Origin of the sequence: Streptomyces sp. NPDC059256 (genome assembly GCF_042753785.1) — a bacterium.
In the GTDB taxonomy this organism is placed as follows: Bacteria; Actinomycetota; Actinomycetes; order Streptomycetales; family Streptomycetaceae; genus Streptomyces.
This window is the reverse complement of sequence record NZ_JBHYZO010000006.1, coordinates 1-56,514: the sequence shown is the minus strand read 5'-3', so window position 1 is coordinate 56,514 and position 56,514 is coordinate 1. Positions and strand designations below refer to the sequence as shown.

51 protein-coding genes (1 of these 51 only partly in view) are annotated in these 56,514 nt (G+C 69.9%); 23 read left to right on the top strand and 28 right to left on the bottom strand.

From position 1 onward, the window contains the following. Positions 1-1,320 carry the 3' portion of a sensor histidine kinase gene (locus tag ACFXJL_RS16120; RefSeq protein WP_384692797.1) on the top strand. It extends 21 nt beyond the left edge of the window, so the window shows 1,320 of its 1,341 coding nt (coding positions 22-1,341); the start codon falls outside the window, past its left edge; it ends in the stop codon at positions 1,318-1,320. Further along, on the top strand, positions 1,317-1,979 hold the full coding sequence (locus ACFXJL_RS16115) for a response regulator (RefSeq protein WP_384692794.1): 663 nt from the start codon (positions 1,317-1,319) through the stop codon (positions 1,977-1,979). Before ACFXJL_RS16120 ends, ACFXJL_RS16115 begins: the two co-directional genes overlap by 4 nt. A gap of 136 nt (positions 1,980-2,115) precedes the next feature. Here ACFXJL_RS16115 and ACFXJL_RS16110 read toward each other — a convergent pair whose 3' ends face one another. The 4 genes from ACFXJL_RS16110 to ACFXJL_RS16095 all read right to left on the bottom strand — a co-directional run bounded on the left by ACFXJL_RS16110 (position 2,116) and on the right by ACFXJL_RS16095 (position 7,763). Continuing rightward, positions 2,116-3,102, bottom strand: a complete 987-nt coding sequence (locus ACFXJL_RS16110) for an aldo/keto reductase (protein ID WP_384692791.1) — start codon at positions 3,100-3,102, stop codon at positions 2,116-2,118. 46 nt (positions 3,103-3,148) lie between these two features. After that, on the bottom strand, positions 3,149-4,894 hold the full coding sequence (treZ, locus tag ACFXJL_RS16105; RefSeq protein WP_384692788.1) for a malto-oligosyltrehalose trehalohydrolase: 1,746 nt from the start codon (positions 4,892-4,894) through the stop codon (positions 3,149-3,151). A gap of 189 nt (positions 4,895-5,083) precedes the next feature. Further along, positions 5,084-6,670 carry an SDR family oxidoreductase gene (locus tag ACFXJL_RS16100; protein ID WP_384692785.1) on the bottom strand — a complete coding sequence of 529 codons (1,587 nt, stop codon included), beginning with the start codon at positions 6,668-6,670 and terminating at the stop codon, positions 5,084-5,086. Positions 6,671-6,863: 193 nt separating this feature from the next. Beyond that, entirely contained in the window at positions 6,864-7,763 is a 900-nt protein-coding gene (locus tag ACFXJL_RS16095; RefSeq protein WP_384692782.1) for a GNAT family N-acetyltransferase, read from the bottom strand. Positions 7,764-8,059: 296 nt separating this feature from the next. On the opposite strand from ACFXJL_RS16095, the gene ACFXJL_RS16090 reads away from it, so the two are divergent. Then, positions 8,060-8,614 (top strand): FHA domain-containing protein, encoded by a 555-nt coding sequence (locus tag ACFXJL_RS16090; protein WP_384632788.1) that lies wholly within the window; start codon positions 8,060-8,062, stop codon positions 8,612-8,614. Positions 8,615-8,753: 139 nt separating this feature from the next. Here the strand turns inward: ACFXJL_RS16090 and treY are convergent, their stop codons facing one another. Next, a complete protein-coding gene (gene treY, locus ACFXJL_RS16085) occupies positions 8,754-11,087 on the bottom strand; it encodes a malto-oligosyltrehalose synthase (RefSeq protein ID WP_384692778.1) in 2,334 nt (777 codons plus the stop codon). A 170-nt stretch (positions 11,088-11,257) separates the two neighbouring features. Then, on the bottom strand, positions 11,258-13,438 hold the full coding sequence (gene glgX, locus ACFXJL_RS16080; RefSeq protein ID WP_358878385.1) for a glycogen debranching protein GlgX: 2,181 nt from the start codon (positions 13,436-13,438) through the stop codon (positions 11,258-11,260). A 343-nt stretch (positions 13,439-13,781) separates the two neighbouring features. Between glgX and ACFXJL_RS16075 the strand changes: the two genes are divergently transcribed. The 3 genes from ACFXJL_RS16075 to ACFXJL_RS16065 all read left to right on the top strand — a co-directional run bounded on the left by ACFXJL_RS16075 (position 13,782) and on the right by ACFXJL_RS16065 (position 16,649). After that, positions 13,782-15,017: an SAV2148 family HEPN domain-containing protein gene (locus tag ACFXJL_RS16075; protein ID WP_358878386.1), complete on the top strand. Its 1,236-nt coding sequence runs from the start codon at positions 13,782-13,784 to the stop codon at positions 15,015-15,017. 332 nt (positions 15,018-15,349) lie between these two features. Further along, the gene (locus ACFXJL_RS16070) at positions 15,350-16,072 is read left to right on the top strand and encodes a 3'-5' exonuclease (protein WP_358878387.1); all 723 of its coding nucleotides are present in this window, start codon (positions 15,350-15,352) and stop codon (positions 16,070-16,072) included. 205 nt (positions 16,073-16,277) lie between these two features. Beyond that, entirely contained in the window at positions 16,278-16,649 is a 372-nt protein-coding gene (locus ACFXJL_RS16065; RefSeq protein WP_384692773.1) for a limonene-1,2-epoxide hydrolase family protein, read from the top strand. 37 nt (positions 16,650-16,686) lie between these two features. Here the strand turns inward: ACFXJL_RS16065 and ACFXJL_RS16060 are convergent, their stop codons facing one another. Further along, complete coding sequence (locus ACFXJL_RS16060) at positions 16,687-17,538, bottom strand: aminoglycoside phosphotransferase family protein (protein WP_358878389.1); 852 nt, start codon at positions 17,536-17,538, stop codon at positions 16,687-16,689. Positions 17,539-17,740: 202 nt separating this feature from the next. Between ACFXJL_RS16060 and ACFXJL_RS16055 the strand changes: the two genes are divergently transcribed. The 4 genes from ACFXJL_RS16055 to mgt are packed head-to-tail and all read left to right on the top strand — an operon-like array spanning position 17,741 to position 22,054. Then, on the top strand, positions 17,741-18,646 hold the full coding sequence (locus ACFXJL_RS16055) for a carbohydrate ABC transporter permease (RefSeq protein WP_384632769.1): 906 nt from the start codon (positions 17,741-17,743) through the stop codon (positions 18,644-18,646). Continuing rightward, positions 18,643-19,479 (top strand): carbohydrate ABC transporter permease, encoded by an 837-nt coding sequence (locus ACFXJL_RS16050; RefSeq protein ID WP_384692768.1) that lies wholly within the window; start codon positions 18,643-18,645, stop codon positions 19,477-19,479. The genes ACFXJL_RS16055 and ACFXJL_RS16050 overlap by 4 nt, the downstream gene beginning before the upstream one ends. Further along, complete coding sequence (locus ACFXJL_RS16045) at positions 19,479-20,795, top strand: ABC transporter substrate-binding protein (RefSeq protein ID WP_384692765.1); 1,317 nt, start codon at positions 19,479-19,481, stop codon at positions 20,793-20,795. The genes ACFXJL_RS16050 and ACFXJL_RS16045 overlap by 1 nt, the downstream gene beginning before the upstream one ends. Before the next feature lie 53 nt (positions 20,796-20,848). Beyond that, entirely contained in the window at positions 20,849-22,054 is a 1,206-nt protein-coding gene (mgt, locus tag ACFXJL_RS16040) for a macrolide-inactivating glycosyltransferase (RefSeq protein ID WP_384692762.1), read from the top strand. A gap of 118 nt (positions 22,055-22,172) precedes the next feature. Here the strand turns inward: mgt and ACFXJL_RS16035 are convergent, their stop codons facing one another. After that, positions 22,173-24,455 carry an MMPL family transporter gene (locus tag ACFXJL_RS16035; protein WP_384632760.1) on the bottom strand — a complete coding sequence of 761 codons (2,283 nt, stop codon included), beginning with the start codon at positions 24,453-24,455 and terminating at the stop codon, positions 22,173-22,175. Positions 24,456-24,833: 378 nt separating this feature from the next. On the opposite strand from ACFXJL_RS16035, the gene ACFXJL_RS16030 reads away from it, so the two are divergent. Next, on the top strand, positions 24,834-26,030 hold the full coding sequence (locus ACFXJL_RS16030; protein ID WP_358878395.1) for a S8 family peptidase: 1,197 nt from the start codon (positions 24,834-24,836) through the stop codon (positions 26,028-26,030). 81 nt (positions 26,031-26,111) lie between these two features. Then, a complete protein-coding gene (locus ACFXJL_RS16025) occupies positions 26,112-26,663 on the top strand; it encodes a DUF1697 domain-containing protein (RefSeq protein WP_384692759.1) in 552 nt (183 codons plus the stop codon). Here ACFXJL_RS16025 and ACFXJL_RS16020 read toward each other — a convergent pair. The 15 genes from ACFXJL_RS16020 to ACFXJL_RS15950 form a co-directional block, all read right to left on the bottom strand. After that, positions 26,657-26,854 (bottom strand): DUF4236 domain-containing protein, encoded by a 198-nt coding sequence (locus tag ACFXJL_RS16020; RefSeq protein ID WP_358878397.1) that lies wholly within the window; start codon positions 26,852-26,854, stop codon positions 26,657-26,659. The two genes, ACFXJL_RS16025 and ACFXJL_RS16020, sit on opposite strands and share 7 nt — an antisense overlap. Before the next feature lie 168 nt (positions 26,855-27,022). After that, entirely contained in the window at positions 27,023-27,778 is a 756-nt protein-coding gene (locus ACFXJL_RS16015) for a sirohydrochlorin chelatase (protein WP_384692756.1), read from the bottom strand. 8 nt (positions 27,779-27,786) lie between these two features. Next, positions 27,787-28,689, bottom strand: a complete 903-nt coding sequence (locus ACFXJL_RS16010; RefSeq protein ID WP_358878399.1) for an ABC transporter permease — start codon at positions 28,687-28,689, stop codon at positions 27,787-27,789. Further along, positions 28,676-29,473 carry an ABC transporter ATP-binding protein gene (locus ACFXJL_RS16005; RefSeq protein WP_329024481.1) on the bottom strand — a complete coding sequence of 266 codons (798 nt, stop codon included), beginning with the start codon at positions 29,471-29,473 and terminating at the stop codon, positions 28,676-28,678. Before ACFXJL_RS16005 ends, ACFXJL_RS16010 begins: the two co-directional genes overlap by 14 nt. 34 nt (positions 29,474-29,507) lie before the next feature. Then, the gene (locus ACFXJL_RS16000) at positions 29,508-30,617 is read right to left on the bottom strand and encodes an ABC transporter substrate-binding protein (RefSeq protein ID WP_358878400.1); all 1,110 of its coding nucleotides are present in this window, start codon (positions 30,615-30,617) and stop codon (positions 29,508-29,510) included. 207 nt (positions 30,618-30,824) lie between these two features. Continuing rightward, positions 30,825-32,168: a GTP-binding protein gene (locus tag ACFXJL_RS15995; protein WP_358878462.1), complete on the bottom strand. Its 1,344-nt coding sequence runs from the start codon at positions 32,166-32,168 to the stop codon at positions 30,825-30,827. Between the two features lie 9 nt (positions 32,169-32,177). Next, a complete protein-coding gene (gene cysD, locus ACFXJL_RS15990; RefSeq protein WP_358878401.1) occupies positions 32,178-33,110 on the bottom strand; it encodes a sulfate adenylyltransferase subunit CysD in 933 nt (310 codons plus the stop codon). Continuing rightward, entirely contained in the window at positions 33,107-33,682 is a 576-nt protein-coding gene (gene cysC, locus ACFXJL_RS15985; RefSeq protein WP_384632745.1) for an adenylyl-sulfate kinase, read from the bottom strand. The genes cysD and cysC overlap by 4 nt, the downstream gene beginning before the upstream one ends. Then, a complete protein-coding gene (locus tag ACFXJL_RS15980; protein WP_358878403.1) occupies positions 33,664-34,362 on the bottom strand; it encodes a phosphoadenylyl-sulfate reductase in 699 nt (232 codons plus the stop codon). Before ACFXJL_RS15980 ends, cysC begins: the two co-directional genes overlap by 19 nt. Next, complete coding sequence (locus tag ACFXJL_RS15975; protein ID WP_329024490.1) at positions 34,359-34,538, bottom strand: hypothetical protein; 180 nt, start codon at positions 34,536-34,538, stop codon at positions 34,359-34,361. Before ACFXJL_RS15975 ends, ACFXJL_RS15980 begins: the two co-directional genes overlap by 4 nt. Then, positions 34,535-36,232 (bottom strand): nitrite/sulfite reductase, encoded by a 1,698-nt coding sequence (locus ACFXJL_RS15970; RefSeq protein ID WP_358878404.1) that lies wholly within the window; start codon positions 36,230-36,232, stop codon positions 34,535-34,537. The genes ACFXJL_RS15975 and ACFXJL_RS15970 overlap by 4 nt, the downstream gene beginning before the upstream one ends. Positions 36,233-36,417: 185 nt before the next feature. Continuing rightward, positions 36,418-36,501 (bottom strand): putative leader peptide, encoded by an 84-nt coding sequence (locus ACFXJL_RS15965; RefSeq protein ID WP_329027864.1) that lies wholly within the window; start codon positions 36,499-36,501, stop codon positions 36,418-36,420. 566 nt (positions 36,502-37,067) lie between these two features. After that, on the bottom strand, positions 37,068-37,631 hold the full coding sequence (locus ACFXJL_RS15960; protein ID WP_358878405.1) for a GNAT family N-acetyltransferase: 564 nt from the start codon (positions 37,629-37,631) through the stop codon (positions 37,068-37,070). Positions 37,632-37,718: 87 nt separating this feature from the next. Continuing rightward, on the bottom strand, positions 37,719-39,092 hold the full coding sequence (locus ACFXJL_RS15955) for a GAF domain-containing protein (protein WP_384692747.1): 1,374 nt from the start codon (positions 39,090-39,092) through the stop codon (positions 37,719-37,721). A 196-nt stretch (positions 39,093-39,288) separates the two neighbouring features. Further along, on the bottom strand, positions 39,289-40,923 hold the full coding sequence (locus tag ACFXJL_RS15950; protein ID WP_384692744.1) for an acyl-CoA dehydrogenase family protein: 1,635 nt from the start codon (positions 40,921-40,923) through the stop codon (positions 39,289-39,291). Positions 40,924-40,940: 17 nt separating this feature from the next. Here ACFXJL_RS15950 and ACFXJL_RS15945 point away from each other — a divergent pair, with 17 nt between their 5' ends. Beyond that, on the top strand, positions 40,941-42,116 hold the full coding sequence (locus tag ACFXJL_RS15945; protein WP_384692741.1) for a YihY/virulence factor BrkB family protein: 1,176 nt from the start codon (positions 40,941-40,943) through the stop codon (positions 42,114-42,116). A gap of 49 nt (positions 42,117-42,165) precedes the next feature. Continuing rightward, positions 42,166-42,900, top strand: coding sequence for a helix-turn-helix domain-containing protein (locus ACFXJL_RS15940; protein WP_384692738.1), 735 nt, complete (start codon positions 42,166-42,168; stop codon positions 42,898-42,900). On the opposite strand, the gene ACFXJL_RS15935 is transcribed toward ACFXJL_RS15940, so the two are convergent. The 3 genes from ACFXJL_RS15935 to ACFXJL_RS15925 all read right to left on the bottom strand — a co-directional run bounded on the left by ACFXJL_RS15935 (position 42,840) and on the right by ACFXJL_RS15925 (position 44,369). Beyond that, positions 42,840-43,235 carry a VOC family protein gene (locus tag ACFXJL_RS15935; protein ID WP_329024504.1) on the bottom strand — a complete coding sequence of 132 codons (396 nt, stop codon included), beginning with the start codon at positions 43,233-43,235 and terminating at the stop codon, positions 42,840-42,842. The two genes, ACFXJL_RS15940 and ACFXJL_RS15935, sit on opposite strands and share 61 nt — an antisense overlap. A gap of 134 nt (positions 43,236-43,369) precedes the next feature. Further along, positions 43,370-44,107: a CbtA family protein gene (locus tag ACFXJL_RS15930; protein ID WP_384632727.1), complete on the bottom strand. Its 738-nt coding sequence runs from the start codon at positions 44,105-44,107 to the stop codon at positions 43,370-43,372. A gap of 43 nt (positions 44,108-44,150) precedes the next feature. After that, positions 44,151-44,369, bottom strand: a complete 219-nt coding sequence (locus tag ACFXJL_RS15925; protein ID WP_329024508.1) for a CbtB domain-containing protein — start codon at positions 44,367-44,369, stop codon at positions 44,151-44,153. A 244-nt stretch (positions 44,370-44,613) separates the two neighbouring features. Between ACFXJL_RS15925 and ACFXJL_RS15920 the strand changes: the two genes are divergently transcribed. Both ACFXJL_RS15920 and ACFXJL_RS15915 read left to right on the top strand, forming a co-directional pair. Then, the gene (locus tag ACFXJL_RS15920; RefSeq protein ID WP_358878413.1) at positions 44,614-45,207 is read left to right on the top strand and encodes a histidine phosphatase family protein; all 594 of its coding nucleotides are present in this window, start codon (positions 44,614-44,616) and stop codon (positions 45,205-45,207) included. Between the two features lie 313 nt (positions 45,208-45,520). Next, a complete protein-coding gene (locus tag ACFXJL_RS15915) occupies positions 45,521-46,243 on the top strand; it encodes a DUF1775 domain-containing protein (RefSeq protein WP_384692733.1) in 723 nt (240 codons plus the stop codon). Positions 46,244-46,328: 85 nt separating this feature from the next. On the opposite strand, the gene ACFXJL_RS15910 is transcribed toward ACFXJL_RS15915, so the two are convergent. Together ACFXJL_RS15910 and ACFXJL_RS15905 are read right to left on the bottom strand one after the other, a co-directional pair. Further along, positions 46,329-49,007 carry a SpoIIE family protein phosphatase gene (locus tag ACFXJL_RS15910; RefSeq protein WP_384632722.1) on the bottom strand — a complete coding sequence of 893 codons (2,679 nt, stop codon included), beginning with the start codon at positions 49,005-49,007 and terminating at the stop codon, positions 46,329-46,331. 181 nt (positions 49,008-49,188) lie between these two features. Beyond that, the gene (locus ACFXJL_RS15905; protein WP_384692730.1) at positions 49,189-50,877 is read right to left on the bottom strand and encodes an FAD-dependent oxidoreductase; all 1,689 of its coding nucleotides are present in this window, start codon (positions 50,875-50,877) and stop codon (positions 49,189-49,191) included. 250 nt (positions 50,878-51,127) lie between these two features. On the opposite strand from ACFXJL_RS15905, the gene ACFXJL_RS15900 reads away from it, so the two are divergent. From ACFXJL_RS15900 to ACFXJL_RS15870, 7 genes are read left to right on the top strand one after another with little or no spacing between them, the layout of a single operon-like run. Then, a complete protein-coding gene (locus ACFXJL_RS15900) occupies positions 51,128-52,249 on the top strand; it encodes a SchA/CurD-like domain-containing protein (RefSeq protein ID WP_358878418.1) in 1,122 nt (373 codons plus the stop codon). Between the two features lie 56 nt (positions 52,250-52,305). After that, positions 52,306-52,749, top strand: coding sequence for a cupin domain-containing protein (locus tag ACFXJL_RS15895; RefSeq protein WP_358878419.1), 444 nt, complete (start codon positions 52,306-52,308; stop codon positions 52,747-52,749). Then, positions 52,746-54,014 (top strand): beta-ketoacyl-[acyl-carrier-protein] synthase family protein, encoded by a 1,269-nt coding sequence (locus ACFXJL_RS15890; protein ID WP_358878420.1) that lies wholly within the window; start codon positions 52,746-52,748, stop codon positions 54,012-54,014. The genes ACFXJL_RS15895 and ACFXJL_RS15890 overlap by 4 nt, the downstream gene beginning before the upstream one ends. Next, on the top strand, positions 54,011-55,273 hold the full coding sequence (locus tag ACFXJL_RS15885) for a beta-ketoacyl synthase N-terminal-like domain-containing protein (protein WP_384632715.1): 1,263 nt from the start codon (positions 54,011-54,013) through the stop codon (positions 55,271-55,273). Before ACFXJL_RS15890 ends, ACFXJL_RS15885 begins: the two co-directional genes overlap by 4 nt. A 51-nt stretch (positions 55,274-55,324) precedes the next feature. Then, positions 55,325-55,585 carry an acyl carrier protein gene (locus ACFXJL_RS15880; RefSeq protein WP_329024525.1) on the top strand — a complete coding sequence of 87 codons (261 nt, stop codon included), beginning with the start codon at positions 55,325-55,327 and terminating at the stop codon, positions 55,583-55,585. Position 55,586: 1 nt separating this feature from the next. After that, on the top strand, positions 55,587-56,066 hold the full coding sequence (locus ACFXJL_RS15875) for an SRPBCC family protein (protein ID WP_329024526.1): 480 nt from the start codon (positions 55,587-55,589) through the stop codon (positions 56,064-56,066). A 22-nt stretch (positions 56,067-56,088) separates the two neighbouring features. Next, on the top strand, positions 56,089-56,421 hold the full coding sequence (locus tag ACFXJL_RS15870) for a TcmI family type II polyketide cyclase (RefSeq protein WP_329024529.1): 333 nt from the start codon (positions 56,089-56,091) through the stop codon (positions 56,419-56,421). Positions 56,422-56,514: the final 93 nt, after the last annotated feature.

Here is a 56,514-nt window from a genome sequence, read left to right as displayed (position 1 = left end):
CTGGCGTTCGACGAGAGATTCGCCGCGCTGCGCGTCGTGGTGACCGGTGCCGCGTTGATCGGCAATGTGCTGTTGGTGGAGTCGGTGTCCGGCTGGCGGGAGTGGTGGCCTGCCGCGGTCGGCCTGCTCCTGAGCCTGATCGGCGTCCGATGGGCGCTTGCGGCGCTGGTCGCGCAGTCGTGCCTCCTCATGGCTGCACATGCGCTGGGCTCGGAGGTGGTTCCCGCACTGAAGGTGCTCGCCGCCGTCACCCTCTTCGAGTTGGCCCTGCGCCACAGGGGTGCCCGGCTGTTCGCCGGCACGATGGCCCTGGCCGCCGCGGTGGCCGCCAACCGGTGGGCGGACCTGCCCCAGGAACTCCCCACGGTCCTCTACAAGATGGGGATCGTCGCCGGGGTGCCGCTCCTCATGGGCTCCTACGTACGGGTCGCCCGCGATGCCGCCGAGCAGGCCCGTGCCCGGACGCGCCAGGAGGAGCGGCGCCAGGAGGAACGGCTGCTGGCCGTTCGCACCGCCGAACGCACCGCGATCGCAAGGGAGTTGCACGATCTGGTGGCCCACCATGTGTCGTCCATGGTGTTGCGCGTCGGGGTGGCCCGGCATGTCATCCTCGACGCACGGACACCGCACACCACGGAGGACATCCCTGGGTCCTCGGGTGCGAACTCCACCGTAAGGACGGGCGAGAGCCGCGCCGGAGCAGGCGCAGAACCCGCCACAGCCACTGGTGCAGTCACCGGCGCCGGCACGGCGATGGGGAGCTCCCCCGTGGACCCGAGGATCGTGGAGGTCTTCGACGACCTCCATACCAGCGGCAGCGCGGCCCTCGCCGACCTCAGACGTCTGGTCGCCGTGCTGCGCGATCCTGACGGCGTGGAACGGGGAGACGCCACCGTCGTCACGCCCGGATCGCTGACCGCCGCCCTGGAAGCGGTCGTGGCCCGCAGCGGACCCACCGGATTGGCCGTCGACGCCACGCTGGAACCGGCCGTCGCCCGGCTGGACGTGGTCCGCGGGCTCGCCGTGCTCCGACTCGTCCAGGAGGGCCTGGCCAACGCAGCCCGGCACGCCGGGCCGGGAGCACGCGCGGAGTTGACCGTACGGCTGGCTGACGACGGGGCCGCGCTCATCACCGTCCAGGACGACGGCCCCACCGATGGGAGACCGCCTGCGGCAGACACGGACGGGCACGGGCTGATCGGCATGCGAGAGCGCGTGGAACTCCTGGGCGGACGCCTGGACGCCGGCCCCTCGGGCGCCGGATGGCGCCTCGCAGCCGAACTGCCGCCGCCCGCACCGGAGCGGGAGCCGCGCCGATGACCGGTCTGCTCGTGGTCGACGACCAGCAACTCGTCCGCATGGGCCTGCGCATGCTCTTCGAACAGGCGGTCGACATCGAGATCCTGGGTGAGGCGGGCAGCGGCGCCGAAGGCGTGCGGTTGGCCGCGCACCTGAGGCCCGATGTCGTCCTCATGGACCTGCGGATGCCCGGCATGGACGGCATCACGGCCACCCAGCGCATCCTGGCGGCCCGGCCCGCCACCCGGGTCGTCGCCCTGACCACCTTCGACGACGACGACCACCTCTATCCGGCCCTGGCCGCAGGAGCCTGCGGATTCCTCGTCAAGGACACCCCGCCGGCCGAACTGCTCGACGGAGTGCGCAGGGCCGCCGTGGGGGAGGCACCCTTCAGCCGCGCGGTGCTGGGCAGGTTGATCAGCCGGGCAATCCACACCACGCACACCGACCGCGAAGACGGCCCCGACCCACTGATCCGGCAGCTCACCCCGCGGGAACGCGAGGTGCTCGCCCTGGTCGGAGCCGGGCTGGCGAACAAGGACATCGCCGACCGGCTGCATCTGGGGGTGACGACCGTGAAGACGCACATCGCCAACCTGATGGCGAAGACGGGTCGGGACAACCGCATCCGCCTGGCCGTGCTCGCCGTCCGTGCGGGCATCGTGGCGGAGACGGAGTGAGAGCCGACCGACGGGCACCCGGGAAACCCCCGAGGACCACCGGCCGGCATCCCGGACCGTGCTGGTTCTGGGAACAGACGGTCAACCCCGGTGTGGACCCGTCCCTGCGGATCCACCGGGCGCGGGCGTCAGCTCTTCACAACTGCGCCAACAGGTCGTAGGGGTAGGGCAGCGGTCGGTCGCTCGCCTCGGTCAACCGAGCCGACTGGTCGGCCGTCAACTCCCAACCCACCGCACCCAGATTGTCCACCGCCTGCTCCAGCGTCCGCGGCCCGATGATCGGCGCCGTCACTCCGGGCCGCTCCACCAGCCAACGCAACGCCACCTGCGACATGCTCCGCCCCGTCTCGGCCGCCACCTCGCGCACGGCGTCCAGGACCTGCCAGGTCTCCTCCGTGTCGTGGCGCCGCCAGCCCTGGTCACCGGACCGCTGTTCGAAGTACGCCTCGCGCGTGCCGGCCGGGGCCGACTCCATGCCGCGTTGGTACTTCCCCGTCAGCCAGCCCCCTTCGAGGGGCCGGTAGGGGATCACTCCGACGCCCAGTTCCGCACTCAACGGCAAGAGCTCCCACTCCGTCTCCCGCCGCAACAGGTTGTAGAGCGGCTGGAGGCTCGCGTACGGCTCCCAGCCCTGCTGTCGTGCCAGGTCCACCGAGCGTTGGAGCTGCGCCGCCGTCACATTGCTGGTGCCCGGATAGCGGACCTTGCCCGAGCGCACCAGGACGTCCAGGGCGGACAGCGCCTCCTCGATGGGGGTGCCGGAGTCCCAGACATGGGTCTGGTACAGATCGATGTGGTCGGTGCCGAGCCGCCGCAGGCTCGCTTCCACGGCCGAGATGATGTGCTTGCGACTCAGTCCGCCGTCGTTGGGCCCGTCCCCCATCGTGCCCCACACCTTCGTGGCGATGACGAGATCGTCCCGACGACGGCCTCTGAGCCAACGGCCGAGGATCTCCTCCGAGCCACCGCGGTCGTACATGTCGGCGGTGTCGATGAACGTTCCCCCGGCCTCCGTGAAGGCGTCGAGGATCGCATGCCCGTCCGTGTCGTCGGCGAAGCTCATGGTGCCCAGACACAACTCACTCACGCGCAGACCCGTACGGCCCAGTTTCCGCTGCTTCATACCGCGAGCCTAGGAAATGAAGTGGACTTGAGGTCAAGGGTGTTCGTCAGAAGTCCGCCAGGACCGCACAGGAGTGTCCGGGCAGTTCCAGCAGCCCGTCCGGGCCCGGCGCCGACACCTCGTCCCAGGCCGCGAGGACGCGTCCGCCGCGACCGAGCGGAATCGCCGCGCGCTCAGGGGAGAGATTGACGGCGATCCTCAGGTCACCTCGGCGCATCGCCAACCACCGCGCCTGTTCGTCGTACGCCACCTTCACCGCCGCGAGGTCGGGATCGGCCAGGTCGGACTGGGCGTGGCGCAGGGCGATGAGCTCGCGGTACCAGGCCAGCAGTCGGGCGTGCGGCTCCCGGTCGCGTTCGGAGCGGTCCAGCCGTGAGCGGTCCCATGTGGCCGGGTCCTGGGGGTCGGGGACCTCCGATTCCGCCCATCCGTGCGGGGTGAACTCCCGACGTCTGCCGTCCCGTACGGCCGCGCCGAGTTCGGGGTCGGTGTGATCGGTGAAGAACTGCCAGGGGGTGCCCGCGCCCCACTCCTCGCCCATGAACAGCATCGGAGTGTAGGGGCCGGTCAGCACCAGCACGGCGGCGCAGGCCAGCAACCCGGGGGAGAGGGAGGCGGAGAGCCGGTCGCCGAGTGCGCGGTTGCCGATCTGGTCGTGGGTCTGTGTGTACCCGACGAAGTGGTGGGCGGGGGTGCGGTTCACATCGACCGGGCGGCCGTGCGTGCGCCCGCGGAAGGTCGAGTACGTGCCGTCGTGGAAGAAGCCGTGGGTGAGCGTCTTGGCGAGTGCCGCGAGGGGTGCGGTGGCGAAGTCCGCGTAGTAGCCCTGGGCCTCACCCGTCAGCGCGGTGTGCAGGGCGTGATGGAAGTCGTCGTTCCACTGGGTGTGCAGTCCGATCCCACCGGCCTCGCGAGGGGTCGTGGTCCGTGGGTCGCAGCGATCCGATTCGGCGATCAGCGACAGCGGACGCCCCAACTCCCGCGAGAGCGCGTCGACGGCGGTGGACAACTCCTCCAGGAAGGTCAGGGCCCGGTCGTCGACGAGCGCGTGGACCGCGTCCAGCCGCAGACCGTCGAGCCGGTACTCCCGCAGCCAGGCCAGTGCGCTGCCCGCCAGATAGGCGCGGACCTCGTCCGAGCCCGGCGCATCGAGATTCACCGCGGCTCCCCACGGCGTCGTGCGCTCGGGGTTGAAGTACGGGCCGAAGGACGGCAGATGGTTGCCGGAGGGGCCCAGATGGTTGTGGACGACGTCCAACACCACCCCGAGGCCGTGTTCATGGGCCGTGTCGACGAACCGCTTCAGCGCCGCGGGGCCGCCGTAGGGTTCGTGCACCGCCCAGGGGGCCACACCGTCGTAGCCCCATCCGCGCACTCCGGGGAAGGGACACAGCGGCATCAACTCCACATGGGTGATGCCGAGGTCGGCGAGTTCGTCCAAGTGGGTGGCTGCCGCGTCCAAGGTGCCCTCGGGCGTGTAGGTGCCGATGTGCAGCTCGTAGAGCACCGCGTGGCGCAGGTCCAGCCCCGCCCAGCCGTGGCGCCAGACATGGGTGTCGGGCAGGACCACGGCGCTCGGTCCGTCCGGTCCGTCCGGTTGCCGGCGCGAGCGGGGGTCGGGCAGGACCACGCCGTCGTCCAGGGCGAAGCCGTAGCGTGCTCCCTCGCCCGCATCGGCTTCGACGCTCCACCACCCGGCCCGGCCCGGCGTCCGGGCCATCGCCTTCTCGGTGCCGTCCAGCCACAGCGTCACCCGGGCGGTGGCCCGTGGTGCCCATACGTCGAACTGCACTGGTGGTCCCCTCGTCGTCGCTACCCGGCCCGCCACGATCACCGGAAGGGATCAGACCGTGCGGCGTCTGCTTCCGGCGGAACCATCCTGGCAACCAACGGGGTCCGAAGCGGGGTGCCCGCGCCGATGACGCGCCGAACGACGGCGACCCATCGGGGTGCGGGCCGCAGAGTGTCCCTCGGCCGGCCGTCAGTCCGTCCCTCGGCCGGACCCGTTCGCCGTGGCCGCCCGGGCGATGTTGCGGGCCATCCCGCCGAAGACGACGGAGTGGAACGGCGACACGCTCCACCAGTAGGCGTGGCCCAGCAGCCCGCGAGGATGGAAGACGGCCCGCTGTCGGTACCTCGTACGGCCCTGGTCGTCCTGATCGGCGCGCATCTCCAGCCAGGCGAGACCCGGCAGCCGCATCTCCGCCCGCAGCCGCAGCAGTCGTCCGGGTTCGAGCTCCTCGACCCGCCAGAAGTCGAGTGAGTCGCCCACCCGCAGTCGCTGTGCGTCGCGGCGCCCCCGACGCAGGCCCACCCCGCCGACGAATCGGTCCAGCCATCCGCGGATCGCCCATGCGAGCGGGAAGGAGTACCAGCCGTTGTCCCCGCCGATGCCCTCGATCACCCGCCACAGGTCCTGCGGCGAGGCGTCGACCAGCAGCTGCCGCCGGTCGGTGTAGAGGCTTCCGCCGGCCCAGTCGGGGTCCGTCGGCAGGGGGTCGCTGGGCGCTCCGGGGAGGGAGGCGGAGGACCAGCGCGTGGTCACATTGGCGTCCTGGACCCGCTGGAGCGCGAGCGTCAGCGCCTTCTGGAAGCCGAACGGCCGCCCGGGTGGATCCTGGACGTACCGTGCGATGTCGTGCTCCTGGCAGATCACCTCGTGCCGCAGGGACTCCGTGAGCGGACGGGCGATGGAGTGCGGTACGGGGGTGACCAGGCCGACCCAGTGGCTCGACAGCCGGGGGGTGAGCACCGGTACCGGAACGATGAGCCGTCGGGGCAGCTTCGCGATGGCCGCGTACCCCCGCATCATGTCGAGGTAGGTGATGACGTCCGGTCCGCCGATGTCGAAGGTGCGGTTGACGTCCGCGGGCATCCGGGCCGAGCCGACCAGGTAGCGCAGTACGTCCCTGACGCCGATCGGTTGGATCCTGGTCCGCACCCAACTGGGGGTGACCATCACCGGGAGGCGCTCGGTCAGATAGCGCAGCATCTCGAAGGAGGCCGAGCCGGATCCGATGATCACCGCGGCCCGGAGCACCGTGGTCGGCACCGGTGAGTCCAGCAGGATTCGGCCCACCTCCGCCCGGGAGCGCAGATGGGGCGAGAGGGTGTGCACGGGAACCCCCTGCGGGGTGAGCCCGCCCAGATAGACGATGCGGCGCACTCCCGCCGCGTGGGCCTGTTCGGCGAAGATCCGGGCGGCTTCCCGGTCGGTGCGTTCGAAGTCCGATCCGGTGCCCAGGGCGTGGACCAGGTAGTACGCCACGTCGATGTCCTCCATCGCACGCGCCATGGAGTCCGCGTCGAGCACATCGCCGCGGACCGTCTCCACGTCCTTCGCCCAGGGGTGGTCGCGCAGCTTCTCGGGGGAGCGGGCGACCGTACGCACCGAGTGGCCCGCAGCCAGCAGTTCCGGCACCAGTCGGCCCCCGATGTACCCGGTGGCTCCGGTCACCAGAGTGCGCAGGGCCGGGCCCGGTTCCGCCGTGGAGCCTTCGGCTCCTCGCCGGGGGTCCGACGCGTCCGTGCGGGGCGGGTGGGGGTCCTGCGGTCCGTCCGTCGTCATAGCGGTCTCCCTCCGTCCCCATCCTCGGGGATCGCTGCGCTGCCCGCGCTTCGGGCGGCCGGCCCCTGTCGACGGGCGGCTGCCCGGACCGGGCAGCCGCCATGCACGATTCGCCGGGCCGGCCCCTGTCGACGGGCCGGGAGGGTGCCGCCGTGGTGGCCGGTACGACCGGGCACCACGGCGGCGGAAGGGGTCAGGGCTGCGACGGGCCGGTGGCCAGGTGGATGCGCTCCCGGACCACCGGGTGTCCGGCCCTGGCGAAGTTCGCCGCCATGGGGAAGTTCCCCTGATCGGTGGCGCCCGCGATGAACTCGGCCCCCTGAGCGACCAGCACCTGGGTGCACTCGACCAGCAGGTCGTAGGCGTAGCCGTGGCCGCGTTGCTCCGGGACGACGCCGATGAAGCCGATACAGGGGCCGGACGGGTTGTGGGCGGGGATGTGCAGGCCCACGAGGTCGCCCCCGGGGGTGTACGCCAACTGCCACCAGTCGCGCGGCGATGGGCACCAGTGGAAGAAGTCCAACTCCTCCTGGGCCGCCTGGTCGAGCCCTCCTTCCTCGATCGCGCGCAGGGCGTGTGCGTCGAGCGTCGCCGAGTGCACCCGGCGCAGCACGTCCAGGATCACCGCATCATCGGGCTCGGGCCGGAACACCAGCCGTCCTGGCCGTTCCGGCAGTCCGCAGTCGGGCGTCCAGCGGTACTGGTAGCGCTCCACGAAGGGGTGCATGCCTGCTGCCCGGGCGACCCTGAGCCGGGTCTCACCGGCCGCGAGGAGCACCGGGTCATCCCGCCAGCCGGCGGGCAGATTGAGCAGGTACTCGACCGCGTAGGGGGAGGTGCGCAGCAGCTCTGCGCCTGCTTCCTCCTCGCCCTCGGCGACATCGAGCCAGTTCAGCTCGATGGGTGCAGTGTCCTTAGGACCGCCCCACCAGGCGGCCCGTGCGACGACCTCACCGTCGCGCAGGGCGACCCGCTGCCACTCGGGGCGGAAGGTCACATGGGACATCGCCTCGCCCACGCGGAGCGGGTCGGGCAGGGAGTCGAAGAGATGTGCGTCGCGCTCACCGAGCGCGCGGATGACCAGATCGGTCATGGAGAAGCCTCCGGGAAGAGATGCGTGAGCGCTCCCGGTCAGACTGCGAACGCCGGGCGGACGGGGCGGGAGCGCGGGAACGGTGGGATGTGCACGGCACTCGCCTCCTCTCCGTCGGACCTGGGCGTTGGTGATCACGCTAGCCCTTCGGTGCGTGTGCCGTCCACTTATTTCTGGTGGGGCCTGGTGAGTGCCGCCTGGCCGTCCGGGAGGTCCCCACCGATGCCAACCGGCCATGGAGTGCCGCTGTTGCTTTTTTCTGGACACCTTCCGCCCGGCCGCGGACAATTGAGGATGTGACGTCGCCCCCCGAGTTCCCCACGTACTCCGCTCCCGTACGGCTTTCGGACGCCGAGCGGGATCGGGTCGTCGGTGTGCTCAGGGAGGGCGCTGCCCAGGGCAAGCTGTCGCACGACACGTTCCTACGCCGGATGGAACTGGCCCTGGTGGCCCACCGTGCCGAGGATCTGAAGGCCCTGACCGCGGACCTCGGAGCCGAGGGGAGGCTCTCGCACCGCGTCGTCAGCGCCGTCAGCGGGGTGTCCGCGTTCTTCGTCCGGTTGCGCAGGGCCTGGCACACGGAGAAGTTGCCGCCGCTGTTGTTCCCGGAGCCGGGGCCCTACCCCCTGCGCATCGGTCGCGACCCGGGCAACGGTCTGCGGTTGAGCCATGAGAGCGTCTCGCGGTCGCACGCGGAACTGATCCTGAACAACAGCGTCTGGCTGCTGCGCGATCTGGGTTCCACCAACGGGACCACGGTCAATGGGCGGCGGGTCACGGGCGCGGTGCCGGTGCGGGACGGTGACATGGTCGGGTTCGGCCATATGTGCTTCCGGTTGACCGCTCGCTGATCGGCTGTGACCACTGGCCCGGGCTTGATCCCATGAACCGGTGAACCGGTGAACCGGTGAACCGGGGCCGGGACGGCCGTGCGCCGCGCCGGACCGTCGGGACCGACCCGGCAGAAACGCGGCGCAGGTCACCGGCGCGTCAGCCCTCGGCTCGTACCAGGAGCGCGACGGGCCCCGGTCCGAAGAGGTCCGCCGCCCGTACCGGACCACCCGTCAGCCGCCGTCCCGCTGTCAGGAGATCGCTCCACACGCCCTCCGGCAGCAGTACCTCGGTGTCCGCCCAACCGCCCGCCCGCTCCAGCCGCAGCGACAGCCGGGTGACGGCCACCACCACCTGTCCCGTACGCGAGTAGGCGACGCAGTGGGCCGCGGCTGCTCCGCGCACCGCCAGTGGTGCGTAGCTCCCCGACGCGCCGAAGACCTCCGGGCGCTCCGCGCGCAGCCGCAGTGCCGCGCAGGTGAGCGCGGTCTTCTCGTCCGCGGCCTCTTCTGTGAACGGGTCCCGGTTGTCCGGATCGACCAGGGCGAGATAGGTGCGTTCGGTGCCCTGGTAGAGGTCGGGCACCCCCGGCACGGTCAGTTGGAGCAGGGTCGCCGCCAGCACCTGGGCCCGTACATGGGGAGCCAGCGCCCGCGCGAAGAGGGCCACCGAGTGCAGTGGACGCCCGGCCGGGCCGGCGGCCACGAAATCGGCGAGGGCCTGCTCATAGGCGGGGTTCGGCTCGGTCCAACCGGTCTGGAGGGCGGCCTCCCGAGCGCCCTTGAGCAGGGCGGAGCGCAGTCGCTCCCCGTAGGGGAAGCCGAATCCGATCGCGGTCTGCCAGGTGACCCACGCCAGTTGTGGGTCGGGCGCCCGTCCCCCCTCCTGGTGGGCGGTCTCCGCGGTGATCTGGCGCAAGAACTCCTCCCATCTTTCCGGGCACTGGGACAACACGGCGATCCGCGCTCGGACGTCGGCGCTCCGCTTGGTGTCATGGGTGGTCAGCACCACGCCGCCGGTGGGCCAGTCACGGGCCAGCCGCGCACAGTGCGCATGGAACTCGTCCGGCCCGACCGCCGGCCGTCCCGGATCGCCACCGACCTCGTTGGCCGAGAGCAACGGCGTGTACCGGTAGAACGCCGTGTCCTCGACGGCCTTGGCCCGCACCGCGGCACAGGTCTGGGCGAACCGCACCCGGAAGGCGACCTGGTCAGGACTTTCACCGAGCCGCCCCAGGGCCAGATCCCGCACGGTGTCCACGGCCGTGGCCTCCTCGGCCACCGAGAAGGTCGCCCGGGCGCTCGCCGCCGCCTTCAACGGCAGCGCCTCCTCGTCCCCACTGCCGTACGGGCGGTAGACCGGCACCCGCACCAGCAACTCGCGCACCGCCGCACGCAGCGCCCACGGCGCATGGTCCCGAAGGGCCATGTCCTGGGCGCACGCCCGCTCGGCCAACCGGGTCAGCGCCGCGGTCTCGGCCGCCAGTTCCCGGGTGACGACCCGATGGGCGGCGCGGCGGACCGTCGCATCCCAGTAACCGCCGCGATCACCGGCCGGGTTGGCGTACCGCCGGAACTGGCCGGCGAGCGCGTCCGCGCCCACCGGGTCGGTGAGGAGCCCGTCGATGTGCCGCAGCGTGTCGTACCCGGTCGTACCCGCCACCGGCCAGCTCGGAGGCAGCTGCTCGGCCCCGGTGAGGATCTTCTCGACCACCGTCCAGCAGGCGCCACTGGTGGCCGCGTCGAGCCGATGGAGATACCCCTCCGGGTCGGCGAGCCCGTCCGGGTGGTCGATCCGCAGTCCGGTCACCACACCGTCGCGGACCAGTTCGACGACCTTCGCATGGGTGGCGTCGAACACCTCCGGGTCCTCCACCCGCACCCCGATCAGCTCGGAGACGGTGAAGAACCTTCGGTACGTCAGTTCCGTGCGGGCCAGGCGCCACCAGCCGAGCCGGTAGAACTGGGCGTCCAGCAGCGCGGGCAGCGGCAGTCCTTCGGTGCCGGCCCGCAGCGGGAACCGGTGGTCGCCGTAGTGCAGCTCGCCGCCGTCGACGCTCAGCGCCCCGAGTTCGTCCCCGATCGGCCCACCGAGCACCGGCAACAGCACCCGGTCGCCCCCCGCGGCCCAGTCGATGTCGAACCAGCGCGCGTACGGCGACGATGGCCCCTCACGCAGGACCTCCCACAGTGCGGGGTTGTACCGCGGCACCGCGGCCATGTGGTTCGGCACCAGGTCGAGCACGAGCCCGAGGCCGTGCTCGCGCGCCGTGGCCGCGAGTGCCCGCAGACCCTCCTCACCACCCAGCTCCGCCCGCACCCGGGTCGGATCGGTGACGTCGTACCCGTGTGTCGACCCCGGCACCGCCTCCCACACCGGTGACAGATGCAGATGGGAGATGCCGAGGGAGGCGAGGTAGGGCACGGCCGCCGCGGCGGACGCGAACGGAAAGGCGGGCTGGAGCTGGAGGCGGTAGGTGGCATGGGGCGTCATGGTGGCGTACGTACCCGCCCGCGCGGGTTCTCTGTCACGACAGACAGCGGCGGACGGGTGGTGGAACGGCTCCAGGCCGGTGGACGGGCGGGGGGTTCCGTGGTCGGCGGACGGACGGGCCAGCGGCGGCGCCCCGGCGCGCCGGGGCCCCTACGGCGATGGAACGACCCCTACGCGGGCCGACGCAGCACCACCAGACTGTGCCCCGCCAGTGTCACCTGCTCGCCTGCCGCCACCTTCTCGCCTTCCTCCAGTCCATCCAGTGCATCCAGTCCCTCTAGTTCATCCAGTTCATCCAGCGATACAGCCCGGGGGCGGGCAGTGTCCACGACGATCCGCCAGAGCGGGCCATGACTGACCGGCACCCCGAAGTCCACCTCCCCGGGGCCGGCGTTGAACATCAACAGGAAGGAGTCATCACGGATGCGCTCCCCCCGGGGACCGGGTTCGGAGACGGAGTTCCCGTTCAGGAACACCGACAGGGCCCGGGTGTGCCGGGACTGCCAGTCCCGCTGGGTCATCTGCTCTCCTGCCGGATTGAACCAGGCGATGTCGGTGAGCTCGTCCTGACTGTCGTCGACCGGACCACCGCGGAAGAACCGTCTGCGCCGGAAGACGGGATGTTCGCGCCGTAGCCACACCATCGCCCGGGTGAACGCGAGCAGGGACTCCCCGTCGTCGTCCCCCTCCATCTCCCCCTGCGCGGGCCAGCGCACCCATGAGACCTCGTTGTCCTGGCAGTACGCATTGTTGTTACCGCCCTGGGTGCGGCCGAACTCATCGCCGTGGCTGAGCATGGGCACCCCCTGCGAGAGCATCAGCGTGGCGATGAAGTTGCGCATCTGACGCATCCGCAGCTCCCGCACCCGAGGATCGTCGGTCTCCCCCTCGACACCGCAGTTCCAGGAGCGGTTGTGGCTCTCGCCGTCCCGGTTCGACTCGCCGTTCGACTCGTTGTGCTTCTCGTCGTACGAGACCAGGTCGCGCAGGGTGAAGCCGTCATGGCAGGTGGCGAAGTTGACGGAGGCGAGCGGGCGTCGACCGTCGTTCTGGTAGAGGTCTGACGATCCGGTCAGCCGGGAGGCGAACTCCGCGAGCGTGCGCGGTTCCCCACGCCACAGGTCGCGCACACAGTCGCGGTACTTGCCGTTCCACTCGGTCCACAGCGGGGGGAAGTTTCCGACCTGATAGCCGCCCTCGCCCAGGTCCCACGGCTCGGCGATCAACTTCACCTGGCTGACGACGGGGTCCTGCTGGACGAGGTCGAAGAACGACGAGAGCCGGTCCACCTCGTGGAACTGCCGCGCCAAGGTGGCGGCCAGATCGAAACGGAAACCGTCCACGTGCATCTCGGTCACCCAGTACCGAAGCGAGTCCATGATCAGCTGGAGTACATGGGGGCTGCGCATCAGCAGCGAGTTCCCGGTGCCGGTCGTATCGGTGTACAGCCGGCGGTCCTCCTCGGCGAGACGGTAGTAGGAGGCGTTGTCCAGACCGCGGAAGGAGAGGGTCGGGCCGAGCTCATTGCCCTCCGCGGTGTGGTTGTAGACCACGTCGAGGATGACTTCGATGCCCGCCCGGTGCAGTGCCCGTACCGCTTCCTTGAACTCGGTGACCTGTTCGCCCCGGTCACCACGGGAGGCATACGCATTGTGCGGGGCGAAGAACCCGATCGTGTTGTAGCCCCAGTAGTTGTTCAGACCCGCGTCGACGAGCCGATGGTCGTGGATGAACTGGTGCACCGGCATCAGTTCGAGCGTCGTCACGCCCAGTTCCGTCAGATGCGAGATCACCGCGGGGTGGGCCAGTCCCGCGTAGGTGCCGCGTACCTCTGGCGGCAGCTCCGGGTGCAGCATGGTCAGGCCCTTGACGTGCGCCTCGTACATCACGGTGCGGTGGTAGTCGATGCGCGGGGGCCGGTCGTCCCCCCAGTCGAAGGAGGGGTCGACCACGACGGAGGCCATCGTGTGCGGCGCGGAGTCCAGCTCGTTGGCGGAGTCCGGTCGATCGAAGCGATAGCCGTACACCGACTCGCCCCAGTCGATGCTTCCGCTCATGGCACGGGCGTACGGGTCCAGCAACAACTTGGCCGAGTTGCATCGATGCCCCCGATCCGGCGCATACGGACCGTGCACCCGGAAGCCGTACCGCTGCCCCGGCATCACCCCCGGTAGATAGGCATGTCGCACGAAGGCGTCGGCCTCGCGCAGCTCCACCCTCGTCTCCGCACCGTCGTCGTCCAGCAGGCAGAGCTCGATGCGCCTCGCGACCTCCGAGTACACCGCGAAGTTGGTGCCCGCGCCGTCGTGGGTGGCGCCGAGGGGGTACGCCTGTCCTGGCCAGATTTGCATGCGTAGGGCCCTTCCGCGTCAATTCCGGCGATCGTCGATTCAGACCGGGCACGCCAAGAGGCGCTTGGTCCGAATTCTCCTAGAAAGTATCGCTGTATCCCCTCGTAGGAGCGGTGGGCGACGCGGTTGCGTCCGCCGTCAACCTGGCGAAGGTGGACGTCCCCCGGAGGAGGAGCGGGGTCGTACCCCTATGAATCACCTCACTACGGTCGATCTCGCCAGCAAGAACGCACCTGAGACAGAAGGGAGTTGGGAAATGAGCGCGCCGATCGGGCTGCACCCCGTCCCCTCGGGCGAGTAGTCTTCCTTGATCGTTGGGTGGGGGACGGAAGGCGGTGCGCGGGTGAGCTCTGGAGGGCTGGAGCTACCCCCCGGTGACACGGGTCACGAGGGGGGCGCCCCCGAGATCCCGCCCGGTGCGGTCTCGCTCGCCCGGCCCCTGGAGATCGGGGCCGAGCTGGAGTGGGACGCCGAAGCCTGGAGCGAAGTGCGGACCCGCGCCCAGCGGGCGGGGCGGGCCTACATCTGGCTGAATCTGGTGGAACAGCGGCTGCGTGCCGTCGTGGCCGGCGTGCTGCGCCCCATCTACGAGCCGGTCCACGGCAGCGAGGACTGGGTGGTGGCCGCCGCGGGCCCGGCCGGACAGGAATGGGTGCAGCGGGCCGTCGCGGTGCGCGAGGTCTCCCGCCGCAAGGGCTATCTGCTCGACCCCGCCGACGACAACGTCCTCTCCTTTCTGACCCTGCCCCAGCTGCGGGAACTGATGCTCCAGCACTGGCCGTGCTTCGAGCCGTACTTCGACGAGCGGCGCGATGTGGAACTGGCGCTGGACGAGCTGGAAGTCACGCGCAACGTCGTGTCCCGCAACCGTGCCCTCAACGAAGCCGTCCTGGCCCAGGCCGAACGGGCGTCCGCCCGGCTGCTGGACATGCTCGGGAGCGGGATCGGCACCCGCTCGTCGGACCGGCTGCCCGTGGACGCGGTCGAGGACCTGGTCGGCGACCGTTACGCCGATGTGGTCTCGGTGCACCCCGACCGGGTGCGGCTCCAGCGGCAACTGCCGGCCGAGGACCTGTTCGGAGGCGCACGGCGGGTGGACGCCGTCGGGATCGGCCTCAACCTCCTCGTGCAGAACTTCTCCGGCCGCCGACTGGTCCGGCTCGCCGAGTCGGGCTGCCGGGTGCGACTGCTCTTCCTCAACCCGGCCAGCAGTGCGGTCAAGCGGCGCGAACGAGAGCTGGGCATCAGGAAGGGCGAGCTGAGCCGCACGGTGGAGATGAACATCCTCCATATGCGGCGGGTGCGCTCCCGACTGCGCGACCCCGGTGCGTTCGAGATCCAGGTCTTCGACGAGACCCCCCGCTTCACCGCCTATCTGGTGGACGGGGACGGTCCCGACGGAGTGGCCGTGGTGCAGACGTACCTGCGCAAGGCGCGGGGCATGGAGGCTCCCGTCCTGGTGCTGCGCGGTGGGGCCCGCAGTGTGGTGCGACCGGGGGCCGAGGGAGAGCACGGGTTGTTCCAGACCTACCGCGAGGAGTTCGAGTCCATCTGGGCCGACTCGCGGCCGGTCTCCTGAAACGCCCGGACAACAACCGCCGCGACGAGCGCCCGCACAACCGCCGCGACGAACGCCCGGACACGCCGGGACGAACGCCCGGGCAGAACGCCTGGGCGACGGGTCGGACAAATGCCCGGACCGTACGCACCCTCGGGAGGCGTCCGAGGCCCCATGCCTCACGCCACCGCCCGGGAGCGGCAGCGCCCCTCGCGGGCCCGTTCCCACCGGCGCCCACCCTTCGACGCCCCACCTCGTGCCTTCGGCCCGGAACTCGGAGCCGTTGTCAGTGGCCCGTGCGAAGGTGGGAACCCAGTGGGGGAGAGCACCACAGCACACAGGAGGGGGCCACGATGGCTTGGCATGCAAAACCGCTGGTCGGCTTCGACCTGGAGACGACGGGGACCGATCCGCTGCAAGCGAGGATCGTGACCGCGGCCGTCGTCCAGGTGGGAGAGCGCGATCCGCTGGAGCTGCGCTTCTGGCTTGCGGACCCCGGGGTCCGCATCCCCGAGCAGGCGTCGGCGATCCATGGGATCAGCAGCGAGCGGGCAGCGGCGGAAGGCCGTCCTGCGCGCGAAGTCGCGGACGAGATAGCGAGCGCGCTGTGCGCGCACTGGGAGCGCGATGTCCCCGTCGTCGCCTACAACGCCGCCTTCGATCTCACCCTGCTCTCGGCCGAGTTGCAGCGGCACGCACTGCCCTCCCTGAGCGAGCGTCTTCAGGGTCGGTCCATCGGCCCGGTGATAGACCCGTACACGATCGATCGTGCCGTGGACCGCTACCGCAAGGGCAAGCGGACCCTTGCGGCCGTCTCCGCCGAGTACGGCACACCGCTGGACGACGCCCACGACGCGATATCGGACGCCGTCGCCGCCGTGCGGGTGGCCAGGGCGCTGGCGAAGCGCCACGCCCAGGTGGCGGCGCTCGATCCTGCGGAGCTCCATCAGCGTCAGATCGGTTGGTACGCGCAGTGGGCACAGGACTTCGAGGCGTTCTTGCGCGGCAAGGGCACGGCTGATGCCTCCGTCGACGGGGCATGGCCGTTGCGGGACCTTACGCCGGCGATCACCTGACGGCTCGTTGAGCGACCTCGTACCGCCCTGGCCCGGGTGGGGGTCACCCGCTGCCGAGTCACCGGGGAATCCCTGCGCAGGGCGGAGTTGAGGTGTTCGTCCCGTCCTCGCCCCGCTGGTGGGGCGGGTGGTGTCCCATCGCCGCGGCCGGGTCGGTGCCACCCGCGAGTAGCGTGGTGAGCCCAGTTGCATCGAGAGGGTGGCCATGAGCAGTGGAGAACAGGTGGTCGAGGCGTTCTTCGCGGCCCTGACCCGCATGGATGCGGATGAGCTCGCGGGATGCTTCGCAGAGGACGGCGTGTACCACAGCATCCCGTTGGAACCGGTCGTCGGGCGGGAGGCGATCCGCGACCACTTCGCCGCGTTCCTGGGACGCTTCAGCTCGCTGGGCGTCACCGTGCACCGTCAGGTCGCCGGACCGTCGGGGGAGCTCGTGTTCAACGAGCGCGTCGACTCGGTCCGGCTGCGTACGGGAAGGTCCGTCGACATCCCCGTGGTGGGGGTCTTCGAAATGCACGGCGGTGAGATCACCGCATGGCGGGACTACTTCGACCTCGGCGCGGTCCAGGGCGACTGATCCCACCACGCCCCACCGGCGCCCGCCCCCGCTCTCATCAGAACGGGTACCAGCGGACCTCCGGCTCGTCCTCGCGCAGCGAGCGAACCCTCCGTCGGAACTCCTCCAGCGCCTTGGGGTTGGTCGGGGCGTGCTGAGCCACCCAGGCACAGCTCGCCGTCTCGCGTGCGCCGCGGAGCACCGCGCATCCGGACCACTCCCGCACGTCCCATCCGTACGCCTCGACGAACGACTCGTACGAGCGGGCCGGCAGGCCGTAGCGGTCCTTGGACAGCGCCATCACCACCAGATCGTGCTCGCGCAGATCCGACGAGAACGTCTCCAGGTCCATCAGCACCGGCCCGGTGGGGCCCACGTGCACATTCCGCGGTAGCGCGTCCCCGTGGATGGGGCCACGGGGCAGATGGGGCGTGAGCTTCGCCGAAGCGTCGGCGAAGCCGTCCCTGCGCTCCCGCAGGAACGCCGCGTCCTCGGGATCGATCGCATCTCCGGCCAGTCGCAGCCAACGCTCCACTCCGCCGAGCAGTTCCCGTGGTGGTAGCGCGAACCCCGGTGCGGGCGAGGCGTGCACCCGGCGCAGCAACAGTGCCAGATCCGCGGGTTCGGCCGGCCGCACCGCCTCCGGGAGCCGGTGCCACATGGTCACCGGGTGACCGTCGATCAGCCGTGCCCCGGGCCATGCCGGACGTACGGCGGGCACCCTGGCCTCGGCGAGCCACGCGCCGACGGCAGCCTCACGTTCGGCCCGCCCGAGCAGTTCGTCCGACCGGCCGACCTTGATGACCACGTCACCCGAGGCGAAGACCGCATTCTCACCCAGTGCCAGCAGGGTTGCGTCTGCGGCCACACCCGCCGCGGCCAGCACCTCCCGTGCTCGTGCCTCATCCATCGCCGTGCCTCTTCCGCTTGCTTGTTGCTGACCACTGGTCCCACGGGCCACACCGGTTCTAACCCGCCAAAGTCTCGCATCCACCGCCCGACCTCCTTGACGAAGCCCGGGCCCGTCAGCACGATGACGTAAGCCGTCGTTCGACCATAGAGCAGGATCAATCTCCCTAAAGAAGGTCAAAAGAGCCTAAGGAGTTGAATCTGTGACATCGGCGACCGCGGAACCGCGGTCCGGGAAGCGAACGGACCGAGGGGCCTGGTTTCTGGTTCTCCCCGCACTGATTCCGATCCTCGTGCTCAGCGTGGGACCGCTGCTCTACGGAATCGCGCTCGCCTTCACCGACTCACAGGCCGGCCGCACCGCCCCGACCCAGTGGATCGGCACCCTCAACTTCCGCGACCTCCTCAAGGACACCCTCTTCTGGGACTCCTTCGGCATCGGGCTCCTCTGGGCCGTCGGGGTGACCGTCCCCCAGTTCCTGCTCGGTCTCGGTCTCGCCCTGCTGCTCAACGAGAAGCTGCGACTGCGTTGGCTGGCCCGGGCCCTGGCCATCGTGCCGTGGGCGATGCCCGAGGTGGTCGTCGGCATCATGTGGCGACTCGTCTACAACCCGGATGCGGGAATCCTGAACGAGACGATCCGCGACCTCGGACTCGGTGACGGCCGTGACTGGCTGACCGGATTGGGCACCGCGCTCCCCGCGGTGATCATCGTCGGTATCTGGGCCGGAATGCCGCAGACCACGGTCACCCTCCTGGCGGGTCTCCAGAACACCCCCCATGAACTCCACGAGGCAGCGGCCCTGGACGGCGCCGGAGCCTGGCGGCGGTTCTGGACCGTCACCTGGCCCGCGGTCAAACCCATCGCCCTGGCCATCAGCGCACTCAACTTCATCTGGAACTTCAATGCGTTCGCGCTGGTCTACGTGCTCACCAACGGCGGCCCCGGTGGGCGCACCCGCCTACCGATGCTCTTCGCCTATGAAGAGGCATTCCGCTATGGACAGTTTGGTTATGCCGCCGCCATGGGATGCGTGATGGTCGCGGTGATCTCGGTACTGCTCGCCGTCTATCTGGTGAACCGGATCAGGGGAGGGGAAGCCCGATGAACCGGACCAGTTCCCTGATGAGGGCGGGTCAGTACCTCGCCCTGCTGGGCTATCTCGTCTTCCTGGTGTTCCCCTTCCTCTGGCTGATCTCCACCGCTTTCAAGCCGGCACGTGAACTGGGCTCGCTCCACCCCACCTGGATCCCCCAGAACCCCACCCTGGACAACTTCCGTCAGGCATTCGACGAACAGCCACTGCTCCAGGCGGCGGCGAACAGTCTGATCGCCGCCTGTTGCGCGGCGGTGATCTCCGTCTCCATCGCCACCCCGATGGCCTATGTGATGGCGCGCCACCGCAGCAGGCTCTCCACGGCTGCCACCGGATGGGTGGTGATCAGCCAAGCCTTTCCCTTCGTCCTGGTGATCATCCCGCTCTTCCTCGTCCTGAAGAACCTTCGGTTGATCAACACCCTGTCCGGACTGGTGCTGGTGTACGTCGTCTGGTCGCTGCCGTTCGCGCTCTGGATGCTCGCGGGATACGTCCGCGCGGTTCCGATCGAACTGGAGGAGGCCGCGGCCGTCGACGGCGCGGGTCGACTCCGTACGCTCGTCTCGGTCACGGGGCCCCTGCTGGCACCCGGCATCGCCGCGACGGCGCTCTTCGCCTTCATCACCGCGTGGAATGAGTTCTTCTTCGCGCTCGTCCTGCTGAAGACACCGGAGAAACAGACCTTGCCGGTCGTGCTGACGCATTTCCTGGGGGCCGAGGGAGTCGCCGATCTGGGTCCCCTCGCCGCCGCTGCCTTCCTGGCGACCCTTCCCTCACTGGTGATCTTCGCGCTGATCCAGCGACGCATCACCGGGGGCATGCTGGCGGGGGCGGTGAAGTCCTGATGCGGACCCGCCCGGTGGTGATGGGCCTTCGTCCGGTGGCACTCATCGCCATCTGCGCACTTCTGCTCACCGGCTGCGCCGCGGGCCAGGAGCGGACACCAGGACAGATTCGACTGCGCTTCCAGTCGCTCGCCTGGCAGAAGGAGTCGGTCGATGCCAACGAACAACTGGTGCAGGAGTGGAATGCGCGTCACCCCGACATCCAGGTCGACTACGTCCAGGGCAGTTGGGACAGCGTCCACGACCAGTTGTTGACCTCCTTCGAAGGGGGCGAAGCGCCCGACATCATCCATGACGCGTCCGACGATCTCGCGGACTTCGCCTACGGCGGCTATCTCGCCGATCTCCGAGAGTTGCTGCCGCAGCGGTTGCGGTCGGACATTCCGGAGCGGAGTTGGGAGACGGTGACCTTCGGACGGGGTGTGTACGGCGTTCCCTTCCTCCAGGAGCCCCGGGTACTGATCGCCCATCAGGACATTCTGAACGCTGCGGGCGTCCGCATGCCGACGGTGGAACGCCCCTGGAGTTGGGCCGAGTTCCGCCAGGTGAGCAAGCAGATCACCGCTTCGATGGGCAGGGGAAAGTACGCGGTGGCCTGGCCGCTGAAGGAACCCGTGTCCGTCACCCTCAATCTGGGGCTCTCCGCGGGCGGCCGGCTGTTCCACCGAACGGGCGAGGACTCCAGCAAGGTGGAGGTCGACTTCACGGCGGCGGACGGTGTGGTGCCCAGGACGATCCACGACCAGGTGAACGAGGACCGGACGGCTTCCCGTACCGCCTTGGGCATGGGAGGTTCGGACGCGCTCCCGGGATTCTTCGGCGGCAAGTACGCCATGGTGCCGCTCGGCTTCTCCTACCGGCAGCAGATCGTCCAGCAGGCGCCTCCAGGATTCTCCTGGACGGTACTGCCGATGCCGGTCGGTACGGCGGGTGCGGTGCAGGGGGTCAGCCCGCAGACCCTGTCCATCGCGCAGGACAGTCCGCACAAGCGGGAGGCGATGCGGTTCATCGATCATCTGCTCCAGCCGGCCAACATGGTCCGCCTCGCCCGGGGGGACTGGATGCTGCCGACCGGACTGTCCGCGCTGGCCGACCCTTCGCTGCGGGTGCGGCGGTACGGCTGGGCCGTGGGAGCGGAACTGGCGCGCGGGCTGCGATCCGCCCCCGCCCAGTCGGTGCGCGGCTATCCGGAGTGGAAGGACAAGGTGGCGACCCCTGCGTACCAGGAGTACTACAGCGGCGCGATCGACCTGGACGAACTGCGGGAACGACTGGTCGAGGACGGAAATCTGGTGCTGGCCCGGTATCAGCGCTGAGCGGCGGATTCCAGCGTTTGCACGAAACGTATCGTCTCGCTTAGTCTGGAGCCATGAACGCGCCGCGACCTGCCCACATCGCCATGTTCTCCATCGCCGCACCGGGCCATGTGCACCCCAGCATCGAGGTCATCCGAGAGCTGGTGGCACGCGGACACCGGGTCAGCTACGCGATCCCGGCCTCGTTCGCGGATCGCGTGGCCGAGACGGGTGCCACGCCCGTGGTCTACGACTCCATCCTGCCGACCGAGGACGATCCCGAGGCGTGGGGGACCGAACTGATCGACAACATCGAGCCGTTCCTGGCCGACGCGATCCAGGCGCTGCCCCAACTGGCGAAGGCGTTCGAAGGCGACGAACCGGATCTCGTCCTCCATGACATCACCGCCTACCCGGCCCCCGTGCTCGCCCGCCGATGGAACGTGCCCGCCGTCGCCCTCTGGCCCAACCTCGTGCCCTGGGAGGGGTACCACGAGGAGGTCTCCGCGCCGCTGGTCGAAGGGCTGATGGCGTCGGAGCGCGGACGCGCGTACTACGCGCGTTTCCGGGCCTGGCTCGACGAGCACGGACTGCACGACACGGACCCCGACCACCTGGTGGGCCGGCCCCGCCGGGGCATCGTCCTCATCCCCGCAGCCCTCCAGCCGCACGCGGACCGGGTGGACCCGGCCGTGTTCACCTTCGTCGGCGCCTGTCAGGGGGAGCGCGGCGACCAGGGGGAGTGGCACCGCCCCGAGGACGCGGAGCGCGTGCTCCTGGTCTCCCTCGGCTCCTCCTACACCAAGCACCCCGCGTTCTACCGGGAGTGCGTGCGGGCCTTCGGCGAACTGCCCGGCTGGCACACCGTCCTCCAGATCGGCCGCCATGTCGGCCGGGACGAGTTGGGGGAGATCCCGGCAAGCGTCGAGGTGCATGCGTGGGTGCCACAACTCGCCGTGCTACGGCAGGCCGACGCCTTCATCACCCATGCAGGGGCCGGCGGCAGCCAGGAGGGTCTGGCCACCGCGACCCCGATGGTGGCCGTCCCACAGGCGGTGGACCAGTTCGGCAACGCGGACATGCTGGTGGGTCTCCAGGTGGCCCGCCGACTCGACTCCGCCACGGCCACGGCCGAGCAGTTGCGAGAGGCCGTGCTCGACCTCGTGGGCGATCCGGACGTCGCCCGCCGCCTCGCGGAGATCCGAGCCGGCATGGCCCAGGAGGGCGGAACCCGCCAGGCGGTCGCCCTGATCGAATCGGAGCTCCATCGCGCCGATTGACCAGGCCGAACCGTCTGCGGTGCGGTCCGCGGACACCGAGGGGCGGAGTCCCTCCAAGGACCCCGCCCCTCGACCTGCCCCCGGCAGGGCTCCCCTCGACCTGCCGCCCCGCGGGGCTTCAGACCGCCACGGGCGTGCGACTCTCGTCGTCGTGACCCACCACCGCGGCAGGGGTCTGCGGTCCGCTCTCGTCGTGCGTCATGTCGGGCAGCCACTCCAGCCACTTCGGGAAGTACCAGTTGCGCTCCCCGAGCAGCGCCATCGCGGCGGGCAGCAGCACGCCCCGGATCACGGTCGCATCGATCAGCACCGCCGCCGCCAGACCCACGCCCATCTGCTTCATCGACTGCATCGACAGCGTTCCGAAGATCGCGAACACGGCCACCATGATCACCGCAGCGCTGGTGACCACGCCCGCCGTGGTCACCACCCCGTGGGTGATCGCGTCCCGAGTCGTCCGTCCTTGCATCCGGGCCTCGCGAATGCGTGACACCACGAAGACGTGGTAGTCCATCGACAGCCCGAACAGGATGACGAAGAGGAACAGCGGCAACCAGGCGACGATCGCTCCCACGCCCTCCGCGCCGACCAGGGAAGCACCCCAACCGTGCTGGAAGACCGCGGTCAGGATGCCGTAGGCGGCCCCGACCGAGAGCAGGTTCAACACGATCGACGTCACGGCGATCGTCAGCGAGCGGAACGACAGCAGCATCAGGACGAAGGCGAAGACCACCACGAAGACGAAGACCGGGGTGACCGCTCCGGTGATCTGGTCGTTGAAGTCCTTCGAACCAGCGACCTGCCCGGTGATGGGCGCCTCGACCCCGTCGACCTGGCCGAGGGTGGCGGGCCTGACCTCGTCGCGCAGGAGGTCCAGACTCTTGGCCGCCTCGTCCTGGTCGGCGCCACCGGTCAGCGGTACGTACACGAAGGCCAGGTTCTCGGCATCGTGCGTCACCACCTCGACCGGACCGCCCGAAGCGCCTGATGACACCGCCCGCTCACGGAACTCGGCGATCGCACGCTTCACCGGCGCCGCATTGATGTCGTCCGCCTTCACCACGACCTCGGCGGGCTCCGCCCCGCCAGGGAACGCCTCGTTGATGCGCTCGTACGTCGCCACGATCGGCAGCGAGTCGCCGAACTCCTGGTTCAGCTTGAGTTCCTGGGTCTTCATCCCGAGTGCGGGCAGGGCCACCGCGACCAGAGCGCCCGTCGCCACCAGTAGGGAGATCACCGGGCGCTTGAGCACCCGGCTGAGCACCGCGCTCCAGAAGCGGCTCTCGCCGTTCGCGCCGCCCTTCAGCTTTCCGATGAACGGCACCCGGCCCTTCTCCACCCGGTCGCCGAGCAAGGACAGGAGCGCGGGGAGGACCGTCACCGAGCCCACCATGGCCACGGCGACGACCATCAGCGACGCCAGGCCCATGGACTCGAACTCGCCAATTCCGGTGAAGAGCATTCCCGCCATGGCAACACAAACCGTCACACCCGAGACCACGATGGCCCGACCGCTGGTAGCAGCAGCGATCTGCATGGCCGTTCGGGCGTCCCGCCCGGCGGCCCGCTCCTCCCGTTCGCGCCGCAGATAGAACAGGCAGTAGTCGACCCCCACCGCCAGTCCGACGAGCAGCATGACCGAGTTGGCCGTCTCGCTCATCGGCATGATGTGGCTGACGACCGCCACCAGACCCATCGTCGCCATGATCGCGGAGATGGCGAGTGCAACGGGCAGCAGCGCTGCGACCAGCGCTCCGAACGCGATCAGCAAGATCCCCAGCGCGACCGGCACGGCCGACAACTCCGCCTGCCGGAAGTCGTCCCCGAAGGCGTCGTCGAAGGTCTTGGTCATGCTGGCGCCCCCGATCTGCTCGATCCGCAGCCCGGAATGGTCGCCCTGCACCCCCTTCACGGCCTTCAGGACCGGGTCGATCCGCTCCGCCGAGGTATCGGGGTCACCCCGCATGTCGAACTGGACGAGCGCACTGCGACCGTCCTTGGAGATGCTCCGGCTCGTGTACGGGGAGGTCACCGCGGTCACCTCGCCGGTGGCCTCCACCGCCTTGATCACCGCGTCCACGGCCGCCCGGAACTCGGGTGCGGACGTCTTCAGGGCACCGTCCCTGGCCTGCACCAGCACGGACTCGCTGACCGGCTCCTCGATACCGGCCCGCTCGGCTATCCGGGCGGCCTGCGTCGTCTCGCCCTTGAGCTGCTGACTGCCGTCGATGTCCTGCCGGCCCACGGCCGAGCCGGCCACCATGGAGACCAGGACGAACAGCACCCAGATGCCGACGGCCGCCCAGCGGTGCTGTGCGCTCCACCCCCCGGCCCGCGCGGCAAAGCCACGTGGTCGTGTTCTCGGGGTCTCCGGTTTCTCCGCGTGCTGCGCGTTCTCCATAACAGCCTCAATCCCCCAGTGGGTGCAGTCCCGTTGTCTCGCTCCACGACGTTACGGCCGCACCCGCTTCCACCTCGTCGTACTGTCCGACGAACCTGGAGGAGCGCTCTACTCCTCTGGGACGGGGGGCATCCCCGACAAGAACGGTCCGAGCCCCTTACATCTATTTTCGGTCAGAAGTGGGACCCCTCCCGAGCAACTCCGCAACCGACTTGCGGGAGTTGGCCTGTTGTAGTTGTGAATTCTTGTTGCCAAAGTCACAGATGGTGGAACCGCTTGAACTGGGCGCGTCAATCGGCCAAGGTTTCGAGCCATCTCCCGGAGGATCTCGCGACCGGGAAATGGCCCCCCACACCTGCTGACGAGGAGATCCTCTCCATGGCAACTCACAGACGGAAAAGCAGGATCAAGTCAACGTCGGCCATGGCAGCCATCGCGGCCGTGTCCGGCGGTCTGTTCTTCGGAACGGCGTTCGCCGGCGCCTCCACGGCGCCCGAGGGCGTCGTGCACGGCATCAACGCCGAGGGCGCGGTGGCCGGAAGTTATATCGTGCTGCTGGACGAGAAGGCGGACAAGCGCAGCCTCGCCCAGGAGTACGGCGGCAAGCTGAAGCGTGACTACAGCTCCGCCGTCAACGGCTTCTCCACCACCGGAATGACCGAGGACGAGGCGCGGAACCTCGCCCTGCACCCGGCCGTCGCCAAGGTGGTCCAGAACAAGCGGTTCAGCATCTCCGCGACGCAGACCAACCCGACCTGGGGCCTGGACCGGATCGACCAGGCCACGACCGCGGGCGACCGCCGCTACAGCTACCCCGACACCGCGGGTACGGGTGTGACGGCGTACGTCATCGACACCGGAGTACGGGTCAGCCACCGGGACTTCGGCGGCAGAGCCGTGCACGGGTTCGACGCGATCGACAACGACAACATCGCCACGGACGGCAACGGCCACGGCACGCACGTGGCGGGCACCATCGCGGGCGCCCGGTACGGAGTCGCCAAGCAGGCGAAGATCGTCGCCGTGCGGGTGCTCGACGACCGCGGGTCCGGCACGACCGAGCAGGTCATCGCGGGAATCGACTGGGTCACCAAGAACCGCAAGGGGCCCTCGGTCGCCAACATGAGCCTCGGCGGCAGCGCCGACCCGGCGCTCGATGCGGCCGTCCGCAGGGCGATCGCCTCGGGGATCGCCTTCGGAGTCGCGGCGGGCAACGAGTCGCAGAACGCCAGTGTCGGGTCCCCCGCACGCGTCCGGGAGGCCATCACCGTGGCGTCCTCGACCCGTACGGACACCCAGTCCAGCTTCTCCAACTTCGGTGGGATCGTCGATCTCTACGCCCCCGGTTCCGACATCCCCTCGACGTGGCACACCAGCGACAGTGCCACCAAGACGATCTCCGGAACCTCCATGGCCACCCCGCACGTCGTCGGCGCGGCAGCCATCTACCTGGCCAACCACCCCGGCGCCACCCCGGCGCAGATAGCCAAGGCCCTGACCGACGGCGCCACCCCCGGCAGGATCTCCAACGCCGGCCCCGGCACGATCAACAAGCTCCTCAAGATCGTCCCGTAACCGAGCGGAGCCCCTGCTCCACCGACGACGGTCGCCGCACCCTCCCCCACGGGGTGCGGCGACCGTCCTACCCTGAGCGCCATGACGACCAGATACGCACTCCTGCTGCGCGGCATCAACGTCGGTGGCAGCAGGAAGGTCCCCATGGCCGCCCTCAGGGAGGTCCTGGCCGAGCTGGGCCACTCGGACGTGACCACCTACCTCCAGAGCGGCAACGCGGCCTTCAGCAGCTCATCGGGAGACGATGAGCAGGCCCTCGCCGCGGCCCTGGAGCGCGCCATCGAGAAGCACTTCGGGTTCAACGTCGACTGTCTGGTGCGCGACCATGCGTACCTCACGGCCGTACGGGACGACTGTCCCTTCCCCGCCGATGAGTTGGAGTCCAAGCAACTCCACGTCACCTACTACTCCGAGCAGGTCGCGGCCGACCGTCTCGCCGCTGTCGACCGGGCGGCCTTCGCCCCCGAGGACTTCCGGCTCGGGGACCGCGCGCTCTATCTGTACCTACCGGAGGGGCTCGGCCGGTCCAAGCTCGCCGAGACCCTGGCCAAGCCCCGTCTGCTGCCGGGGGTCATCGCCACCACCCGCAACTGGAACACCGTCCGCAAACTGGTGGAACTCACCGCTCAGTGACGGTGGCGGCGCGAGTGGCGACGCCAGGTGAAGCCGCCCGGCAACCGGACCGCCGCACCACGCCTGCCGTGGCTGTCCCGGGTGAGATGGGCCCGGCGCCCGCCCAGGCTCAGCGACCAGCCATGGGTGCCGATGGTGAGGTGGAGCAGCTTCGGGATCAAGGTGATGCGCTTGTGGTAATGGAACGACATGTCGGCCTCCTTCCCCCGATCCTGCACGGTGCACGCCCTTCGAACGTCACCGGGATGCCACGAAACGGTCACCGCCCCGCCGCCCGCACCGCAGTCGCAGTGGGCACACAGAAGCCGGGGCCCGTGGGCCCCGGCCTCGGCTTCCCCGCCCCCGGTCCGGGAAAGTACTCAGACGAACGCGGCCATCCGGCCGCCCACCAGCGCCGGCAGGGCCTGTTCGTACCGCTCCACCAGCAGCCGCGCCAGCTCCGGTGCCGGACCCAGCACATCCGCCAGTACGTCCGCGGTGCGGGCGCCCTCGGCGATGCGGTCGGGCAGTCGGCCCGGTGCGATGACGTACGGCGCCACCGCAACCCGTTCGAATCCGTCAGAGCGCAACGAGCGCACGACCTCGTCGGTACGGGGAAGGAGTGCGGAGGCGAACGCGGGCCGCACGGCGCACCAACCGGTACGCCGCAGCTCCCGCGCTATGTTTGCGATCACCGCGATCGCCTCCGGGTCTGTGGAACCCGCCGAGGCCAGGACCAGCCCCGTCGAGCGCTTGTCGGCCTCCCTCAGTCCCGCCTCCCGCAGTCTGCGCTCCAGTGCGGCGAGCAGCAGCGGGGACGGCCCGAGGACCTCGGCCTGATGGATCCGCAGCCTCGGCAGCCGGGGCGAAGCCTCCCGCAGTACGGCCGGGATGTCGGACTTGGCATGGAAGGCGCGGGTCAGCAACAAGGGGAGTGCGATGACGTCCTCGACGCCCTTCAGCGCCAGCCGTTCCAACACCCGCGGCACACCGGGGGTGTTGAAGTCCAGGTAGGCGATCTCCACGGACAGCTCCGGCCGGTTCGACCGCACCCGACGCACGAGCGCCTCGACGGTCGAGGCATGGCGCGGATCGCGACTGCCGTGGGCGATGACGAGAAGGACAGGAGGACGCATCACACCACTCAGTTCCTGACGAGGAGCCCGCGGCCCCGCAGGACCGCCCGCTCCAACGGGCTGAAGATCAGCAGATCGATGGCGATGCCGACCAACAGGATCAGCAGGATCGCCAAGAACACCCCCGGCATGTCGGAGTTGTTCCTGCCGTTCTCCAACAACTGCCCGAGCCCCAGGCCCAGATCGGGCGACGAGGCGATGATCTCCGCGGCCATCAGCGAGCGCCAGGAGAACGCCCAGCCCTGCTTGAGCCCGGCCACATAGCCGGGCAGTGCCGCGGGCATCACGATGTGCCAGGTCCCCTTGAGGCCGGTCGCACCCATGGTGCGGCCCGCGCGCAGGAACAACGGCGGGACCTGGTCGACACCGGAGACCAGCCCATTGGCGATGGACGGGACGGCGCCGAGCAGGATCACCGCGTACATCATCTGGTTGTTCAGCCCGAGCCAGATCACCGCGGGCGGCACCCATGCCACCGACGGCAGCGACTGGAGACCGGACAGGATCGGCCCGATGGCCGCCCGGACGAACTTCACCCGGGCGACCAGCAACCCCAGCGGGGTGCCGATCGCGAGCGCCAGCAGGAAGCCGAGCAGACCGCGGGACACGCTCGTCCAGACGACCTCCAGCAGGGTGCCGGCCAGCCACAGCTTGGACACGCTGTCCCATACCGCGGAGGGTGCGGGCAGACTGCCCTCGTCGGTGACCTCCGCCCACACCAGTGCCTGCCACACGGCAACCACCAGGACGACGGCCACCACCGGCGGCAGGACCTTCTTCAGCAGGACCTCGCTGACCGGGGTGCGGTGCGACTGCACCGCATCCAGGGCGTCGAGTCCCGCTTCCAGACCGGCGAGATCGTCGGGCTTTGCCTTGGCCTTGGCCTCGGTTGAGGTCTCAGTGCTGGCCATGTCGGCGGATCTCCCCACGCAGTTCTTCAGTGATCTCGATGGACAACTCCGCCACGGCGGCGTCCTCGATGCGACGCGGCTGTTCGATGCCGACGGTCCACTCCCTGGCGATCCGGCCCGGTCGGGACGAGAGCAGCACCACCCGTTCGGCGAGCCGCACAGCCTCGCGGACGTTGTGGGTGACGAACAGCACCGACAGTTGGGTTTCGCGCCAGATCCGCGTCAGCTCGTCGTGCAACACATCGCGGGTAATGGCATCGAGGGCCGCGAACGGCTCGTCCATCAACAGGAGTTGGCTGTCCTGCGCCAGGGCGCGGGCGAGCGCCACCCGCTGGCGCATGCCGCCCGAGAGTTCGTGCACCCGCTTGCGGTACGCACCGCCGAGCCGCACCAGCTCCAGCAGTCGCTCCGCCTCCGTACGGCGTTCGGTCTTGGCGACCCCGCGCAGCCGCAGCGCGAGTTCGATGTTCTTGCCCGCCGTGAGCCAGGGGAAGAGCGCGTGCTCCTGGAACATCAGCGCGGGTCGCCCGCCCGGGGTCTCGATGGACCCCGCACTGGGCTTGTCGAGCCCCGCCACCAGATTGAGCAGGGTGGACTTCCCGCACCCCGAGGCCCCCAGGAGGGTGACGAACTCTCCCGGAGCGACATCGAGGGTGATGTCGTCCAGGACGAGTTGCCGTCCCGCGGGTCCCGAGAAGGACTTCGATACGTGTTCGATGCGGGCGGCGGGCCCGGCCGTCGTCGTACGGCCGGTCGCCTGGTCCTTGGTGAGGGTGTTGGCCATGGTCGTCACCTCCTGGGAACTCGGTTGTGCCGGTCTACTTGACGCCGAGTCCGGCATCGGCGACCGCGGGCTTGCCCTCGGTCTTGAGGACCTCGTTCAGCTCCGTGAGGTCGTAGATGCCGTTCAGGTCGGGCTTCTCCAACAGGCCGGCCTTCACCGCGTAGTCCGCCTGGGTCTTGAGGGTCGACGCCAGCGGGTCATCGGTGAACTGGATCGACTTCCACGCCGGGTCGATGATCTCGGGGGGCAGTTCCTTGCCGGTGAGGGCCTTCAGCTTGGCGTTGGCGGACGCCTTCGCCAGGTCCGGGTTGGCGTTGATCCAGGCATTGGTCTTCACCGAGCCGCGCACCACGGCCTGCACCACGTCCGCGTGGTCCTTGAGGAACTTCTGCGAGACGATGATGTGGGTGATCACGAACTTGTTGTCCGGCCAGAGCGTCGACTCGTCCAGCAGCACCTTGGCGCCCTGCGCCACGAGTCTGGAGGCCACGGGCTCCGGCACCCAAGCGCCGTCGATGGAACCGGACTTGTAGGCATCCGGGGTGATCTTGTTGTCGGTGCGCACCACCGACACATCGCCCTTGCCGCTCTGCGCGTCGGCCTTCCAGCCCTTTTCGGCTATCCAGTTGAGGAAGGCGACGTCCTGGGTGTTGCCCAGCTGGGGCGTGGCGATCTTCTTGCCCTTGAGGTCGTCCAGGGTCTTGATCTTCTTGGGGTTGACCACGAGCTTCACACCACCGGATGCGGAGCCGGCGACGATCCGCAGGTTCTTGCCCTTGGACTTGGTGAAACCGTTGATCGCGGGGGAGGGGCCGATGAACCCGATGTCGATGGCGCCCGCGTTCAGGGCTTCGATCTCGGAGGGGCCGGCATTGAAGGTGGTCGACTTGATCTGGGTGCCGCCCAGCTCCTTCTGGAGGATGCCCTGCTGCTCCCCGACGAGCGCAGTGGCATGGGTGAGGTTGGGGAAGTAGCCCAACTTCACGGTGTCGGCCGAGAGCTTCTTGCCCTTCGCGGCCGGGGTGGTCTTATCGTCCTTCTTGGCGTCGGAACCGTAGCCGCAAGAGGCGAGTGCGCCGATCAGCAGCGGGACGGCGGCGGCTGCGGCAAGGCCGCGGCGCACAGTGGTACGGGTGGCAGGCACGGGAGGGTTTCCTCTCGAAGGCCCCGGCGGTCACGAACGTAAGTCGTGGCCGGGAAGTCGGCAGAACGGTGTCTTCGTCGGTGAAGCGTCATCCGGTGGTGCGTACGGTTCATCGCGCACAACACACGACACCTCCGGAACCTGCGCCGAGGGTGCCGCTGCCCACACGGCCCCCTTCTTTCGCGAAGGTCGCATATACGTCGGTCATCAGAAATCCCACCCCGAGTCTTCGATGCTGTCTGATGTCTGTACGGCCGCCGTGGCCGTCGTGGCGAACGAGTCGCCCGCCATCCCGGCTGCCAGCGTGGTGCCGTCGGCCGGGTCGATGAGGAGGAAGGAGCCGGTGCGCCGTGAGTCGGCGTAGGAGTCGAGCGCCAGCGGTTCGGCCGTGCGCACGGTGACCAGGCCGATGTCGTTGGCGACGAGTTGTCCGGGCTCCGGGTGTTGGGACAGGTCGTCGAGGGTCAGCCGGGACGGGATCGCCTTGACGATGGCCTTCACCGTGCGTGTGGTGTGCTTGAGCAGCACCCGCTGCCCCACGGTGAGCGGCTGGTCGGCCACGTGGCACACGGTGGCCTCGATGTCCTGCGTGGTCGGTGGCGCATCCCCGCTCGGCACGATCAGGTCGCCGCGCGAGATGTCGATGTCGTCCTCCAGCAGCAGGGTGATCGACTGCGGGGTCCACGCGATGTCCACCGCCTGCCCCAACAGGTCGATTCCCTTGATCCGCGAGGTGCGTCCCGACGGCAGTACGGTGACCTCTTCGCCGAGGCGGAAGGTGCCGGCCGCGATCTGCCCCGCGTACCCCCGGTAGTCCGGGTGGTCGGCGGTCTGCGGACGGATCACGTACTGCACGGGGAGCCGTGCGTGGCAGGACGCCAGATCGTGCGAGACGGGCACGGTCTCCAGGTGCTCCAGCACCGTGGGTCCGCCGTACCAGTCCATGTTCGCCGACGGGTCCACCACATTGTCACCGGCGAGCGCCGAGATGGGGATCGCGGTGATCTCCGGCACGCCCAGGGATGCGGCGTACGAGGTGAACTCCTCGGCGATGGCGGCGAAGACGTGCTCCGCGTAGTCGACCAGGTCCATCTTGTTCACGGCGAGTACCACGTGCGGCACCCGCAGCAGGGCGGCCACCGCGGCATGGCGACGGGTCTGCTCCACCACGCCGTTGCGGGCGTCCACCAGCACGACCGCGAGTTCGGCCGTGGACGCACCGGTCACCATGTTCCGGGTGTACTGCACGTGCCCCGGGGTGTCGGCGAGGATGAAGCGCCGCCGCGCGGTGGCGAAGTAGCGGTACGCCACGTCGATGGTGATGCCCTGCTCGCGCTCGGCCCGCAGACCGTCCGTGAGCAGCGCCAGGTCGGGGGTGTCCTGGCCGCGCGAGAGCGAAGCCGTGGTCACCGCTTCCAGCTGATCGGTCAGCACCGACTTGGAGTCGTGCAACAGCCGCCCCACGAGGGTGGACTTGCCGTCGTCGACGGAGCCCGCGGTGGCGAAGCGCAACAGGGTGGTGGCCGACAGCTGCTCGGCCGCCGAAGTGATGGCGGTCATTTAGAAGTACCCTTCGCGCTTGCGGTCTTCCATGGCGGCTTCGGACATCTTGTCGTCGGCGCGCGTGGCGCCCCGCTCGGTGAGCCGGGAAGCGGCGATCTCGGCGATCACCGCGTCGAGGGTGGTGGCGTCGGAGTCCACCGCACCGGTGCAGGACATGTCCCCCACGGTGCGGTAGCGGATCAGCCGGGTCTCCACCTGCTCGGCGCCCTTGGGCCCGCCCCAGTCGCCCGCGGTCAGCCACATGCCCGAGCGCTGGAACACCTCGCGCTCATGGGCGAAGTAGATCTCGGGCAGCTCGATCTTCTCCCGTGCGATGTACTGCCAGACGTCCAGCTCGGTCCAGTTCGACAGCGGGAAGACCCGCACGTGCTCGCCCGGGGCGTGGCGCCCGTTGTAGAGCTGCCACAGTTCGGGCCGCTGCCGGCGCGGGTCCCACTGGGAGAACTCGTCCCGCAGCGAGAACACCCGCTCCTTGGCGCGCGCCTTCTCCTCGTCGCGGCGCCCGCCGCCGAACACCGCGTCGAAGCGGTGCTCCTGGATCGCCTCGGTGAGCGGCACGGTCTGCAACGGGTTGCGGGTGCCGTCGGGCCGCTCGCGCAGCTTGCCGGCGTCGATGTAGTCCTGCACGGAGGCGACGTGCAGCCGCAGCCCGTGCCGGGCCACCGTGCGGTCCCGGTATTCGAGGACCTCCGGGAAGTTGTGTCCGGTGTCGACGTGGAGCAGCGTGAACGGCACCGCGGCCGGCGCGAACGCCTTCAGCGCCAGGTGCAGCATGACGATGGAGTCCTTGCCGCCGGAGAACAGGATCACCGGTCGCTCGAACTCCCCCGCCACCTCGCGGAAGATGTGGACCGCCTCGGACTCCAGGGCGTCCAAGTGGCTGAGCGCATAGGGACTGTCGGTGTCCTGGACATCGGCGAGCGCCATCATGCGAGACCCCTCTCGGTGAGCAGCGCGTGCAGCGCTGCCGCGGACTCCTGCACGGTCTGGTGTTGCGACTCGATGCGCAGATCGGGGGCGAGCGGCACCTCGTAGGGGTCGTCGACCCCGGTGAGACCGCTGATCTGCCCCGCGGCCTGGCGGGCGTAGAGCCCCTTCACATCGCGCTCGGAGCACACGTCCAACGGAGTGGCGACGTGCACCTCCACATAGGACGTGCCTTCTGCGCCATGGCGCTTGCGGACCGCGTCCCGGCTGTCGGCGTAGGGCGCGATCACCGGTACGAGGACGGTCACCCCGTTGGACGCGAGCAGTTCGGCGACGAAGCCGATCCGCTGGACGTTGGTGTGCCGGTCCTCACGGCTGAAGCCGAGACCCGCCGAGAGGAACTCACGGATCTCGTCGCCGTCCAGCACCTCGACCCGCCGTCCGTCGGCGGCCAGGCGTTCCGCCAACGCCAGGGCGATGGTGGTCTTACCGGCACTCGGCAGGCCCGTGAGCCAGATGGTGGCCCCAGTCACGTTTTCGTCTCCCAGCGTCGTCATCAGCCGTGCAGTCCGCATTCCGTCTTGCCCCGCCCGGCCCAGCGGCCGGCGCGCACATCCTCGCCCTCCAGCACCTGACGGGTGCAGGGGGCGCAACCCACGGAGGCGTAGCCGTCCATCAGCAGGGGATTGGTGAGCACCCCGTACTCGGCGACGTAGGTGTCGACGTCGTCCTGGGTCCACCGGGCGATGGGGGAGACCTTCACCTTGTGCCGACGCGCGTCCCATCCCACGACCGGGGTGTTCGCACGGGTCGGTGACTCGTCGCGACGCAGGCCGGTCGCCCATGCGTCGTACTCGGTCAGCCCCTCTTCGAGCGGCTGGACCTTGCGGAGCTTGCAGCACAGATCGGGGTCGCGGTCGTGCAGCCGGGGGCCGTACTCGGCGTCCTGTTCGGCCACGGTGTGACGCGGGGTGAGGGTGATCAACCGGACGTCCATCACGGCGGCGACGGCGTCACGGGTCCCGATGGTCTCGGGGAAGTGGTATCCGGTGTCGAGGAACACCACGTCCACCCCGGGCAGCGCCCGGGAGGCGAGATGCGCCACGACCGCGTCCTCCATGGAGGACGTCACACAGAATCGGGGGCCGAAGGTCTCGGTGGCCCAGGTCAGGATCTCCAGGGCGGACGCCTCTTCGAGATCCCGACCGGCACGCTCGGCGAGTTCTTGGAGATGGGTCTGGTGAGTGACCGTCATATCTCTTCCCCTCCGGTGTCCTTGCGTTGAAATCCACGGGCGAGCAGCCCGAGGTACTTCAACTGAAAGGCCCGGTTGCAGGCGGCGCATTCCCATGCGCCGTGGCCCTGCTCGTTGGGACGCAGATCCTCGTCGCCGCAGTAGGGGCAGTAGAAGGGGGCGGCGCGCTCGCTCATGACAGGGCCTCCTCGGAGGCGCGGGCCGCCCAGGTGGCGAAGCGCTCGCCCTCCTCGCGCTCGTCCTGGAAGCGACGCACCACCCGCTCGACGTAGTCGGGCAGTTCGGCGGAGGTGACCTTGAGCCCGCGGACCTTGCGGCCGAAACCGGGGTCGAGACCGAGGGCACCGCCGAGGTGGACCTGGAAGCCCTCCACCTGGTTGCCCGAGTCGTCCAGGACCAACTGGCCCTTGAGGCCGATGTCGGCGACCTGGATGCGGGCGCAGGCGTTGGGGCAGCCGTTGACGTTGATGGTGATCGGCTGGTCGAACTCGGGCAGCCGGCGCTCCAACTCGTCGATGAGCGAGGCGGCGCGCGCCTTGGTCTCCACGATCGCGAGCTTGCAGAACTCGATTCCGGTGCACGCCATCGTGCCGCGCCGGAACGGCGAGGGGGTCACCCGCAGATCGAGTGCCTCCAGGCCCTCCACCAGGGAGTCGACCCGGTCCTCGGGCACGTCGAGCACGATCATCTTCTGCTCGGCGGTGGTGCGCAGCCGGTCGGAACCGTGCTCGGCGGCGAGCTCGGAGATCTTCAGCAGGGTGGTGCCGTCCACGCGTCCCACCCGCGGTGCGAACCCGACGTAGAACCGGCCGTCCCGCTGACGGTGGACTCCCACGTGGTCGCGCCACTCCTGTACGGGACGCTCGGGCGCGGGTCCGTCCGCCAACTTCCGCTGGAGGTAGTCGTCTTCGAGGACCTGGCGGAACTTCTCCGGGCCCCAGTCGGCGACCAGGAACTTCAGCCGCGCACGGGTGCGCAGCCGTCGGTAGCCGAAGTCCCGGAAGATCGAGATGACGCCTTCGTACACATCGGGCACCTCGTCCAGGGAGACCCAGGTGCCGAGGCGCACACCGATCTTCGGGTTGGTGGAGAGACCGCCACCCACCCAGACGTCGAAGCCGGGGCCGAGTTCGGGGTGGTGAACGCCGACGAAGGCTATGTCGTTGATCTCGTGGGCCACGTCGAGCAGCGGTGATCCGGAGATGGCCGACTTGAACTTGCGGGGCAGGTTGGAGAAGTCCTTGTTGCCCACGATCCGGCGGTAGATCTCGTCGATCGCCGGGGTGCCGTCGATGATCTCGTCCTCGGCGATGCCCGCGACGGGCGAGCCCAGGATGACGCGGGGGGTGTCTCCGCACGCCTCGGTCGTCGAGAGGCCGACGGCTTCGAGCCGCCGCCAGATCTCGGGCATGTCCTCGATGCGGATCCAGTGGTACTGGACGTTCTGCCGGTCGGTGATGTCGGCGGTGCCGCGGGCGAACTCCTGGGAGATCTCGCCGATGACCCTGAGCTGGTGCGTCGTCAGCCGTCCGCCGTCGATGCGCACCCGGAGCATGAAGTACTCGTCATCCAGCTCCTCCGGCTCCAGGATCGCGGTCTTGCCGCCGTCGATCCCGGGCTTGCGCTGGGTGTAGAGGCCCCACCAGCGCATCCGGCCGCGGAGATCGGCACCGTCGATGGAGTCGAAGCCGCGCTTGGCGTAGATCGTCTCAATGCGCGTCCGCACATTGAGACCGTCGTCGTCCCTTTTGGCCTGCTCGTTGGCGTTCAGGGGCGTCATGTGGCCAACGGCCCACTGGCCTTCGCCGCGGTGACGTCCGGTTCTACGGCGGGACACGGCGGGGGCGGGCTTGTCCGGGGTGGCGGCCATGGCGATATGTCCTTCGAGACAACAGGAGGGCGGCTCTGAGCTGCACACTCGTGAGGGCGCGCGACGGTGCGCAGGGCAGGTGAACCCAAGGGGCTAAGTGCTACGGCTGCGGGCTCGGTGACTCAGCGGGGGCTGGCGGTGCTCTGTGGGGCTCAGACGGTGAAATGCTCGGCGGTGCTGGGCTGTCAGCAGGCGGGACAGATGGCGCTGGACATGCGGCCGAGGTCGACGTGGCGTCGACTCACCAAGGCAATTCCAGTCCGAGACATGACGGAAGCGTGGCACGGCGGTCCGATGGCAGTCCACCATCATCCACATGTCGGACAATGATGTCTCGCATCGCGAGACTCCATCTGTTGGTGCTCGCCGTCGATTGCTCGGCCCGAGGGCTGGTCGGATCGAGGAGTGGCATGGGGTCGGAGGCCATCGCCCATGGAATCGCTGCCTTGAATGTCATCTTTTGTTCGGCGGGGTGATACGCCGGTGATGGACGTTCCGCGGCTGCCTCGGCGCTGGTCCCATCCGGCCGGCCCGCTTCGGTGCGGCGGCAGGGATAGAGGGTAGGGGAGCCCCACGTGCTGCGTCCGTCGGGATCGGAGCGACTCCGGACCTCGCGGGTCCCGCCCGGTCCGCCCGCTCGCGGGTGCGGAGGGGTACGGGGGCGGGCGACAGGGGCGCTGTCCGGTCCGTGCGGGTGGGTGCCGGGGCCTCGTCGGGGTGGCGCATCGACGGCGGCGCGCGGCGCGACGGTCCGGGGCCGGCGCCCCAGGCGCCACGACCGCCGCACCCATCATCGGCCGGCGTCCGTCGGCCGGCCCTCGTGTGCGGAGCTGCGTCAGGGGCGCGCTCCAGGCCAGGGGCCCGGCGTCACCGTCTCCTCTTCTTCGGTCACCTTGGTGTCGAACACCGTGAATCCGCGGCGCAGATAGTTGTCCATCGCGTGCGGGCCGTCCTTGGAGCAGGTGTGGAGCCAGACCCGCTTGGTCGGCTCCAGGTCCGGCCAGCGCTCCGCCAGGTCCCAGGCCCTGGCCACCGCGTACGACAACAGGTGGCCACCGATGCGGCGTCCCCGGAACGCGGGGATGAGTCCGAAGTAGACGATCTCCACCGCACCGTCCTCCTGGGCCTCGATCTCCGCGTACCCGGCGGGGGTGCCGCTTTCGTAGGCGACCCACGTCTCCGTGCCGGGTCGGGCGAGCGCCGCGTCCCACTCCGCATAGGTCATGGGGAGTCGATCCGTCCAGTGGATGTCTCCGCCCACCGCCGTATAGAGGAAACGGCTGAACTCGGGCGAAGGCACCTCGGCGCGGACGATCCGCACATTGCCGGCCGTCGCCGACGGTCGCTGATCGGCCGGGGACGTCTGCTCCAGGGACCAGGTGGTCATGGTGATGCTCATGAACGCCAGGGAATCATGCCGATCACCCCAGGCCAAAGCCGTGCCGGGTGCGATACCGATCACGCCGGCGGGGGCGGTGGCGACCCGCTACACCGGACCCACCGGAACGCCCTGACTCTGCCCCTGACCCCGCCCTTGTTCCTCGGGCCCGTCCGCGCGCTGGTTCGCGGGGTCGTGGCCGTGGCCGTGGTCGGGGTTGTGGTTGTTGTTGTTGTTTCGCAGGGTGTCCGGCTCGGAGAGCGGGCGGGCGGCCAGTTCCAGGACCTCCACCTCCACACAGTCCGCGAACCGGTACGGGCGGCTGGCCAGCACCTGGGCCAGATGCCGTCGTAAGCGAGACATCTCCGCCCGAACGGTCACGGTGCGTGAGGCGTCGCCGAAGAGGTCCTGTGCCAGTTGCGCGGCGCTCAGCCCGCCACGGTTCCGCGCCAGTGAATACAGCAGCTCCGCATGGCGCGGGCTGAGCCCCTGGGTCCAACTGCCCGCCTCGCCGTGGACCGAGACCGAGGCACGGTGCCGTCGACGGAGATCCAGCACCACCCGGGCCGTACCGCTGGAGTGCTCCTCGACCACCCGCACCAGCCAGCCCCCCGGTAGCGGCTCCAGGATGCACAGGCCCAGCGACGGCAGCCACAGCCGACCGGCCGTCGGCGTCGTGGGCAGTCGAAGCCGTCCCGGAAGGTGCATGCCCGTCACCGCTGCGGGCCAGCCGTCGGCGTCCACGGCCATCGCCCGGCCGGTGAGCCGGCACAGCAACGGCGACGCGACGCTGCGCAGCCGGTCGAGTGCCGTGGAGTGCCGCTGCCGCAGTTCGGCCTCCGCCAATCGGGCGATGGAGGTCACGAGCGGCAGCGTCGCCGGATGCATGGTGGACAACGGTCCGCTGGCGTTGATGACGCCCAGCAACCTGCCGTCGCGCGGATCGGTCACCGGCGCACCGGTGCAGGTCCAACTGTGGTGCGCGGAGACGAAGTGTTCGGCGGCGTGCACCTGGACCGGTCGGCCCACCACGAGGGCCGTCCCCACGCCGTTGGTGCCCACGTACTCCTCGGCGAGGTTCGCCCCGAGGACGAAGCCGTGGGCGTCGCCCTTGCGCAGGACGGATGTCTTGCCCTCGCGCCACAGCAGTCGACCGTCGGAGTCCGAGACCAACATGATGTGCTGCGCCGCCTCCGCCACCGACACCAGTCCGTCCCGCAGGACGTGCAGCACCTCACGCAGCGGGGAGGTGTCGCGGCGGCGCTCGACCTCCTCGCGGGACAGCAGTCCGACCCGACGGTCCCGGTCGGGGTCGAGCCCCCGGTGCAGCAGCCGCTGCCAGGACTCCCCGATCACCGTGCGGGGGCCGACGGTCGAGCGCCGCCCGTTGAGGGCGTCCTCGCGGATGCCCTTCAGCAGTCGGGCGGCCTCCGCGGTGTCCATCGCTGCGAGGCGGGCCAGGTCGATCGGTCTGGTCTGCACGCGATGTTCCTCCTGGACGGCGACGGGCACGCGGGCTGCAACCTCTTGCAACCCTCGCGAACGAGTGTTCGTGTGTACGAAGGTGTAGAGCGCGAGGGGTGGTGCCGTGTCGGCGCGGCACCACCCTGAGCATGATCATCTCTGATGGTGGTCGCCGTTCGGTGACCACCCCCTCGGGCCCCGCCCGGCCCCGTGCTCACTCCACAGCGCGGGCCCGGTCCACCACGGCCCCCAGCGCCATCGTGTGCGGCAGCGTCCCGAAGGCAGCTCCCCAGTCCCCGCCGAGCCTGGATGCGCAGAAGGCGTCCGCCACCTCCGACGGAGCCCACCGCACCAGGAGCGACCCCTGGAGCACCGTGGCCATGCGCTCGGTCACCCGCCTGGCCCGTGCCTCGATTCCCTCCAGGTCCGCCAGGTCCGTCAGCAGATCCCTGATCGCCCGGTCCAACCGGTGGTCCGCCCCACGGGCCTTGCCCACTTCCTGGAGGAAGGCGTTCAGGGCCAGCGGCTCGCGCTGGAGGACCCGCAGCACATCCAGCGCCTGGATGTTGCCCGCGCCTTCCCAGATGGAGTTGAGCGGTGACTCCCGCAGCAGCCGGGGCAGCCCGGATTCCTCAACGTAGCCGTTGCCGCCCAGACACTCCAGGGCTTCGGCGACCACGGGCGTACAGCGTTTGGTCACCCAGTACTTGGCAGCCGGCACCGCCAGCCGGGCGAACGCCCGCTCCTCCTCGGTGCCGCTGTCGACGGCTGCGGCCAGCCGCAGGGCCAGAGCGGTCGCCGCCTCCGATTCGAGGGCGAGATCGGCCAGGACATTGCGCATCAGCGGTTTGTCGACGAGCGGTCCACCGAACGCGCCGCGGTGCGAGCAGTGGTGGATCGCCTGCGCCACCGACTGCCGCATCAACGCCGCCGAGCCGACCACGCAGTCGAGCCGGGTGGCGGCCACCATCTCCAGGATGGCGCGCAACCCACGGCCCTCCTCACCGACCCGCCGCGCCCAGGTGTCGGCGAACTCCACCTCGGCCGAGGCGTTGGACCGGTTGCCCAGCTTGTCCTTGAGGCGCTGGATGCGGAAGGTGTTCCGGGTGCCGTCCTCCAGCACCCTGGGCAGGAGGAAGCACGTCAACCCGCCGGGGGCCTGCGCCAGCACCAGGAATCCGTCGGACATGGGCGCGGAACAGAACCACTTGTGGCCCGTCAGCAGGTACTCCCCGGACGCATCCAGCGCGCGGGCCGACGTCGTGTTGGTCCGTACGTCGCTGCCGCCCTGCTTCTCCGTCATCCCCATGCCGAGCAGTTGGCCCGCCTTGGCCTCGGGGGGCAGCAGGGCCGCCGTGTACGTCCGTGACGTCAGCCGGGGCTCGAAGCGGGCGGCCAGTTCCGGATCGGTGCGCAGCGCGGGCACCGCGGCATGGGTCATCGACAGCGGACAGCCGTGCCCGGCCTCGGCCTGGGTCCACACGAAGAACCCCGCTGCCCTTCGCACGTGCCCCGACGGTCGGCTCCAGGCATCGGTGAGGCCCGCGGACACGGCGTGTCCGAGGAGTCGGTGCCAGGCCGGATGGAACTCCACCTCGTCGATCCGGTTCCCGTACCGGTCGTGCGTGTGCAATCGGGGCGGATGCTCGTTCGCCTGTGCTCCCCAGCGCTGCACCTGCGCGGAACCGGAAGCGCGGCCCAACTCCGTGAGCTCGGCCCGGGCCTCGTCGAGCGCCTCGGGGACGACGTGTCGCTCCACGGCCTCGGTCAGCGCCTGGTCCGCCGCGTAGACGTCGTACCCCACCAGGGGCGGAGGCTGGTTGGTCACTGTGTGGGTGCTCGCTGCCATGCCGATACGGTAAGGAGGTGCAGGCAGCAAATGAAACACCCGAGCGGCCGTCGGGCCGACTCCATCGCGCGCGAGTCCTCTACCGCAACGTTTCCAAGCGGAAGATGACATGGCTGCTGCTGAAGGACACGGTCAACTCGTGCATCGAGTACCGCATCCTGGGGCTCGCCGCCGAAGCCGCGTTCTTCACGCTGCTGTCCCTGCCGCCCCTGATGCTGGGGCTGATCGGACTCCTCGGCTACATAGACGACTGGACCAACACCACCACGGTCGCCTCCATCGAGGAGAACATCCTCAACGCCGTCGGTACCGTCCTGTCCGACCGGGGTGTCAACGACATCGCCAGACCGCTGCTGGAGGACGTCACCCACGGCGGCCGTCCGGACGTCATCTCGATCGGCTTCGCCATCGCCCTGTGGTCGGGGTCGCGGGCGGTCAACGTCTTCATCGACACGATCACCGTGATGTACGGCCTCGACGGCCAGCGCGGCATCGTCGCCACCCGGCTGCTGGCGTTCCTGCTCTACCTCATCGCCCTGCTCATCGGTGCGGTGGTGCTGCCGCTGGCGGTCGTCGGACCCGATCGGGTGGTGGCGCTGCTGCCGTGGGGCACCACCTTGGTGACCATTCTGTACTGGCCTGTGGTCAGCCTGTTGTCGATCGCCTTCCTCACCACGCTCTACCATGTGTCGGTTCCGGTGCGCTCGCCCTGGATCGAGGACGTTCCCGGCGCCCTGGTCGCCCTCGGCATGTGGGTCTTCGGCAGCTTCCTGCTGCGGATCTACCTCACCAACACCGTCGAGGGACCCACGATCTACGGCTCGTTGGCGGCGCCGATCGCCGTCCTGCTGTGGATCGGCATCTCGGCCTTCGCGGTCCTGGTGGGCGCGGCGGTGAACGCGGCCATCGACCGGGTGTGGCCGGCCGCTGCGACCGCCGCCGCCAGGGCCGCCAACGAGCGGCTGCGCGCGGAACAGGCGGCCGAGCTGGTTGCACGGGCGCGGGCCGCCCACCTCTACGACAGCGTCGGCGACGATGACGATGACGACGAGGGGTCCGGGGACATGCCGTCCGAGTTCCCCGAGCGCTGGTCGCGCTTCCTGCCCCCGGACGACGTCAAGTCCCGACTCCACACGGGCCGGGATCCGCACAAGTCGCCGCCCCCGGACCGGGACGACTACCCCTGGCAGTGAGGGCACCGGGCGACCGCATGCTCCCGGACGGCGTACTACCCTCGACCGCATGTACGAGGAACGGCCCGCCGGGCTCGACGGCGCCGTCGTCTGGACCTTGACCCCCACCGAGGGGGCCACCGCTCGGCCGGTGCTCCCCGACGGATGCATGGACCTCATCTGGACGCCCGGACGGCTGCTCGTGGCCGGACCAGACACCCGCTCCCATCTGCCGGACCCGATTCCTGGGACCCGGTACGCCGGGGTGCGCTTCGCACCGGGGACCGCGCCGGCCGTCCTGGGCGTTCCCGCGCACGAACTGCGTGATCTACGGGTGGATCTGGACGACCTCTGGGGCGGCTCCCGGGCGCGGGGGCTCACCGGGAGGGTGGACGAGGCCGACGACCCCGGCGCGGCCCTGGAGGCGGTGGCGCGGGCCGCCGCGGCCCGGGCGAGCCGGCCCGATCCCTTGGTGGGCGACATCGTGCGCCGGTTGGCCGCGGGGGAGCCGGTCGCGGCTGTCGCAGCCGTGGCCGGCCTCGGTACCCGGCATCTCCACCGTCGCTCCCGTGAAGCCTTCGGCTACGGGCCCAAGACCCTGGCCAGGATCCTGCGGCTCCAGCGGGCGCTGGGCCTCGTCCGGCTCGGGGTCTCCTACGCCGCCGCTGCGACCCGCTCGGGCTGTGCCGATCAGGCTCATCTCGCACGGGAGATGCGCGCCCTCACCGGTATGACGCTCAGCGACTACCGTGCGTCGGCGAAGAGGGAGACCCCACAGCCGTCCGGATCGAGCACGACCGCGTAGCGCTGTCCCCAGACCGCGTCCCAGGGCTTCAGATGCCCCTGGTGGCCCGCCTCGATCAACTCGGCGTAGAGCGAGTCCACCTCCGCCGCGTCGGCGCAGAGGAAGGCGAGCCCCACCCGCTCCCCGCCTACGGCGGGCCGCTGCCACGTGGGGTCGAAGGAGGCGATGGTCGCCTCGGTGTCCCACATCACGCGCAAGCCGCTGGGCAGGGTCGCCTCGGCATGAGGGGCGGTGTCCGCGTCTGCGGGGATGTCGAGGCCCAGCCGACGGTAGAAGGCGAGGGAAGCGGCCATGTCGGCGGTGACGATGCCGATCGCATCGAGTCGTGGAGTCATGGGCCCACCGTAGGCAGGGGTGGCGCCGTACGTCTTGAACGAATCGGACGGACGGTCGTGCCGATCCCCTGTTCCTCGGATGCCCGGGCGCCGACCGCCCCGTGGTGCGGGCGGCGGCGCCGGGGAGGCGATGATCAGCCCGCGACGGCCGACAGCGGCTTCTTCGGCGTGAGCAGACGCTCGGCGAGTTCTCCGAAGACCAGCCCGAAGACCGTCCACAGGGTGGCCTGGATGGCCAGGGTCGCCAAGCGGAACTCCCACACCACGGTGGCGGGGAAGCCCTTGGGCACCTCGTTGAAGGACGGCAGGAAGGCGAAGGCGAGCCCGGTGACGAGGAGGAATCCCGCCGCCGCGGCGACCGTTGCGTGCCAGTTGCCGAGCCGGGCCGCGAGCCGTCGGCCGAGGATCACCGCGGCCACCGCGAGCAGCACGCTGAGCAGGACCATCAGGAAGTACAGCGCGGTGCGCTGCCCGATCGTGTCGGGGTCGCCGACCGCGGGCGGGTTGGGCGGGTACTTCAGGTACGGCACCACATAGACGGTCAGCAGGGCACCGCCGGCGACCAGTGCGGCCGTGGCGCGCGGGCCGAACCCGCCGATGCGACCGAGTGCGACGCAGTAGCCGAGGGCGGCGATGCCACCGACGGCCACACCGAACACCAACACGCCGGTGGCCAGGCCGGCGGTGGACTGGAGTGCGCGGCTGACGAGTTCTTCGCCGCCGTGTTCATGGCTGTGGCTCTCCTCGAACGCGATGGCCGCGTCCACCGGGCCCTCGCCGAGGAAGTAGGCGACGGCCATGGCGACGGCCCCCGCGATCAGGCCCGCGAGCATGCCGCGGACGAGCAGGTCTCTGACGGATATGGAGTTCATGGACGTTCCCCTGGGGATGTCGAGCGGTGTGGAGCGGGGGTTCTCAGTGGCAGGGGAAGCCGAGGAGGTGGCGTCCGTCGTGGACCCACTCGTGCACGTTCTCGCCGGAGACGAGGGATGTGGCGCCCTGTTCGGCGCCGACGAAGTAGAGCAGGACCAGCATCAGCACTCCGACGAAGGCAGCCCAGGGGGCGATGGCCTTCAGCGAGATGGGGGTGATGGCCGGTGCGGCGGGGGTGGCGGGCGCAGCGGACTGGGCCATGGCAGAACCTCCTGGGGGAACGACGCGTCCCGATCGTGGTGCCTGAGACGAAGGTGCCGGGTCTGACTTCCCGCAGGGGTTGCGGGTACACAGTGGCGCGACCGTGCCGGATTCTCACCGGACTTCCTTCACACCGTCGTCATGTCCACGCGACCGTACCGCCTGTGGGGCGGCTGCCGCCATGGCGCGGGACACCGTGATGTTCTTGTGCCGTTGAGGGATAGGACAGTTGGGGAGTGTGACGATGACGGTACGGGTGATGCTCGTTTCACCTGCGATGACGGTGGACCTGCGGGAGGCGCGGTTCGGTGGGCTGGGCCCGCTGGACGAGAGCGGGGTGCGCGCAGCCGCCGCGGCGGTCCACGATGTCCCGCGGGCGGATCTGGTGCTGCGGGGATCGTCGTTGCGCTGCCGTGAGACCGCCGAAGCGTTGGGTCTGCGCGCCGAGGCGGTCGAAGCCCTCGCGGACTGGCACATCGGCGACTGGTCCGGCCGCACGCTGGCCGAGGTGGGCGAATCCGAACCCGAGGCCCTCGCCCTGTGGCTGCGGGACCCCGCAGCCGCTCCGCACGGGGGTGAATCGCTACGGCAGTTGTCGGTGCGTATGGGGCAGTGGTTGGAGTCGCTGCCCCCGCTGCGGGTGCTGGCCGTGGTGGAGCCCGCCGTGGTGCGGGCGGTGACGGTCGTCGCGTTGGGTTTGGCACCGGAGGTGTTCTGGCGCCTCGATGTGGGGCCGCTGACACTCACCGAACTCAGTGGGAGACAGGGGCGTTGGAACCTGCGCTGCGGCAGGCCCCTGGGCGGAGCGGGAAGCCAGGCGGTGGCTGGCACTCCGTAGCGAGTCGTGTGACACCGCAGCGCGGATCGGTCGCGGAGCTCCAGGGCGCCGAGCGGCCCAGTACTGGGGGATTCTTCCGGCGTATCCGTTCAAAACTCCTGCCCTTGCATAGGTGGCTGTGCCATGCGACGGGACTCGTGGGGGAGGAGTGGCGCCAGATATCGCAACCAGCCACCTTTGGCGGGCTGCGTCGTGAATGATGGGCCCGCCATGACGTGGACCCCCACCCTTGCCACGGCACTCCACCCCACGCGGGAGCCCTTGGCGCGCCTCGGCGCCTCCCGTCCCCCCACGATTCGTTACGAGGAGAACCATGAGCAACGCACCCCTGCGGATAGCCCTGTCCGGGGCCCTGGCGCTGACCGCGGCCCTGGCCGTGGCCACACCTGCCTCGGCTCACGCGGGTGTGACCGCGTCCGACGCCCGCGCCCTGGCGAAGGAGGTCACCTTGACCTTCACCTCGGCCGGCGAATCCAAGACGGCGGGCCTCGCCATGCTCCAGGTCGTCCTGCCCGAGGGCATCAGCCCCGGCGCCGTCAGCCTCAAGAAGGGCCCAGCGGGCTGGCAGTTGGCCCAGGCCCAGGGCGGATTCACCCTCACCGGCAAGCCGCTCGCGGCGGGCGAGGACGCCGTGTACAGCATTCAGGTGAAGCAGTTGCCCGATGCGAAGTCCCTGGTCTTCAAGACCGTGGAGACCTACAGCGACGGCAAGTTGGCCCGCTGGGTCGAGGAGCCCAAGGACGGCAAGAAGACGGAGAACCCGGCCCCGGTGCTCAAGCTGAAGTCCGCCGAGAAGAAGGCCGAGTGGGAGGGTACGCCGGTCTCCCCCGACAAGGCGCCAGCCTCCTCGTCGGACAAGGGCACGGACGGCGGTTCGAGCAGCAACGAAGGCTCCGGCGAGCAGGCCAAGGCCAGCGAGGAGACCAAGGACAACGGCGGCATGGGCATCGCGATCGGTGTGCTCGCACTGGTCGTCGTGGCCGCGGGCGGCGTGATCATGTGGGTGTTCAAGCGCCGTTCCAGCGCACACTCCTGAGATGAGCGGTGCGGGGGAGTCCTTCCCCCGCACCACACCCGGTCGCCCCGGTGCCAGAGCGCGGGGCCGGGTCGCTGCCCAGGGATCAGTCGTCAGGCGGCAGCGGTTGCTCCGTCCAGATCACCTTGCCGCCAGGGGTGTAGCGCGTCCCCCAGCGATCGGCGAACTGTGCCACCAGGAACAGCCCCCGGCCCCCCTCGTCGGTGATGGTGGCCTGCCGCAGATGCGGCGAAGTACTGCTGCGGTCCGACACCTCGCAGATCAGGGTGCGCTCCCGGATCAGCCGTACCCGGATCGGCCCGGTGGCGTACCGAATGGCGTTCGTCACCAACTCACTGAGGATCAGTTCGGTCGTGAACGCCTCGTCCTCCAGACCCCACTCATCGAGCTTGAGGGCGACCGCGGCCCGTACCTCGGCCACCGCCGAAGGGTCGCTCGGCACCTCCCAGTCGGCGACCTCACTGGACTCGAAGACCTTGGTGCGCCCCACCAGCAGGGCGATGTCGTCCCGCTGCGGCTCGGGCAGCATGGCATCGAGCACCGCCTCGCAGATCTCCTCCGGGGTCCGGTCGGGATGCCCACGAAGGGTGTCGCACAGCAGGTCGAGACCCACGTCGATGTCCCTTTCGCGATCCTCCACCAGACCGTCCGTGTACAGGACGAGCGAGCTGTTGCGCTCAAGCTCCAGCTCCAGGGTTTCGAACGGCAGACCCCCGAGTCCCAGCGGCGGCCCGCCCGGTACGTCGGCGATCTCGGCGGTGCCGTCCGGCCGCAGGACCACGGGTTGCAGATGCCCCGCACGGGCCATCGTGCACCGCCCCGACGCCGGATCGTAGATCGCGTACAGACAGGTGGCCCCGGTGACACCCGCCTCCACCCCGCCCTCGGCCTCGTCCTGGTCGATGCGGGTCACCAACTCGTCGAGGTGCCACAGCAACTCGTCGGGAGGCAGGTCCAGCGTGGAGAAGTTGTGCACCGCGGTCCGTAGCCGGCCCATGGTGGCGGCGGCGTGCAGTCCGTGCCCCACCACATCCCCCACCACCAACGCCACCCGGGCACCGGGCAACGGGATGATGTCGAACCAGTCCCCGCCCACCCCGCCGAGGCCACCGAGACCCGCCTGCGCCGGCCGGTACCGAAAGGCGACGTCGAGGGCGTCCTGCTCCGGCAGCCCACGGGGCAACAGACTGCGTTGCAGGGTGACGGCCATGGTGTGCTCGCGCGAGTAGCGGCGGGCGTTGTCCACGCTCACCGCGGCCCTGGCCACCAGTTCCTCGGCGACGGAACGGTCCTCCTCGTCATAGGCTTCGGGCCGCTCGGCACGCCAGAAGATGGCCACGCCGAGGATGGCACCGCGCGCCCGCAGCGGAACCGCGATCATCGAATGGAATCCGGCGTCCACCAGCGCCCGCGCCCGCTCCGGTGCCTGCTGCTCCCACCCGTTGAAGGTGTCGAGGACCGGCTCCAGCACCGCCTCACCGCGGTTCAGCCCGTCACCGAGCCGGGTGGATGGCAGATAGCGGATAACGGTGTCGAGTTGGAAGTGGGCGGTGTCGAGGCCATGACCGTCGGCGGCGATCCTCCGCATGTCCGCGCCCGCGCCGCTCTTCATCGGCTCCTCGCCGCGCAGGACCGCCTCCACCAGATCGACGGTCGCGTAGTCGGCGAACCTGTCGACCGCGAACTCCACGAGTTCCTGACAGGTGCGCACGACATCGAGTTTGGTGCCGATCTCCTCGCCGGCGTCGTACAGCAGCTTCAGCCGCCCCTGGGCGATGTCCGCCCGACCGCTGAGCGCCTGGAGTTCGGTGGTGTCCCGGAAGGTCGCCACGCTTCCCGGCGGCCCGCCGTTCTGATCGGTGGGCCGCTGGTTGACCACCAGCAGCCGATCGCCCACCCGGTGTATTTCATCGCTGGCCACCCGGCCGGACTCCAACAGTTCGGCGGTCTGCTGCTCCATCCCCACCTCGGCCACCCGACGGCCCTCCACGGTCGCGGGCAGGTCGAGCAGCCGCCGTGCCTCGTCGTTGGCGAGGAGGAGACGCCCCTCCTCACCGACGATCAGGACGCCCTCGCGGACCGCGTGCAACACCGCGTCATGGTGTTCGTACATCCGGGTCATCTCTTCGGGGCCCAGACCGCGGGTCTGACGGCGCAGCCGCTTGCTCACCAGGGCGGCGCCCGCGGTGGTGAGCAGCAGCACCACGCCCGCCGCACCGAAGATCAGGGGGAACTGGTCGTTGGCCGCCCCGCTGACCCGTTCCAACGTCACGCCCGCGGACACCGCCCCGATGACGGTGGAGTCGCGGTCCCTGACGGGGACCGCGACCTGCACCAGGGGGCCGATGCCGCTGTCGAGCTTCTTGGTGATGGTTTCACCGCGGAGCACGCTCTGGATGTCGCCCGTGAACTTCTTGCCGATCAGCCCCGGGACCGGATGGGAGTAGCGGGTGCCGTCCGTGCCGAAGACCACCAGGAAGTCGACGTCGGCGTCCTGGCGCACGGCCTCGGCGCGCGGCTGGAGGATCACGGCCGGGGCTGCGCTCTTGAGCGCCGCGTCCATGCCCGGCGAGTTGGCGAACGTCTCCGCCACCGCCAGCGACCGGCTGACCGCCTCGTTCTCGCTGTCCGCGTGCGACTGGAGGACGAGCGCGACGATGCACGTGGCGACGAGCAGCAGCACGATCGCCACCTGGAGGAGGAAGACCTGGCCCGCGACGGTCCTCATCCCCAGTACCGAGCGCCGGCCGTTCCGTTGGGCCATGTCCTCTTTCTACACCTCCCGTGAACGGCGGGCTGCTCGCGCACACCGTGGAACGACCTCGACAAGGTCATCGCCGACGCCGACACGGCGGCCACCCGGACGACGGGGGCGGATCGGCCCCGGACGACGGGGGCGGATCGGCCCCGGCCGCCGGATGACCGCCGATGACGCGGCCGGCCGGCTACGGCCCGTGCACCGCGCCGGGAGGCTCCGGCAACGAACTCAGCCGTAGGAGTTCGACCAGTGCGGCGGCCACGGTCTCCTCCGCGTCCGACGACCCTCCCCGGGAGCGCCAGGCGACGAAACCGTCCGGACGCACCAGCAGCGCCCCGCTGTCCGACAGCCCGTGCCGCTCCGCCCACTCCGGCCCCACCTCGGGGACCAGATCGGCGTCCGCGCCACTGCCCACGGCGTACACGTCCAGCGGAACGGACAGCCGGGCGGCTGCCCTTCGACCCCCGTCCGACCAGGGAGATCCCTCGCCGCACAGGAGCACGAAGGAGCGCTCGTACAGGTCCAGCGTCGACAACCGCTCGCCCGCCCTGACCACCCACAGGTGGGGGGCGCGGGTGCCCGGTTCACCGATGAGCCGGAGCTCGCCGGGCACCACCGGGCGCCCGGCGTCCGCACCGATGACCGCACCGTACGGGTACCCGTACCCCATGGCCACGGTGAGGACGCCGCCCTGGGGGCCGCCGCCGGGGGTGATGGCCGGGGTGTAGCCGGGGTGGCTGTGCTCGACGGAGCGGGCCGACGCCCGCTCGCTGGTCGCCCGGGCCACCGGCATCCGCTCCTCGCCGTAGGTGTCGAGCAGGGAGGGGCCGGCCCAGCCCCCCAGCACAGCCGCCAGCTTCCAGGCCACGTTGTGGGCGTCCTGGATGCCGGTGTTGGAACCGAAGGCCCCGGTCGGCGACATCTCGTGCGCGGCGTCGCCCGCCAGCAGCACCCGACCGTCGCCGTAGCGCAGAGCCACCCGTTCGGCGGCGTGCCACGGGGCCTTTCCGGTGATTTCCACATCGAGGTCCGGGGCCCCGACCGCCCTGCGGATGTGCTCACGGCAGCGCTCGTCGGTGAAGTCCTCCAGCGTCTCGCCCCGCTCCGGGTGCCAGGGCACGTGGAACACCCACTGCTCCGCGTTGTCCACCGGCAGCAGGGCACCGTCGGCGTCCTGCTCGGTGAGGTAGCAGACGATGAACCGCCGGTCGCCCACGATTCCCGCGAGCCCCCGGGAGGTGAAGGTCAGGCTCACGTTGTGGAACAGCTCGCCGTTGCCGCTCTGCCCGATGCGCAGCTGCTCCCGCACCGGGCTGCGCGGCCCGTCGGCCGCCACCAGATAGTCCGCGCGCACGGTGGTGTGCTCACCCGTCAGATGGTCCTTGACGACGGCGGTCACCCCGTCGGAGTCCTGGTCGAAGGTCAGGAGTTCGGTGGAGAACCGCAACTCGGCACCGTACTCGCGCGAATGCCGGGCGAGCACGGGCTCGATGTCGTTCTGGCTGCACAGGCACCAGCCGGACGGGCTGATCCGGGCCAGCCCGCCGCCCGGGTCGATCTCCTTGAACAGCCACTCCTGGTCGTCGCCGGTCAGCGATCGGGCCTGGAGGATGCCGTGGTTGCCGGAGAGGACGGCGGCGGCCTCGCGGATCTCCCCCTCCACCCCGGCGCGGCGGAACAGTTCCATCGAACGGACGTTGATCCCGCGGCCCCGGGGATGGGTCGAGGTACCCGAGTGCTTCTCGACGAGCAGATGCCCGATGCCGTGCCTGCTGAGGAACATCGACGTGGACAGGCCCACCAGGGACCCGCCCACGATCAGTACCGGCACCCGGTGAACAGTGGTCTCGGTGGTGTTTGCTGGGGGCTCTTCCATGCAGTTTGTGTGCCCACCGGGCCGGTGGTTGCCTCGCCCATTCACCCGCATGGTGCCCATCACTCGCGCCACACGTGGTACCGGACCACGATCGGTTCATGAGAGCGCCTTCGCGCCCAGCGGGGCGATCGCGCACATCTCCGCAGCGGCCCGACCCCACCGAGGGCCACCGCGGGCGGATTTCCCACTGATGACTGACGACGGGCCATCCCTGTGGCGGCGGCTCAGTCGCGAAGGAGTGTGAAAAGGGATGACCACCCTGTCGGAACGGATATCGCAGTCCGCCTTCGATGGCTCACGACTGCGGGTCATTCTGCTGCTGGACCTCCACGACGGAGCCCAGAAGCAGTTCCTTGAGGCGTACGAGCACATGCGCAACCACGTGGCCTCGGTGCCCGGCCACATCAGCGACCAGCTCTGCCAGTCGATCGAGAACCCCTCGCAATGGCTCATCACCAGCGAGTGGGAGAGCGCACCCCCCTTCCTCGCCTGGGTCAACAGCGAGGAACACGTGGAGACCGTCCAGCCCCTGCACAGCTGTGTCCGTGACACCCGCTCACTGCGCTTCAGCGTGCTCCGCGAGACCGGGCAGCCCTTCGTCGCCACCCACCCCTCCGCCCGCCAAGGGCTCCAGGCAGCCGCCCGCGTCGGCGAGGGCGTGGTGCGCCACGCCCTGACCTTCACCGTCAAGCCGGGCAGCGAGCAGGCCGTCGCCAAGATCCTGGCCGGCTACAGCTCACCGGCCGCCCGCGTCGACGAGCACACCCGGCTGCGCCGCACCTCCCTCTTCATGCAGGGCAACCGGATCGTGCGCGCGATCGAGGTGCAGGGCGACCTGATGGCCGCACTGCGCCATGTGTCACGGCAGCCGGAGGTCCGGGCCGTCGAAGAGGCCATCAACCCCTATCTGGAGCAGGACCGGGACCTGGACGACCCCAACTCCGCCCGGCTCTTCTTCACCCGGGCCGCGCTCCCGGCGGTCCACCACGTGGCGGCCGACGGCCGGAACAGCGACGAGGTCAACCGGCATGCGCTGTTCTACCGGGCCAAGGCCGACTGCGGGCTCGCGGTCGCCCGGTTCCTCGCCCAGCAGGACGAGATCGCGGCCGACGATCCGCGCAGTCCGGTGGCGAGCAGCACCGTCTTCCAACGTGACGACTTCGTCGTCCGGCTGATCGATGTGAGCGGGCCCCTGACGGGCCACCCCTCGCTCGCGCTCGGGATCCAGGGCCACCGCAAGGCGGCGACCCTCGCCCGGCTGCTCATCGGCGGCGACCGGGTCGCCGAAGGCGACGAAGCGAAGATCTCCCGCTTCCTCCGTGACGCCGACATGCAGCTCATCACCGACCGCTATGCCCCGCCCGAGTCCTGACCCCGCCCGGCTCCGCGGCCGGCCGAAGCCGCCCGCGGCCAACTGGAGGAATGAGAATGACCACGCACAGCCCACGCATCGTGGACCTCAGCGAGACCCTGCCCAACACCCGCCGCGGAGGCGATCTGCGTGCCCTGCTCACCCCTACCGCGGTGGGGGCGACCAGTGGGTTCATGGGCCTGGCGATCGTGCAGCCCGGTGAGCGCATCGCCGAGCACTACCACCCGTACTCCGAGGAGTTCATCTATGTGGTGAGCGGCCTCCTGGAAGTGGACCTGGACGGCGAGACCCACAAGCTCCGCCCCGACCAGGGGCTGCTGATCCCGCTCAACATGCGGCACAGGTTCCGCAACGTCGGCAATGTCGAGGCCCGCATGGTCTTCCACCTCGGTCCGCTCGCACCCCGCCCCGAACTGGGCCACGTCGACACCGAGGCACCCGAGAACGCGCCGGCCGTCGACGAGGGCAGGCCACCGGAACGGTCCGGGGCGGTCTCATGAAGCGGCGGGTGGCGGTCACCGGGGTGGGCGTCGTGGCCCCCGGCGGTGTCGGCGCCCCGGCGTTCTGGAACCTCCTGGAGAACGGTCGTACGGCCACCCGGGGCATCACCCTCTTCAACCCGGAGGGGTTCCGCTCCCGCATCGCCGCCGAAGTCGACTTCGACCCCGACGCACACGGACTCGACCCGGTCGAGGCGGCTCGCTCCGACCGGTACATCCAGTTCGCGCTGGTGGCCGCCCGGGAGGCGATACGCGACGCGGGGCTCGACCCCGAGCAGCAGGATCCATGGCGCATCGGTGTGTCGCTGGGCACGGCGGTCGGTGGCACCACCCGGTTGGAGCACGACTACGTCGCCGTGTCCTCCCGCGGGGAGCGTTGGGACGTCGACCACCGCCCGGCGGGTGCGGACCTGCACCGGGCCTTCTCGCCCAGCACACTCGCCTCGGCGGTCGCCGAACAGATCGGTGCGCACGGCCCGGTGCAGACCGTCTCCACGGGCTGTACCTCGGGACTCGACGCCGTGGGGTACGCCTTCCACTCCATCGAGGAGGGCCGCGCCGACATCTGCATCGCCGGTGCGTCCGACTCGCCGATCTCACCCATCACGGTCGCCTGCTTCGACGCCATCAAGGCGACCTCGCCCAACAACGACGACCCCGCCCATGCGTCCAGGCCGTTCGACGCCAACCGGGACGGATTCGTCATGGGTGAGGGCGGCGCGGTGCTGGTCCTGGAGGAGTTGGAGCACGCCCGGGCCCGTGGTGCCACCGTGTACTGCGAGATCAGCGGGTACGCCACCTTCGGCAATGCGTACCACATGACCGGGCTGACCCCCGAGGGGCTGGAGATGGCCCGCGCCATCGACACCGCCCTCGCACACGCCCGGATCGACAGTTCGACCATCGACTACGTCAATGCGCACGGCTCGGGCACCAAACAGAACGACCGCCACGAGACCGCCGCGGTCAAGCGTTCCCTCGGCGCGCACGCCTACGACACGCCCATGAGCTCCATCAAGTCGATGGTGGGGCACTCGCTGGGCGCGATCGGTGCGATCGAACTGGTCGCCTGCGTACTCGCCATGGACCGCCAGGTGGTACCGCCGACCGCCAACTACGAGACCCCGGACCCCGAGTGCGATCTGGACTACGTTCCGCGCACCGCCCGCGCCCGGAAGCTGCGCAATGTGCTCTCCGTGGGCAGCGGCTTCGGCGGGTTCCAGTCCGCGGTCGTCATGACCAGGCCCGATGGGAGGGCACCATGAGCGGCTCCCGTACACGACGCGATCCGGCCCGCCGGGACGCGGTGATCACCGGGATCGGTGTGATCGCCCCGAACGGGATCGGCGCCGACGTCTTCTGGAAGTCCACCCAGGAGGGCATCAGCGTCCTGGACCGGATCTCCCGCGAGGGGTGCGCGGACCTGCCGTTGAAGGTGGGCGGCGAGGTCCGCGACCTGGACCCGGGCACCATGGTCGAGGACCGCTTCCTCGTGCAGACGGACCGGTTCACCCACTTCGCGATGGCCGCGGCCGATCTGGCCCTCGCGGATGCCCGACTGGGCCGGGCGGACTACGAGGACTCCCCGTTCGACGTCGGCGTGGTCACCGCGTCCGGCTCGGGCGGGGGCGAGTTCGGCCAGCGCGAGCTTCAGGAGCTGTGGGGCAAGAGCCCCCGGTTCGTGGGCCCGTACCAGTCCATCGCCTGGTTCTACGCCGCCAGCACCGGTCAGATATCGATCCGCGGCGGCTTCAAGGGGCCCTGCGGGGTGGTGTGCAGCGATGAGGCGGGCGGTCTGGACGCGTTCGCCCATGCCGCGGGCGCCATCGCCCGCGGCACGGGCGCGGTCGTCGTCGGCTCCGCCGAGGCGCCCCTCGCGCCGTACTCGGTCGTGTGCCAACTCGGCTACGAGGACCTGTCCACCAGCGATGACCCCACGCGGGCCTACCGGCCCTTCACCCGGGACGCACACGGTTTCGTCCCGGCCGAAGGCGGCGCGATGCTCGTCGTCGAGGAGGCAGCAGCGGCTCGACGACGCGGCGCCCGCCCCCGGGCCCGCATCGCAGGACACGCGGCCACGTTCACCGGCCCCTCCCGCTGGGAGGAGTCGCGCCAGGGCCTGGCCCGGGCGATCCAGGGCGCGCTCGCCGAGGCCGACTGCGCACCGGATGAGGTGGACGTCGTCTTCGCCGATGCGCTCGGGACGCCGGCGGCGGACCGGGCCGAAGCACTCGCCCTCGTCGACGCGTTGGGCGAGCACGGTCGGCGGGTCCCGGTGACCGCACCGAAGACCGGCATCGGGCGGGCCTACTGCGGGGGTCCGGTACTCGATGTGGCCGCCGCGGTCCTGGCCATGGAGCACGGTCTCGTCCCGCCCACGCCCAACGTCTTCGACATCTGCCATGACATCGATGTCGTCACCGGTAGGGCCCGTCGTGCCTCCCTGCGCACAGCCCTGGTGCTCAGCCGGGGGCTGATGGGGTCGAACGCCGCGCTCGTCGTACGGATCGCCGACCCCGACTGAGGCATCGACGGGTCGAGTGATCGAGAACGCCACACCCAAGGAGAACACCCCATGTCTGACGCCCTGACCCCTCAGGAACTCGCCGACCTGATGCGCAAGAACGCCGGAATAGCCGTCGAACCCGAGCACCTGGCGGACAACCTCGACTCGCGCTTCGACGCCTACGGCCTGGACTCGCTGGGTCTGCTCGGCATCGTCGCCGCCCTGGAGAACCACCGCGGCGCCTCGATGCCCGCAGACGCGGAGAAGTGCGCCACCCCGCGGGAATTCCTCGCACTCGTCAACAACACCCTCACCAAGAGCGGAGCCTGAAGTGCCCGGACACACCGAGAACGAGATCACCGTCGCCGCGCCCCTGGACCTGGTCTGGGAGATCACCAACGACCTGGAGAACTGGCCGCAGCTCTTCAGCGAGTACGCGTCGGTCGAGGTGCTGGAGCGGCAGGGGGACACCACCACCTTCCGGCTGACCATGCACCCGGACGACAACGGCAAGGTGTGGAGCTGGGTCTCCGAACGCACTCCCGACCGGGCCAGCCGCACCGTGCGGGCGCGTCGGGTGGAGACCGGCCCCTTCCAGCACATGGACATCCACTGGGAGTACACCGAGGTGCCCGGTGGTACCAAGATGCACTGGCGGCAGGACTTCGCCATGAAGCCGGACGCCCCGGTCGACGACGAGTGGATGACGGACAACATCAACCGCAACTCCAAGATCCAACTCGCCCTGATCCGGGACAAGATCGAGCAGCGGGACCGGGAGCGCCGCACGGCGGCCCCGGCCGCCGGCTGAGCCGGACGAGAGGGCAGTGGAGATGGCCGACACCACCCATCGCACGCTGATCGTGGCCAAGATGGCCCCTGATTCCGCCGATGGCATCGCCCGGCTCTTCGCCGAGTCCGACGAGGGCGAACTGCCGCACCTCGTCGGGGTCACCCGGCGCAGCCTGTTCCAGTTCGGCGATGTGTATCTGCACCTGATCGAGGCGGACCGGCCCCCCGGACCCGAGATCGCGAAGGTGACGGACCACCCGGAGTTCCGTGGGCTGAGCGACCGGTTGAACGCCTACATCAGCCCGTACGACCCGGAGACCTGGCGCGGTCCCAAGGACGCGATGGCCCGTCAGTTCTACACCTGGACGCGCTAGGCAGCGCCAGACATGGCCTAGGCGGTACACAACGCCCGGTGCCCCGGCCCCTGTCACAGGGGCCGGGGCCTGTCGCTTATACACAAAAACCAC

Excerpts from the sequence above, each read along its gene's own strand:
- ACFXJL_RS16115 (WP_384692794.1), top strand. The coding sequence starts at position 1,317 with ATGACCGGTCTGCTCGTGGTCGACGACCAGCAACTCGTCCGCATGGGC.
- ACFXJL_RS16110 (WP_384692791.1), bottom strand. The coding sequence starts at position 3,102 with ATGAAGCAGCGGAAACTGGGCCGTACGGGTCTGCGCGTGAGTGAGTTG.
- ACFXJL_RS16100 (WP_384692785.1), bottom strand. The coding sequence starts at position 6,670 with ATGACGACGGACGGACCGCAGGACCCCCACCCGCCCCGCACGGACGCG.
- ACFXJL_RS16095 (WP_384692782.1), bottom strand. The coding sequence starts at position 7,763 with ATGACCGATCTGGTCATCCGCGCGCTCGGTGAGCGCGACGCACATCTC.
- treY (WP_384692778.1), bottom strand. The coding sequence starts at position 11,087 with ATGACGCCCCATGCCACCTACCGCCTCCAGCTCCAGCCCGCCTTTCCG.
- glgX (WP_358878385.1), bottom strand. The coding sequence starts at position 13,438 with ATGCAAATCTGGCCAGGACAGGCGTACCCCCTCGGCGCCACCCACGAC.
- ACFXJL_RS16070 (WP_358878387.1), top strand. The coding sequence starts at position 15,350 with ATGGCTTGGCATGCAAAACCGCTGGTCGGCTTCGACCTGGAGACGACG.
- ACFXJL_RS16065 (WP_384692773.1), top strand. The coding sequence starts at position 16,278 with ATGAGCAGTGGAGAACAGGTGGTCGAGGCGTTCTTCGCGGCCCTGACC.
- ACFXJL_RS16060 (WP_358878389.1), bottom strand. The coding sequence starts at position 17,538 with ATGGATGAGGCACGAGCACGGGAGGTGCTGGCCGCGGCGGGTGTGGCC.
- ACFXJL_RS16050 (WP_384692768.1), top strand. The coding sequence starts at position 18,643 with ATGAACCGGACCAGTTCCCTGATGAGGGCGGGTCAGTACCTCGCCCTG.
- ACFXJL_RS16045 (WP_384692765.1), top strand. The coding sequence starts at position 19,479 with ATGCGGACCCGCCCGGTGGTGATGGGCCTTCGTCCGGTGGCACTCATC.
- mgt (WP_384692762.1), top strand. The coding sequence starts at position 20,849 with ATGAACGCGCCGCGACCTGCCCACATCGCCATGTTCTCCATCGCCGCA.
- ACFXJL_RS16035 (WP_384632760.1), bottom strand. The coding sequence starts at position 24,455 with ATGGAGAACGCGCAGCACGCGGAGAAACCGGAGACCCCGAGAACACGA.
- ACFXJL_RS16030 (WP_358878395.1), top strand. The coding sequence starts at position 24,834 with ATGGCAACTCACAGACGGAAAAGCAGGATCAAGTCAACGTCGGCCATG.
- ACFXJL_RS16025 (WP_384692759.1), top strand. The coding sequence starts at position 26,112 with ATGACGACCAGATACGCACTCCTGCTGCGCGGCATCAACGTCGGTGGC.
- ACFXJL_RS16020 (WP_358878397.1), bottom strand. The coding sequence starts at position 26,854 with ATGTCGTTCCATTACCACAAGCGCATCACCTTGATCCCGAAGCTGCTC.
- ACFXJL_RS16015 (WP_384692756.1), bottom strand. The coding sequence starts at position 27,778 with ATGCGTCCTCCTGTCCTTCTCGTCATCGCCCACGGCAGTCGCGATCCG.
- ACFXJL_RS16010 (WP_358878399.1), bottom strand. The coding sequence starts at position 28,689 with ATGGCCAGCACTGAGACCTCAACCGAGGCCAAGGCCAAGGCAAAGCCC.
- ACFXJL_RS16005 (WP_329024481.1), bottom strand. The coding sequence starts at position 29,473 with ATGGCCAACACCCTCACCAAGGACCAGGCGACCGGCCGTACGACGACG.
- cysD (WP_358878401.1), bottom strand. The coding sequence starts at position 33,110 with ATGATGGCGCTCGCCGATGTCCAGGACACCGACAGTCCCTATGCGCTC.
- cysC (WP_384632745.1), bottom strand. The coding sequence starts at position 33,682 with ATGCGGACTGCACGGCTGATGACGACGCTGGGAGACGAAAACGTGACT.
- ACFXJL_RS15980 (WP_358878403.1), bottom strand. The coding sequence starts at position 34,362 with ATGACGGTCACTCACCAGACCCATCTCCAAGAACTCGCCGAGCGTGCC.
- ACFXJL_RS15975 (WP_329024490.1), bottom strand. The coding sequence starts at position 34,538 with ATGAGCGAGCGCGCCGCCCCCTTCTACTGCCCCTACTGCGGCGACGAG.
- ACFXJL_RS15970 (WP_358878404.1), bottom strand. The coding sequence starts at position 36,232 with ATGGCCGCCACCCCGGACAAGCCCGCCCCCGCCGTGTCCCGCCGTAGA.
- ACFXJL_RS15965 (WP_329027864.1), bottom strand. The coding sequence starts at position 36,501 with ATGTCTCGGACTGGAATTGCCTTGGTGAGTCGACGCCACGTCGACCTC.
- ACFXJL_RS15960 (WP_358878405.1), bottom strand. The coding sequence starts at position 37,631 with ATGAGCATCACCATGACCACCTGGTCCCTGGAGCAGACGTCCCCGGCC.
- ACFXJL_RS15950 (WP_384692744.1), bottom strand. The coding sequence starts at position 40,923 with ATGGCAGCGAGCACCCACACAGTGACCAACCAGCCTCCGCCCCTGGTG.
- ACFXJL_RS15940 (WP_384692738.1), top strand. The coding sequence starts at position 42,166 with ATGTACGAGGAACGGCCCGCCGGGCTCGACGGCGCCGTCGTCTGGACC.
- ACFXJL_RS15935 (WP_329024504.1), bottom strand. The coding sequence starts at position 43,235 with ATGACTCCACGACTCGATGCGATCGGCATCGTCACCGCCGACATGGCC.
- ACFXJL_RS15930 (WP_384632727.1), bottom strand. The coding sequence starts at position 44,107 with ATGAACTCCATATCCGTCAGAGACCTGCTCGTCCGCGGCATGCTCGCG.
- ACFXJL_RS15925 (WP_329024508.1), bottom strand. The coding sequence starts at position 44,369 with ATGGCCCAGTCCGCTGCGCCCGCCACCCCCGCCGCACCGGCCATCACC.
- ACFXJL_RS15920 (WP_358878413.1), top strand. The coding sequence starts at position 44,614 with ATGACGGTACGGGTGATGCTCGTTTCACCTGCGATGACGGTGGACCTG.
- ACFXJL_RS15915 (WP_384692733.1), top strand. The coding sequence starts at position 45,521 with ATGAGCAACGCACCCCTGCGGATAGCCCTGTCCGGGGCCCTGGCGCTG.
- ACFXJL_RS15910 (WP_384632722.1), bottom strand. The coding sequence starts at position 49,007 with ATGGCCCAACGGAACGGCCGGCGCTCGGTACTGGGGATGAGGACCGTC.
- ACFXJL_RS15905 (WP_384692730.1), bottom strand. The coding sequence starts at position 50,877 with ATGGAAGAGCCCCCAGCAAACACCACCGAGACCACTGTTCACCGGGTG.
- ACFXJL_RS15900 (WP_358878418.1), top strand. The coding sequence starts at position 51,128 with ATGACCACCCTGTCGGAACGGATATCGCAGTCCGCCTTCGATGGCTCA.
- ACFXJL_RS15895 (WP_358878419.1), top strand. The coding sequence starts at position 52,306 with ATGACCACGCACAGCCCACGCATCGTGGACCTCAGCGAGACCCTGCCC.
- ACFXJL_RS15890 (WP_358878420.1), top strand. The coding sequence starts at position 52,746 with ATGAAGCGGCGGGTGGCGGTCACCGGGGTGGGCGTCGTGGCCCCCGGC.
- ACFXJL_RS15885 (WP_384632715.1), top strand. The coding sequence starts at position 54,011 with ATGAGCGGCTCCCGTACACGACGCGATCCGGCCCGCCGGGACGCGGTG.
- ACFXJL_RS15880 (WP_329024525.1), top strand. The coding sequence starts at position 55,325 with ATGTCTGACGCCCTGACCCCTCAGGAACTCGCCGACCTGATGCGCAAG.
- ACFXJL_RS15870 (WP_329024529.1), top strand. The coding sequence starts at position 56,089 with ATGGCCGACACCACCCATCGCACGCTGATCGTGGCCAAGATGGCCCCT.